Annotated in this window: 51 protein-coding genes, 2 CRISPR repeat arrays and 1 riboswitch (2 of these 54 running past the window's edge); of the genes, 40 read left to right on the top strand and 11 right to left on the bottom strand. The window is 56.2% G+C overall.

From position 1 onward, the window contains the following. On the bottom strand, positions 1-370 hold the 5' end (the start) of the coding sequence (locus tag GTO89_RS17740) for a methyl-accepting chemotaxis protein (protein ID WP_328793840.1). Its footprint begins 1616 nt before the window's first position; only the first 370 of its 1986 coding nucleotides appear in the window; it begins with the start codon at positions 368-370; its stop codon lies beyond the left edge, outside the window. Between the two features lie 171 nt (positions 371-541). Here GTO89_RS17740 and GTO89_RS01115 point away from each other — a divergent pair, with 171 nt between their 5' ends. The 4 genes from GTO89_RS01115 (at position 542) to GTO89_RS01130 (ending at position 5290) form a co-directional block, all read left to right on the top strand. Further along, positions 542-1006, top strand: coding sequence for a rod-binding protein (locus tag GTO89_RS01115; protein WP_161260209.1), 465 nt, complete (start codon positions 542-544; stop codon positions 1004-1006). A 96-nt stretch (positions 1007-1102) separates the two neighbouring features. Further along, on the top strand, positions 1103-3622 hold the full coding sequence (locus GTO89_RS01120; protein WP_161260210.1) for a Lon protease family protein: 2520 nt from the start codon (positions 1103-1105) through the stop codon (positions 3620-3622). Positions 3623-3816: 194 nt separating this feature from the next. Next, positions 3817-5064: a glycosyltransferase family 39 protein gene (locus tag GTO89_RS01125; protein WP_161260211.1), complete on the top strand. Its 1248-nt coding sequence runs from the start codon at positions 3817-3819 to the stop codon at positions 5062-5064. Positions 5065-5125: 61 nt separating this feature from the next. Continuing rightward, positions 5126-5290, top strand: coding sequence for a hypothetical protein (locus GTO89_RS01130; protein WP_161260212.1), 165 nt, complete (start codon positions 5126-5128; stop codon positions 5288-5290). Positions 5291-5334: 44 nt separating this feature from the next. Here GTO89_RS01130 and GTO89_RS01135 read toward each other — a convergent pair whose 3' ends face one another. The 3 genes from GTO89_RS01135 to GTO89_RS01145 all read right to left on the bottom strand — a co-directional run bounded on the left by GTO89_RS01135 (position 5335) and on the right by GTO89_RS01145 (position 8986). Then, positions 5335-5472, bottom strand: coding sequence for a hypothetical protein (locus GTO89_RS01135; protein ID WP_161260213.1), 138 nt, complete (start codon positions 5470-5472; stop codon positions 5335-5337). An 80-nt stretch (positions 5473-5552) separates the two neighbouring features. Further along, positions 5553-7664, bottom strand: a complete 2112-nt coding sequence (gene cooS, locus GTO89_RS01140) for an anaerobic carbon-monoxide dehydrogenase catalytic subunit (protein WP_161260395.1) — start codon at positions 7662-7664, stop codon at positions 5553-5555. Positions 7665-7906: 242 nt separating this feature from the next. Next, positions 7907-8986 carry a hypothetical protein gene (locus GTO89_RS01145; protein WP_161260214.1) on the bottom strand — a complete coding sequence of 360 codons (1080 nt, stop codon included), beginning with the start codon at positions 8984-8986 and terminating at the stop codon, positions 7907-7909. Between the two features lie 168 nt (positions 8987-9154). Between GTO89_RS01145 and queC the strand changes: the two genes are divergently transcribed. The 10 genes from queC to cas3 all read left to right on the top strand — a co-directional run bounded on the left by queC (position 9155) and on the right by cas3 (position 19638). Then, positions 9155-9844 (top strand): 7-cyano-7-deazaguanine synthase QueC, encoded by a 690-nt coding sequence (gene queC / locus GTO89_RS01150; protein ID WP_161260215.1) that lies wholly within the window; start codon positions 9155-9157, stop codon positions 9842-9844. Positions 9845-9853: 9 nt separating this feature from the next. Further along, positions 9854-10588: a TIGR03915 family putative DNA repair protein gene (locus GTO89_RS01155; protein WP_161260216.1), complete on the top strand. Its 735-nt coding sequence runs from the start codon at positions 9854-9856 to the stop codon at positions 10586-10588. Between the two features lie 193 nt (positions 10589-10781). Further along, on the top strand, positions 10782-11030 hold the full coding sequence (locus GTO89_RS01160) for a hypothetical protein (RefSeq protein ID WP_161260217.1): 249 nt from the start codon (positions 10782-10784) through the stop codon (positions 11028-11030). A gap of 99 nt (positions 11031-11129) precedes the next feature. Then, on the top strand, positions 11130-11438 hold the full coding sequence (locus GTO89_RS01165; protein ID WP_161260218.1) for an MTH1187 family thiamine-binding protein: 309 nt from the start codon (positions 11130-11132) through the stop codon (positions 11436-11438). 316 nt (positions 11439-11754) lie between these two features. Further along, positions 11755-12463: a CRISPR direct-repeat array (repeat unit 37 nt; unit sequence GTTTCACTGAATGACCCGATATGTAGGGGACTGAAAC). Positions 12464-12536: 73 nt separating this feature from the next. Next, positions 12537-12863, top strand: coding sequence for a nucleotidyltransferase domain-containing protein (locus tag GTO89_RS01170; RefSeq protein WP_161260219.1), 327 nt, complete (start codon positions 12537-12539; stop codon positions 12861-12863). A 73-nt stretch (positions 12864-12936) separates the two neighbouring features. Next, positions 12937-13935 carry a CRISPR system precrRNA processing endoribonuclease RAMP protein Cas6 gene (gene cas6, locus GTO89_RS01175; RefSeq protein ID WP_161260220.1) on the top strand — a complete coding sequence of 333 codons (999 nt, stop codon included), beginning with the start codon at positions 12937-12939 and terminating at the stop codon, positions 13933-13935. 14 nt (positions 13936-13949) lie between these two features. Beyond that, entirely contained in the window at positions 13950-15368 is a 1419-nt protein-coding gene (locus GTO89_RS01180) for a hypothetical protein (RefSeq protein WP_161260221.1), read from the top strand. A gap of 6 nt (positions 15369-15374) precedes the next feature. Next, a complete protein-coding gene (cas7i, locus tag GTO89_RS01185) occupies positions 15375-16481 on the top strand; it encodes a type I-B CRISPR-associated protein Cas7/Cst2/DevR (RefSeq protein WP_161260222.1) in 1107 nt (368 codons plus the stop codon). Then, positions 16469-17254, top strand: coding sequence for a CRISPR-associated protein Cas5 (gene cas5 / locus GTO89_RS01190; RefSeq protein ID WP_161260223.1), 786 nt, complete (start codon positions 16469-16471; stop codon positions 17252-17254). The genes cas7i and cas5 overlap by 13 nt, the downstream gene beginning before the upstream one ends. Beyond that, on the top strand, positions 17248-19638 hold the full coding sequence (cas3, locus tag GTO89_RS01195; protein ID WP_161260224.1) for a CRISPR-associated helicase Cas3': 2391 nt from the start codon (positions 17248-17250) through the stop codon (positions 19636-19638). The genes cas5 and cas3 overlap by 7 nt, the downstream gene beginning before the upstream one ends. Before the next feature lie 46 nt (positions 19639-19684). Here the strand turns inward: cas3 and GTO89_RS01200 are convergent, their stop codons facing one another. The 7 genes from GTO89_RS01200 to GTO89_RS01230 form a co-directional block, all read right to left on the bottom strand. Further along, positions 19685-20992: a B12-binding domain-containing radical SAM protein gene (locus GTO89_RS01200; protein WP_161260225.1), complete on the bottom strand. Its 1308-nt coding sequence runs from the start codon at positions 20990-20992 to the stop codon at positions 19685-19687. Further along, complete coding sequence (locus GTO89_RS01205) at positions 20985-21800, bottom strand: prenyltransferase/squalene oxidase repeat-containing protein (protein WP_207708909.1); 816 nt, start codon at positions 21798-21800, stop codon at positions 20985-20987. The genes GTO89_RS01200 and GTO89_RS01205 overlap by 8 nt, the downstream gene beginning before the upstream one ends. Continuing rightward, positions 21781-23097, bottom strand: coding sequence for an amino acid--tRNA ligase-related protein (locus GTO89_RS01210; RefSeq protein ID WP_161260227.1), 1317 nt, complete (start codon positions 23095-23097; stop codon positions 21781-21783). The genes GTO89_RS01205 and GTO89_RS01210 overlap by 20 nt, the downstream gene beginning before the upstream one ends. After that, a complete protein-coding gene (locus GTO89_RS01215; RefSeq protein ID WP_161260228.1) occupies positions 23084-24301 on the bottom strand; it encodes a GNAT family N-acetyltransferase in 1218 nt (405 codons plus the stop codon). The genes GTO89_RS01210 and GTO89_RS01215 overlap by 14 nt, the downstream gene beginning before the upstream one ends. 9 nt (positions 24302-24310) lie before the next feature. Continuing rightward, positions 24311-25669, bottom strand: coding sequence for a hypothetical protein (locus GTO89_RS01220; protein ID WP_161260229.1), 1359 nt, complete (start codon positions 25667-25669; stop codon positions 24311-24313). 208 nt (positions 25670-25877) lie between these two features. Beyond that, positions 25878-26162 carry a PqqD family protein gene (locus GTO89_RS01225; protein ID WP_161260230.1) on the bottom strand — a complete coding sequence of 95 codons (285 nt, stop codon included), beginning with the start codon at positions 26160-26162 and terminating at the stop codon, positions 25878-25880. A 27-nt stretch (positions 26163-26189) separates the two neighbouring features. Beyond that, positions 26190-27233 (bottom strand): radical SAM/SPASM domain-containing protein, encoded by a 1044-nt coding sequence (locus tag GTO89_RS01230; protein ID WP_161260231.1) that lies wholly within the window; start codon positions 27231-27233, stop codon positions 26190-26192. Positions 27234-27462: 229 nt separating this feature from the next. Here GTO89_RS01230 and cas1 point away from each other — a divergent pair, with 229 nt between their 5' ends. The 26 genes from cas1 to ytfJ all read left to right on the top strand — a co-directional run. After that, positions 27463-28515 (top strand): CRISPR-associated endonuclease Cas1, encoded by a 1053-nt coding sequence (cas1, locus tag GTO89_RS01235; protein ID WP_161260232.1) that lies wholly within the window; start codon positions 27463-27465, stop codon positions 28513-28515. Between the two features lie 2 nt (positions 28516-28517). Beyond that, the gene (gene cas2 / locus GTO89_RS01240) at positions 28518-28805 is read left to right on the top strand and encodes a CRISPR-associated endonuclease Cas2 (protein ID WP_161260233.1); all 288 of its coding nucleotides are present in this window, start codon (positions 28518-28520) and stop codon (positions 28803-28805) included. Next, positions 28799-29419 carry a CRISPR-associated protein Cas4 gene (gene cas4 / locus GTO89_RS01245; RefSeq protein ID WP_161260234.1) on the top strand — a complete coding sequence of 207 codons (621 nt, stop codon included), beginning with the start codon at positions 28799-28801 and terminating at the stop codon, positions 29417-29419. The genes cas2 and cas4 overlap by 7 nt, the downstream gene beginning before the upstream one ends. Before the next feature lie 78 nt (positions 29420-29497). Continuing rightward, on the top strand, positions 29498-30430 hold the full coding sequence (gene cas4a / locus GTO89_RS01250) for a type I-A CRISPR-associated protein Cas4/Csa1 (protein ID WP_161260235.1): 933 nt from the start codon (positions 29498-29500) through the stop codon (positions 30428-30430). A gap of 193 nt (positions 30431-30623) precedes the next feature. After that, a CRISPR array of direct repeats spans positions 30624-31927; the repeat unit is 37 nt; unit sequence GTTTCACCGAATGACCCGATATGTAGGGGACTGAAAC. 109 nt (positions 31928-32036) lie between these two features. Then, positions 32037-33041 (top strand): sugar ABC transporter substrate-binding protein, encoded by a 1005-nt coding sequence (locus GTO89_RS01255; RefSeq protein ID WP_328793841.1) that lies wholly within the window; start codon positions 32037-32039, stop codon positions 33039-33041. A gap of 25 nt (positions 33042-33066) precedes the next feature. Beyond that, on the top strand, positions 33067-35976 hold the full coding sequence (locus tag GTO89_RS01260; RefSeq protein WP_161260236.1) for a hybrid sensor histidine kinase/response regulator: 2910 nt from the start codon (positions 33067-33069) through the stop codon (positions 35974-35976). Between the two features lie 132 nt (positions 35977-36108). Further along, positions 36109-36957, top strand: coding sequence for an MBL fold metallo-hydrolase (locus tag GTO89_RS01265; RefSeq protein WP_161260237.1), 849 nt, complete (start codon positions 36109-36111; stop codon positions 36955-36957). A gap of 172 nt (positions 36958-37129) precedes the next feature. Beyond that, positions 37130-37353, top strand: a riboswitch (Lysine riboswitch). A 158-nt stretch (positions 37354-37511) separates the two neighbouring features. Continuing rightward, positions 37512-38825 carry a diaminopimelate decarboxylase gene (gene lysA, locus GTO89_RS01270; protein ID WP_161260238.1) on the top strand — a complete coding sequence of 438 codons (1314 nt, stop codon included), beginning with the start codon at positions 37512-37514 and terminating at the stop codon, positions 38823-38825. Between the two features lie 324 nt (positions 38826-39149). After that, positions 39150-39851 carry a response regulator transcription factor gene (locus tag GTO89_RS01275; RefSeq protein ID WP_161260239.1) on the top strand — a complete coding sequence of 234 codons (702 nt, stop codon included), beginning with the start codon at positions 39150-39152 and terminating at the stop codon, positions 39849-39851. Positions 39852-39862: 11 nt separating this feature from the next. Beyond that, positions 39863-41326 (top strand): sensor histidine kinase, encoded by a 1464-nt coding sequence (locus tag GTO89_RS01280; protein ID WP_161260240.1) that lies wholly within the window; start codon positions 39863-39865, stop codon positions 41324-41326. Positions 41327-41381: 55 nt separating this feature from the next. Further along, positions 41382-42065, top strand: a complete 684-nt coding sequence (locus tag GTO89_RS01285; RefSeq protein WP_161260241.1) for a hypothetical protein — start codon at positions 41382-41384, stop codon at positions 42063-42065. 29 nt (positions 42066-42094) lie between these two features. Beyond that, positions 42095-42760 carry an ABC transporter ATP-binding protein gene (locus tag GTO89_RS01290; protein WP_161260397.1) on the top strand — a complete coding sequence of 222 codons (666 nt, stop codon included), beginning with the start codon at positions 42095-42097 and terminating at the stop codon, positions 42758-42760. Between the two features lie 18 nt (positions 42761-42778). Next, positions 42779-43984 (top strand): efflux RND transporter periplasmic adaptor subunit, encoded by a 1206-nt coding sequence (locus GTO89_RS01295; protein WP_161260242.1) that lies wholly within the window; start codon positions 42779-42781, stop codon positions 43982-43984. Further along, a complete protein-coding gene (locus tag GTO89_RS01300; RefSeq protein ID WP_161260243.1) occupies positions 43981-45168 on the top strand; it encodes an ABC transporter permease in 1188 nt (395 codons plus the stop codon). Before GTO89_RS01295 ends, GTO89_RS01300 begins: the two co-directional genes overlap by 4 nt. Before the next feature lie 23 nt (positions 45169-45191). Continuing rightward, positions 45192-46472: a CDK5 domain-containing protein gene (locus tag GTO89_RS01305; RefSeq protein ID WP_161260244.1), complete on the top strand. Its 1281-nt coding sequence runs from the start codon at positions 45192-45194 to the stop codon at positions 46470-46472. A 157-nt stretch (positions 46473-46629) separates the two neighbouring features. Next, positions 46630-49305 carry a CBS domain-containing protein gene (locus GTO89_RS01310; RefSeq protein ID WP_161260245.1) on the top strand — a complete coding sequence of 892 codons (2676 nt, stop codon included), beginning with the start codon at positions 46630-46632 and terminating at the stop codon, positions 49303-49305. Beyond that, positions 49298-49927, top strand: a complete 630-nt coding sequence (locus tag GTO89_RS01315; protein WP_161260246.1) for a site-2 protease family protein — start codon at positions 49298-49300, stop codon at positions 49925-49927. Before GTO89_RS01310 ends, GTO89_RS01315 begins: the two co-directional genes overlap by 8 nt. Before the next feature lie 103 nt (positions 49928-50030). Further along, positions 50031-51032, top strand: a complete 1002-nt coding sequence (trpS, locus tag GTO89_RS01320) for a tryptophan--tRNA ligase (RefSeq protein ID WP_268894587.1) — start codon at positions 50031-50033, stop codon at positions 51030-51032. A gap of 6 nt (positions 51033-51038) precedes the next feature. Further along, positions 51039-51782 (top strand): segregation and condensation protein A, encoded by a 744-nt coding sequence (locus tag GTO89_RS01325; protein ID WP_161260247.1) that lies wholly within the window; start codon positions 51039-51041, stop codon positions 51780-51782. Positions 51783-51932: 150 nt separating this feature from the next. Further along, positions 51933-52499 carry an SMC-Scp complex subunit ScpB gene (gene scpB / locus GTO89_RS01330; RefSeq protein ID WP_161260399.1) on the top strand — a complete coding sequence of 189 codons (567 nt, stop codon included), beginning with the start codon at positions 51933-51935 and terminating at the stop codon, positions 52497-52499. Positions 52500-52504: 5 nt separating this feature from the next. After that, complete coding sequence (locus tag GTO89_RS01335; RefSeq protein ID WP_161260248.1) at positions 52505-53359, top strand: alpha/beta fold hydrolase; 855 nt, start codon at positions 52505-52507, stop codon at positions 53357-53359. A 311-nt stretch (positions 53360-53670) separates the two neighbouring features. Then, positions 53671-54534, top strand: a complete 864-nt coding sequence (locus GTO89_RS01340) for a bifunctional 5,10-methylenetetrahydrofolate dehydrogenase/5,10-methenyltetrahydrofolate cyclohydrolase (protein ID WP_161260249.1) — start codon at positions 53671-53673, stop codon at positions 54532-54534. Next, positions 54527-55162 (top strand): cyclodeaminase/cyclohydrolase family protein, encoded by a 636-nt coding sequence (locus GTO89_RS01345; protein WP_161260250.1) that lies wholly within the window; start codon positions 54527-54529, stop codon positions 55160-55162. Before GTO89_RS01340 ends, GTO89_RS01345 begins: the two co-directional genes overlap by 8 nt. A 120-nt stretch (positions 55163-55282) precedes the next feature. Further along, the gene (locus tag GTO89_RS01350) at positions 55283-56110 is read left to right on the top strand and encodes a DUF2953 domain-containing protein (RefSeq protein WP_161260251.1); all 828 of its coding nucleotides are present in this window, start codon (positions 55283-55285) and stop codon (positions 56108-56110) included. Between the two features lie 316 nt (positions 56111-56426). Beyond that, on the top strand, positions 56427-57299 hold the full coding sequence (locus GTO89_RS01355; protein WP_161260252.1) for a methyl-accepting chemotaxis protein: 873 nt from the start codon (positions 56427-56429) through the stop codon (positions 57297-57299). A gap of 168 nt (positions 57300-57467) precedes the next feature. Further along, positions 57468-57671 carry the 5' portion of a GerW family sporulation protein gene (ytfJ, locus tag GTO89_RS01360; protein ID WP_170294325.1) on the top strand. Its footprint extends 210 nt past the window's final position, so 204 of the gene's 414 nt are visible here — the first part of the coding sequence; its start codon is at positions 57468-57470; its stop codon lies off the right edge, out of view.

Genomic DNA, 57671 nt, shown 5'->3' on the forward strand with positions numbered 1-57671 from the left:
ACTCGCTCATGGGGATGCGGACGCCGTCAAAACGTTCCACCGTTTCCCCCGATTTATACCGTTTGTCGGCCTCCACCTTGCTCTCCGGTATCAGGGTGAGTTCATCATCAAAAAGCATCTGCTTGAGATCATCGCCGCGAACAAGGCGACCGGAAGGGAGTTCGACACCGTTGCGGATATGGCTTTCCACCATGGCTTCCAATCCGGTGGCAGCCGACCGGACCAGCGCTTCCCCTTTGGCGGTAAGGTCGCGCTCCACCCGCGATTGGACGCTCTGGGTCTCCAGCCAGCCATAGACGGCCAGCGTGGCCACCAACCCGATCGTCAGGGTGGTGCAAGTCCAGGCGGTCAGTTTGGTTTGCAGTCTCACCGCTGCGCCACCACCTTTTTCAGAATTTTCGGTATAGTCCTATTTTACTGGATCCCCCAGGGCGGCGCAACAACCGATGGCCGCTTCTTTTAGGGGAGAGGAGAAGTTTTTCTGAAATCGCTAAAGGCGGCGACGCCATTTGCCGATAAAGACGGATAGGAGGGGATCGCATTGACCACGCCGATTCAGCGTTTTTCCGATACAGTCAATCTGCCCAGCGCTGCGAGAGGGTTGTCCGCCGCGGCGGAGTCCCAGGAGGGCGCGCTCTTTCAACGGTTGATGGAGGAACAGTTGCAAAAAAACGCTCCCGCCGGTGGGGAAAAGACAACCCAAGCGGGCTCGTCCACGGGTTCCGGCGCCCAACCTGCCGCCGGGGCTGCCATGACGGAAGCGGAGAAGGAAAAAGAGCGCAAGCGGCTGCGGAATTCCTGCCAGGAGTTTGAGGCCCTCTTCCTTCAGCAGATGCTGAAGGGGATGCGCAGCACGGTCGTCAAATCAGACCTGATCGAAGAAGCGCCTGGCCGTAAGATCTGGGAGAGCATGCTGGACGAGGAGTATGCCAAGCAGATGGCCAAGCGCGAAGAAATCGGGCTGGCCAAGATGCTCTACAAGGAATTGAGTCGCTCCCTGGGATAGGGGGCGGCTTTTTTTGTTTGACGGCAAGCGCAGGAACACCATCGGCCGTTCACGAAATAGATTGGTCATAGGGGAGAGAAGGAGGAATGGCGAATCGTGTCTGCTATAAAAACGCTCTCTGCCGCTCTGTTGCAATCGCGCCGTTTGCCCGTTGACCGGTTGACTGTCCGGTGTGAACCGGAGATGTTTGAGTTTTCCTCCACTCAGGAGATCCCGCCCCTGGAAGAAGGGATCATCGGCCAGCCGCGAGCCGTCAAGGCGATGGAGTTCGGCCTGGGCGCCAAGCATCCTGGTTTTCACATCTACATCTCTGGGCCGATCGGTTCGGGGAAGACCGGTTTTGCCGTCACCAAGGTGAATCAGGTGGCCCAAGGGGGGCGAACCCCTGAGGATATCTGTTATGTCAATCATTTTGACCAGCCCGACCGGCCCATCGTCCTCACCCTCCCGGCGGGGATGGGCAGCGAACTGCGCCGGGATGTGAAGGAACTGGTCGAGGAACTGCATGCCGAGATCCGCAAAGCCCTGGAGGGCGAGACTCATGAAAAGCGCCGGTCGGCCTTCCTTCGGCAGGTGGAGACGCGGCTCACGGCCATGTTCCGGGAGATGGAGGAACTGGCCAAAGAAGAGGGATTTATCCTGCAAAAAGGGCAGTCGGGCATCTTCACGATTCCCATGACCGATGAAGGCAAGGGCATGTCGAAGGATGACTTTGACGCCCTGGAGGAGAAGGAGCGCCAGGAGATCAATGACCGGGAGCACCAGTTGGAAAGCCGGCTCGCCGAGGTGCTGCGCCGTTCCCGGAACATGCAGAAGGAAGCGAACAACCACCTCAAGGAGATTGAGCGTGACACGGCCCACCAGGCGACAAAACACTTGGTGGAGGCCCTGAAAGATAAATACAAGAACCATGGGAAGGTCGTCGAGTTTCTGGCCAACGTGCAGGAGGATGTGCTGGAGAATCTGAGCGACCTCAAAGGGAGCAGTTCCTCGGAAGAGGAGGAGAGCGCGCCGGCGTCGTTGATCCTGCTGGCCCGTGGGCAGAAGGCTTCCCAGCAGACGCGCTACGACGTCAACCTCTTCGTGGAGAACGGCGCCCAGGTGGGCGCGCCGGTTATCGTCGAGGCCAACCCCACCTTTACGAACCTCTTTGGCAAGATCGAATACCGCAGTTCCTTCGGCAGCATGGCCACGGATTTCACCATGATCAAGCCGGGCGCTGTCCACCAAGCGAACGGCGGCTACCTGATCTTGCAGGCCTTGCCGCTGCTCAGTTCGCCGGGCGCTTGGGAAGGGCTGAAACGGGTGCTGCGGACGCGGGAGTTGCGCATCGAAAACCTGGGCGAACAGTTGGGTTTGCCCACGGCGGCCACCTTAAAGCCGGAACCGGTGCCTGTGGATATCAAGGTCATCCTGATCGGCAATCCGCGCATCTACTACCTGCTTTACAATATGGATGAAGATTTTCGCAAGTTTTTCAAGGTCCGCGTGGATTTTGACAGTGTGATGGAACGGAATCGGGAAAACATACGCAAGTATGCCGCCTTTGTCGGGTCTGTTTGTGAGCGGGAAAAACTCCTGCCCTATACGGCCGAGGCGGTCGCCCGCGTCGTCGACTATTCGAGCCGGCTCGTTTCCCACCAGCGGAAGCTCTCCACGTCCTTTCATGACATCAAGGACATGATCGTGGAGGCGGCCATGTGGGCCGAGGGCGAAGGGGGGACGGCGGTGCTGGCGATTCATGTGGACCGGGCGATGGAAGAGAAGAACTATCGCGTCAACCGCATCGAAGAGCGGATCCAGGAGACGATGCAAGAGGGCATGCTGCTCATCGATACGGACGGCGCGGTGGTGGGCCAGGTGAATGGCCTCGCCGTCCTCGACCTGGGCGATTACGCCTTTGGCAAACCGAACCGGATCACGGCCCGGGTCTACCTGGGCCGGGAGGGGGTCATCCACATCGAGCGGGAGATCCGCCTGAGCGGGCAGAGCCACTCGAAGGGTGTCCTGATCCTGTCGTCCTTCTTCGCCTCCCGTTTCGCCCAGGAGCGCCCGCTCTCGCTGTCGGCGGCGCTGACCTTTGAGCAGCTTTATGACGGCATCGACGGTGACAGCGCCTCGTCGGCGGAACTGTACGCCCTTTTATCGGCGCTGTCAGGCCTGCCCATCCGCCAGGACATCGCCGTGACCGGCTCTGTCAATCAGCGGGGCGAGGTGCAGCCCATCGGCGGCGTCAACGAGAAGATCGAGGGTTTTTTCCGGCTCTGCCAGGCGCGGGGACTGACGGGGGCGCAGGGGGTGCTGATCCCGGTCCAGAATGTGCCGAACCTGGTGCTGGAACCGGCGGTCCTTACGGCCGTAGAAAGGGGACAGTTTCACATCTATGCTGTGTCCCACGTCGACGAGGGGATGGAAATCCTCACCGGCGTTCAGGCGGGGACAGCCGACGAAGAAGGAAAGTACCTGCCCGGCACGGTCAATGCCTTAGTGGCGGAAAAGCTGCTTCACATGGAGGAAAAATGGCAGGAATCAGCGAAACAGTCTAGAAAAGCGCGCAAGACCCTGGGCGGAGACACCGGGGAAAAGGGCCTTTCCAAGAAGGGGCAGAAGAGATAAGGAGTCCTTGGCAACAACGCTAAGGCAAAGCAGAAGGACGAATCAGGCTTTAGAGAGAGCACGGAATCGTTTTTAGGGAGGCCGCTTGTGTTCACCGAAGAAAATCGACGTTTCAATATCCCTTTGATCAGCATCCTATTGTTGGCCCTGGTCCTGCGCGTGACCGCGATCGCCTTGCAGGGATCCACCTTTTTTTGAACAGCGACGATCTGGGCTATATCCGGTGCGCCGCCAAATGGCTCGAAACGGGGGTCATGACCTTTGGCTCTGATCGGCCGACGGCCTTTGTGGGGCCTGTTTTTCCCGCTATTCTCGCGCTGATCTTCGCCGTCTTCGGCAGCGATGACACGGGGGTGCAGGCGGTTCGCTATATCCAGGCGCTGCTCGGCGTGCTGTCCGTCTTTCTCACCTACCGCCTTGTCGAACGGTTGACCGAGGGCCGAACAGCCCTGGTGGCGGCCTTTTTGATGGCCATCTACCCGCCGAACATCCTCGTCAACGGGTTGCTCCTGACGGAAACGGTGTACACGGTCTTGCATCTGGGTTATCTCTTCTTGTTGGTGAAATTGAGCCATGAGGAGCAACTCAGCGAAAAGGCCGAGTTGTTCCTCTTCGGTCTTTTGGGGGCCTACACGGCGCTGCTGACGCTGACGCGAGCCACGGCCGCCCTGTTTCCCGCCGTTTTTATGATCTACCTGCTCTGGCGGCGGCGATACGCCTTTCAGAACTGGCTGCGCAACGGCGTGATCGTCCTACTGGTTTTTTCGGTGTCCATGTCGCCTTGGTGGGTTCGCAACTACATCGCCTTCGACCGGTTTATCCCGTTTTCGTCAGGCGCCGGCGAACCGCTCTTGCTTGGCACCTATATTGAGATGGAGGAACTGGTCGACGGTTCGGCGCCAGACTGGCCTGTCGGCGATGATGAGGTGGACGCCCAGGAGAAGTACAAGCAGTTTGCCATTGAGCGTCTAAAGGAAAATGTGCCCAAGGAACCGCTGCGGTACCTGAAGTGGTACACCTGGGGCAAGTTTATGTACATGTGGAGCAACCCCTTCATGTGGAAGCCCATCTGGTGGTCCTTCCGCCACGCCGTCGACTTCATCCATCAATTGCTGATGACACTGGCGCTGGCCGGGATGGGGACGGCGCTCTGGCGCTGGTGGCACCGGCGCGAAGAACTGCGCGCCCGGGGAGGGCTCTGGTTGGACGAGGTTCCGGGCGATCGCTGGGGCGCCGGGGGACGGTTGGTGGGGACGCTGCTCTTGTTGTCGGTGCCGCTCTACTATACGGCGCTCCATAACATCTACTTCGGATTCGCCCGCTACAACATCCCCTTTTTGCCGATCATCTTCTGCTTTTCAGCCTATGCGATCATCGAGGGCGTTGATAAGATGCTCGGCGCGCGCAAGGGCGATTACGGGCGGAGCGGGTTGTTCCGGTAGGTTTCTGGTAAAAAGGTCTCCGAGTGCTGTCTCGGAGACCTTTTTTGGCTTATTCGGTGTGTTGACTCGGCCAAGGGCCGGGGTCGCTCGGTTTGTCAACGGACGGTTGATGGTCGATCAGGAGATCATCGCCCAGATTGTTGGCTTCTTCGGTAATCGCCATGTGGTCCAGGCGGGTGAACCGGGACCGCTGCTCCGTCACCCCGGCAGGGGGATTTTCCGGTAAGCCCCCTGGCGAGTCATCGTGCGACTCCGTGAACGAGTCGTTTTTTACCACGTCTCTGTTTCCGGCTCTTTGCAGGCCGGGCAGTTGTCCAACTTCTTGTTGGGCGTCAGTTCATTGGCTGTTTCCATTTGATGGGCCTTGGTGTTGGCAGCCTGTTGACCGCACTTGTCCTTTGTGTCCAAATTTCGTCACCTCCATGGGCTAGTGTGCGCGGGGGAGCGAAGGAACATGCATGAGCAAGCGCGCCTCTGACCCAGGAGCGCTAGTGCGTCTGCAGCGACGACAACCCGAGGGCCTTGCGCTTGGCCTCGATCTCATCGCTGTAGATCTGCACCGTCTTCTCGGCGTCCAGTTCGACGACGACCTTGCCGAGGCCGAGGGTGGCCGTCGTCTCGGTGAGGGTTTTGACGACCACATCGCTGCCGGTGATGGAGGGGACGGGGGCGACATGGACCATCCAGCCGAGGGCGATGGCGGTGCAGGCGTCGGCGACGGCCTTTTGCTCAAGGTACTCAGGCGCGCCGATCACCAGGGGCAGTTGGTTCGTGTCGATGTCGAGGGCGTCGGCCAGTTCCTTGGCCGTCAAGGTCATCTTGCCGATGTCGACACAGGCGCCGAAGGAGAGGACCGGCGGGATGCCGAGGGATTCGCAGACCTTCCGGAGGCCGGGGCCGGCTTCGGCGGCGGCGGCGGGGTCGGTGAGGCCCGTGTACTCCATGACGCTGGAGGTGCAGCCGCCGGAGAGGACGAGGATGTCGTTTTTGATCAGGCCCTGAGTGATCTTGAAGATGTTGCTGCCGCCCTGGCCGTAGCGAGCGGTGGTGCAACCGACGATGGTGGCGATGCCGCGGATGTTGCCCTGGACGATCTGGTCGATGAGGGGCTTGAAGGAGCCGCCCAGGGCTGCTTTGACCGATTCGGTGGAGAAGCCCACCATGCACTTTTCACTGACATAGGGCGGGATGTGGATCTCACGGTTTTCCGCTTTGCGCTTTTTGAAGGCCTCCAGGGCCATCTCCAGGGCCTTGTCGGCTTGCTGGGCCATGATCTCGGGGCGGAAGTCGAGCATGTCTGTGTCCGGCATGCGGATGACGGGGTCGACGGAGAGCATCTTCACGCCATAGCGCTTGGCGTAAAGGGGCAGGGTGGGGATGGTGCAGTTGTAGTCAAAGGTCCAGAGGTCGACGGCGCCGGTGGCGAAGAGGTACTCCTCGGAGAGCCACTCGCCTTCCTGACCGCCGTAGGCCTTCTGATTGTGGATGCCGTCGTAGTTGATCATCTGCTGGCCTTCACAGACATGGCCGAGGACCTGGATGCCATCGGCGCCGGCGGCGCGGGCCTTTTGTTGCCACTCGTCGGTGGAGGCGCGCTCGACGATCAGGTGAGCCAAAAGGGGCATATGGCCGTTGGTGATGATGTTGACCAATTCTTTTCTCAAGAGGCCCATGTTCTGTTTGCGGACGATGGGCTGTTGGGTGCCCATCAGGATCTCCTGGAGGATGTTGAGCATCAGCAAGCCCTGATACTCGTTGGCGATGCCGAGCCGGACGGCTTTTAAGAGGAAGTAGATGGGGTCGGCGTTGAGGTTGGTCATGCACATGGTTTGGGCCATGGCCACCTCAGCGTTGGCGCCGCCAGGGAAGAGGTCGAGTTTTTTCCAGAGTTCCTTGCGGCGGGAGGGGGCGAAGGCTTCTGTCGTCTGGGAGGGTTCATAGTGGGGACGGCAGATGTCGGCGATGATCCAGTTGGCGAAGTCGACGGCCAGGTCGTTGGTGTGCTTGTTCGTGTCCAGGCCGGCCAGGGAGGCCCAGTGCTTCAGCTTTTCCGGTTCGCGGATCTTGAGGCCCGATTCGGGGTGCTGGGCGGCGGCTTTGAGGGTGCGGGCGGCTTGGTGGCAGTGGTAGACGTTGGCGGCGGTGCCGATGGTGACGTGGCGGTACATGAAGTTGCGGGCGACCATGACATGGGCGTCGACGCCGCAGACGCCGCGCTGAACCTTGCCGGAGATGCGGCAGGGGCCGTTGGCGCAGAGTTGGCAGGAGAGGCCCTCGACACAGAATTTGCAGCGGATCTTCTCTTGTTCGCTGAAGCGGTCAAAGACGTTGGTGAGCCCTTGTTCGTGAACCGATTTGTACATGACTCGCATGGCCGGGTCGATGATCACGTTCAGGGGGTAGCCCTCTTTTGACTGGTCGTCCTTGTGAGCCACATGCTCCCGTTGCCAGCGGTGAACGTCGCCGGGGGGAGGAGCGACTGTTTCGTCGATCATGAAGCGGGGCACTTTGTCATGGTCATCCTTGTGGGCGGTGGGATCGTTGGTGCCGGACGAGGGGTGGCTGGTCGGAGCGTGTTCGAGGGTTTTGCCAGGGATCATGGGGTCGGTGGCGTGCTGGAGGTCCTGGGCGGAATAGTCACCCGTGGGGGAGGGGGCTACCGGTTGACCCGGCCGGTTTTGGCCGGGAAAGGGGCGATCATCACTCATGGTGTTTGCTCCTTGTTACGAAGAATAGACCTTATTGAACGGCGCATTTATGTGAGAAAAGGGCGGCTTCTCTGTTGAAGCCGCCCTTTTCTCGATGTGCAAAGCAATGTGAGGAAATCGGTGATGCAGGGCAGTTACTGAACGGAACCGCCATAGCCGCCGAAGCCGGAAGCGCCATAGCCGCCGTAGCCGCTGCCAATGCCGGACGTGCTCATGCCGGTGTTGCCAAAGCCAGGGGCGCTCATGCCGATGCCTGATGAGCCCATGCCGACGCCGCCGATGCTTGATGCGCCGATGCCGGCGCCAACAAAGTTGGAACCGCCCATGCCGATATTGCCATAGTTGGCGCCACTCGTGGCGGTCCCCATGGCATAGGGGGAGGGGTCGCCCACGAAGCCCTGTGAGGGCGTCAGGGACGTCGCCGATAGACCGGACGATGGCGCATAGGGCGAGAAATTGCCGACGAAACCGGGGGTGGGTGTCACGTTGGCGGAGATGCCGGAACCGCCCATGGAGGCGAATCCGCCCAGGCCGCTCATGAGGGCGTTGCCGCCTATCCCGCCCATGCCGATGGAATTGGTGGCGCCGATGCCGCTGCCCATGGACATGCCGGTTCCGCCCATGGAGATCCCCATACCGCTGCCGCCCATGGTCGACAAGCCGTAGTTGCCTTGCGCGGAGGGAGAATCACCAATGAAACCGGGGGTGGGGGCAAACGAGGTGGCCGACAGGCTGCCCGTGGAATAGGGGCTTGGGTCAGTGACAAAGCCGGGGGTCGGTCCAAAGGAGGCGCCGCTGAGGTTGGAAGCGCCGCCGCCAAATCCGGCAGTGCTTCCGAAGTTAGAGGATCCGCCAAAACTGGAGGTGGTCCCGAAAGGGGTGACGCCGTAGGAGGCGGTCGATCCGATACCCGACGAGAGGCCGTAGCCGATGCCCAAACCGGACGCGATGCCTATGGATGGGGAGGCCATCTGCATGATCGTTGAGGCATACTGTTGCGACTGATTGGAGAGGCTTTGCAGTTGCTGCGTCATCATGGAGCAGACATTTTGCAGCTGTTGCAGTTGCGACTGCGTTTGCGCTTCCCGCTGGGCCAGCGAAGTCAACTGCTGTTCATTGCTCCGCTCGATCTGGCGCATCTGGCCCACGACGGATTCGACTTGACGAAGCGTCGATTGCATGTTTTGGATCTGCTGGGTGATCTGTTGATTCACGTAGACTCCTCCTGTTTCAAATGGGATAGTCTAGCCATACAGTTCCCCGCCGGGAAAGGCGGTAACCGAGGAGTTTTTTGGTAAACCGTTTAAAAGTGCTGTCCGGTCGTGTACATTGAAAGGGAGCATTTGTCGCCGGATTTACTCTGGAAAGGGATGGAATAAGAGATGGACTCTTATCGCAACCGCGCCGTCGTCATCCTTTCGGGCGGTTTGGATTCAACGACCTGCATGGCTTTGGCGGACTGCCGCGGAGAAGATATTTTCGCGCTTACCTTTGCCTACAACCAGCGGCATATCCGGGAGATCGAATCGGCCCGGGACGTCGCCCGTCACTATGGGGCGAGCCATCATATCATCGATCTGGGCGCCGTCTTTGCTGCGAGCGCCCTCACGTCGGCAGCGATTCGCCCGGAGGTGGCGCCCTTCGATGGGAAGGCGGCCCATTCGATTCCAGCCACCTATGTGCCGGCGCGAAACATCCTTTTTTTAGCCCATGCTCTTTCCTTTGCCGAAAAAGTGGGCGCCCGGCGGATCTATACGGGGGTGAACGCCCTGGACAACCCTGGCTACCCCGATTGCCGTCCCGAATTCATCGACGCTTTTCAGCGGATGATCGACGTGGGAACGAAGGCAGGGACGGAAGGGCGCAGTGTGGAGGTGTTCACGCCGTTGATCCAGATGAACAAGGCCGATATCATCCGGTTGGCCTCGGAGCTGGATGCGCCGCTCCATCTGACCCTTACCTGCTACTACGGCGAAAGTCCCGCCTGTGGGGAGTGCGACAGCTGCCGGTTGCGCCTGGAAGGGTTCCGGCTGGCGGGGAAAGAGGATCCGATCCACTACCGGAAGGGGTAAGTCCAAGGGATGCTGCATTACTGTTATGACGGCGAGTTCGACGGCCTGTTGACCGCTATCCACGAAGCCTATTATCGGCGGCAGATCCCCGATGATATCCGCCCGTCCGGCAGCGCTGAGGCAGCTCTCTTCGCCGAGGAAGTGGAGATCGCCACAGACCCGGAAAAGGCGGAAAAGGTCTTTGCGGCCGTCGCAGCAAAAATCTCGCCAGTTGCGCGCCGCCATGCGGCCTATGCCTTCCTGTCCGAATTGCCGGGCATGGAGAAGGCGATTTACGAATACCTCCGCCTTGGCTTTCGCTTGGGGGCCGCTGTGGACGCCCATCTGACAGACGAGCGGGTGCTGCGGGTTCATCGCTTGAGCGCCAAGGTGCGAACAGAGCGGCATCGCATGCTCGGCTTGCTGCGCTTTCACCTGTTAGAAGGAAACATTTACTACGCTCCCATGGAGCCCGATCACAACATCGTCGGGTTGATCGCGCCTCATTTCACCGATCGGCTTGGCGATCAGAACTGGATCATCCACGACCTCCGGCGAGGTGTGGCCGCTCTGTACAACCAGAAGGAGTGGATTCTGACCGAAGTGGACGGCGGGACCCATTTTTCGCAGGCCACCGTCGAGAGGGTGTACCAGGATCTCTGGCGCGATTACTTCCGCAGCATCGCCATCACGGGCCGGACCAACCCGCGCTTGCAGCGGCGTTGCATGCCAGCGCGGTACTGGAAGCACCTAATTGAGAAGTAGGCCTGAGGCCGCCCGGTAGGGGGCGGGATATGAATAGGCGGCAACTGGACAGCCTGATAAGGCAGCCTCTCGGCGGGGATGCGCAAGGTGGCGCGGGAGCGGTCCTGTGTTTGGGTATGGCGAATCGCGGTGTAATCGCCCTTTAGGGGTCCTTTAGGGAGAAACATGGAAAGAAAGAAAGGGTGGGTATGACATGGACAGCCAGGAAATGGCCGGGCTCGTTTCGGACCTGTTGTTGCGAGATAAACGGTTTCGCGCCAGTGTGATCAAAGGAAACGAACTGCTCGTCCAGTTTAATGACCTCGAGGAGACCGGACCGGTGTCGAACTGGGTGGGCATTCAGGTGCGGCTGGGCAATAGCGTGGAAGAGATGGAAAGGCCCGCCGGCGGCTGCGGCTGTCCGCACCGGCAGGGGCCACATTCTGAAGATAAGCAAGAATGAAGCTGAAGATAAGTAGGAATAAAGCTTAAGATAAATAAGGTTGAAGCTGAAACATTGGGGAAGCGATCGATGGAGAATGGGTAGAGGAGGCGCAATCTTATGCCGGTAATCGCTGAAGTGACCATTATCCCGCTGGGGACCGGTTCGCCGAGCCTCAGCCGCTACGTGGCCGACTGCCACAAGGCGCTCCAGGAGGCTGAGGGGATTCGCTATCAGTTGACGCCCATGTCGACGGTGATTGAGGGGGAACTGGACCTTGTGGTCGATGTCATCCGGAAGATGCACGAGGTTCCCTTTGCCGCCGGCGCATTGCGGGTGTCGACAACCATTCGTATCGACGATCGCCGCGATAAACCGCTGTCCATGGAGGGGAAAGTGCGGTCGGTGGAGCAGAAGTTGGCTGAGTAACATATAAAGTGTTTTCTGTATAATGCAGGATTGATGGTAGAATGGATACGGTGGTGCGTTTTGTTTTTTTCGTAGCGCCGATAGCCGTTGTAATAGGAGCATACAGGAGCCGGAATTTCGTTGCTTTTTCGTTATAACGGTTTGATTCGCCCCAGCAGGGCACAATAAGAGTAAAGTTTCCAAACTATGGTGTTTTCGCAAGGGGTGGGGGTTTTCGTGCAGAAGTCCGCCCTTCGAAAAAATCGGTGGCTTGGGTGGAGGTGAAGAGGCTCAGAGGGCTTGATTTAGCTGGGCTTCTTCGACTATACCCCGTGCGGTTTCACTGAATGACCCGATATGTAGGGGACTGAAACGTGAAGGGGATGATCGTCAACAATACGGTGCAGGAGTTTCACTGAATGACCCGATATGTAGGGGACTGAAACATGATTCAAAGCATCACACCTTCCCTGAAGACGCTGGGCTAGTTTCACTGAATGACCCGATATGTAGGGGACTGAAACAAGAAGACCTCCAGAAGGGCTGCAAAGGGGTGATGGTAGTTTCACTGAATGACCCGATATGTAGGGGACTGAAACTCGAGATCGAAATGTTTATCCAACGCGTCGACACCAAGTTTCACTGAATGACCCGATATGTAGGGGACTGAAACCTGCCGAAGGCAAAGAGGAAGGCAGGGGAGGCGCGGAGCGTTTCACTGAATGACCCGATATGTAGGGGACTGAAACGATGAGAGTGATACGGGCACATTTGGACCGGCATTTGTTTCACTGAATGACCCGATATGTAGGGGACTGAAACCATTCTCTTCCTTCAGACGAGGTTCAAAATAGGCTTTTGTTTCACTGAATGACCCGATATGTAGGGGACTGAAACATGTCCGACGCCAGTGGACGCAGGAGATAGAGCGCTTTGTTTCACTGGATGACCCGATATGTAGGGGACTGAAACACACCGGAAACGCCGGAAACTGGACATTTGCACTTGCGTTTCACTGGATGACCCGATATGTAGGGGGACTGAAACAAAAAATCATGTATAACTCATGACGATTGGCGGATCACAATCAAAAAAGGACATTTTTGGGCGTGACAGAAAATGACTATTACCGACATACCGGGGGTAAACCAGCTACTGCAACAGCTAGTAAAAAAATCCGAAATTGAACAGATAATTCTCTTTGGCTCACGAGCCCGAGGCGATAACGAGGAACGCTCTGACATCGACTTGGCTATTGCGGCTCCGAATGTCACGCTACATCAATGGTTCGATATAATGGATCTGGTTGAAGAGGCAGACACCCTGTACTCGTTCGATATTATCCGTTATGAAGAGGTATCTTCCACGTTAAAAGATAGAATTGCCATTGAGGGGAAAGTCTTATTTCGGCGGGGAGCAAAAAGCGATAATAAGCCGATAAGGTAAACGATAGTCAGAAGGGAAATGTAAAAAAATAGCGTTATTCTCAATAGAATGTAGCTTCGCTTGTGAGGTTAATATGGTGTTATCGTTTTTTCGGGTCGCTGTTTTTGAAATGATTTTGGAGGCTGGGAACCAAGGGTTGCAACTGCCGTCCTATAAAGGGTCAACGCTTCGAGGCGGCTTTGGCCAAGCCTTTCGTTCCATTGCCTGTTCCATGCGGCAAAAGGATTGCAGGGGGTGCTTATTAAAAAGTTCATGCCCCTATGCCTACGTTTTCGAAACGTCGCCGCCGGTAGGTTCCGAAGTGCTTCGAAATCATGAAAACATCCCTCGCCCTTTTATTATTGAACCGCCGTTGGATCAAAGAACTCTTTATCACCCAGGAGAGCAGCTTGCGTTCCGTCTGATATTGATTGGGAACGCCATTGAACTGTTGCCCTATTTTATTGTCGCCTTTCGCGAACTCGGTCAGTTGGGGATTGGGAAAGGACGAAGAACATATGAACTGGTCAAAGTGCGCATACTAGATCCAGAGAACAATAAAAAATCGCTCATCTACGAGAAAGAGAACCCTCTCATCCAATCTGCAAACATGACAATACGCGGCGACTATTATGAAAAAAGTCTGCGTGAAGAATTCAGTCGACATCAACGAGGAAGCGACAGCAATGCCAGTCAACGGGCCATGGTGCGCTATCTCACCATGACCCGAATTAAGCATGAAGACAACTTTTCACCTGCCATTGAATTCCACATGCTAGTCCGGAGCTTGTTGCGACGGATTTCGTCTTTGGCATATTTTCATCATAAAGAGCGGTTGGATTTGAATTACTCAGCTATTATTGAACAAGCTGCTAAAGTCAGAATCATAGACAACAGGACGCGTTGGGTCGATTGGGAGCGGTTTTCCTCGCGCCAAGACAGCCATGTACGCATGGGCGGCGTCGTGGGAGAAATGGTGTATGAAGGTAATATCGCCGCGTTCACCCCTTTTCTGCGACTAGGAGAACTGGTTCATGTGGGAAAAGGCGCCGTCTTTGGTATGGGGAAGTTTGAAGCAAGTCCTCTTTTATGAAAGGGGGTCAGCCGATGGAACGATCCGGCACAGTGCAATATACGGGCCATCCCTTTGTCGATGTGGGCGTGGCGGTCATGGAAATACATCTCGAAAAACCCTGTGAGGAATTTACCAAACAAGATTTAAAGGAAGCTGCGGATTGGTTGTTACGCAATTACAAGCGAGCAGACTTGAAAGGGTATCTGACGGTCCATTTCCCAAATTCGGGATGGTGCAACGCCACAATCAAAGGGGAAAAGCAAGCGGCTTATGTTCAGAAAGTCCTCCATTCCTACTCAGCCGATCCGATTGAACCACAGCGGAAATGTGCCTTTTGCGACCGTTCAGCTCAGTTCCTGGCAGACCGACAGCATGTGCCGCTGCTTACCGGGGCTACTGTTATCGTCACTGCCCCAGGAGGGGTAACGGGATTGCCAGTTTGCGGCTATTGCCTGATGGCCGTCCAGTTTTACCCTCTTGCTACGATAAAAGTGGAAGGAAAACCGCTCTTCTGGTGGACGCCGGAACCAGACTTTACCCATGCGCTCGTTGAGAACCTATACGAAGAGGTGCAAAAAAACTTAGCCGGAAGCGTTGAAAAATTCGAGAGTCTGCGTTGGCCCTGCACACGGTTGCTAAGGTCGGCCGAAAAAGTGCTGGAGACGTATCCAAAGGAGAAACCTCTCGCTGATTGCATCGGCTACCATGTGACCAATTACGGTTCCGGCCCCGATTATGACCAGTACTACATTCCCAAAGAACTTCTGACGTTCTGGCAGGAGGTAAAAATCGCTTCCCAACCTGTGAGGGAAGCCCACCAGTGGGTCGTAAACACCTCTTGGGATTCGGGTAAAAAGAAAAGAGCAGGAAACAAAAGAGAAGCGGAATCAATATCCCAGGAAATAGACAAGGACAAAAGCGGCAATCGCTATTACGAAGCACTTGGACAGGCCTTTAAAAGTCCGGACTGGCATTACAAAATCCCGGATATTGTCTCCCGATTTTTCTTTCAACGGGATCCGCAACACTTTCACCGGAACAACTATGAACTATGTAAACGGTTTTTGAGAAAGGTGGGCGGCATGGATCAAAAACGACTCGACGCCATCCAAGAGGTAGCCGATTGTATCATCACCCATTTGGTGCTAGGTAACAATGAGATGAACTGGTTAAAAAATTTATACAGAAAAAATCCGGGCAACAAAGAGTTCGTCCGTTACCTTGTAAAAGTCCAAAAAAAACTATCCGAACTGGGGCACGCTTTTTCCTATCAAAAGGTACTGGATATGCTCGATATCCCTTCGGCGGAAGAGTACTGGCACAATAACATGTGGCTTGTGCGAGACTTGATGCTGATTCGCATGTTGGAACAGGTCGCGCTGCAAAAAAAGGAGATGTTGTCAGCGCTGGAGGAAGACGAATTGGATTCAGATGATCAATCGGAGGAGTGAGAAGAAATGGCCTTTTTATCCGGTGTTTTTCTTATTGATTGCCCCGCTTCGGCATTAAACAATGCAGGTAAAACCGAAGCGATCAATGCCGATAATGCAATCGCGGTCAAAAGCATCCAGACACGTGAGGGTGCCTACCCATATGTATCTGCCCAGGCTTTTCGCTATTGGTGGCGGGAGTCACTTCGTGACGTGCAAGGCTGGAGCGCTTCTCCGATCTTCCGAGAAGGAAAAATTGCTTATACCGACGCGAACCCCCTCCTGTACGCGGAAGATGATTTATTCGGTTATATGCGTGCCCAATCAACGAAAGAAGATGCTAAAAAAAAGCGTGAGGAAACAGGCTTACTAGACAAAGCAACTCCTGTAGCAGAAAAGGTCACGCTTACCCGTCAGTCACCCCTTAAAGTAAGTACCTTGGTCTCGGTCGCGCCGGTGCGGGAAATTACTAAAGATTTTGGCGTGATGGCGCGTCAAGAAGGAGCCCCCGTTCCCTTTGAGCACGAATTTTACCGCGCTGCGCTACAGGGCCTTTTCTCTGTTGATCTAGGGATGATGGGGCGTTTCTATCACATCCAGCGTACAGGATATAAACACTTGGATGGGGTTCGCGTTGAGATGGCACGGGAGATGGGACTAGAAGAATACGACGACGGAAAAGCCTATCAGCTCTCTCTGGAAGACCGTCATCAGCGGTTACAGATGCTGATGCAAGGATTCGCCAAAATCTCTGGCGGCGCCAAACAGTCCATTCACTACACCGATGTCAGTCCTCGTTTGGTGATCCTGGCCGTTGCCAAGGGCGGCAATCATCTGTTCGGCACGACTGTCGGAACATTTCCTGATGGATATAAAAGAGGACTCCCCCAAATCAAACTGGAAGCCTTGAAAGAGACGGCACGGGTCATGCGTGACGAGATCGTGAGCGGGATTTATGTGGGGCTTACCCAAGGTTACCTTGATGAGCAACGTGGTGGACTCATCGCCGCTTTGCAAGAAATTCAGGAAGGTGAAATCTATGGGTTTCGCAAGACCTTCCTCGGACATCCTCGTGAAGCGATTGAAGCATTCCTTAATGAACTGAATGAAGGAAAAGAGCAATGGCTGAGGTAATCCGGGTATTGAAGGTGCGTACCAGCGCCGTCACTGCCTCCTTTCGCTATCCCCATGTTATGGTCGGAAAGCTGCCCACCTTTGAGATGCCCCCTCCGGCGACCATCTATGGACATCTCTGCGGCGTCCTCGGTGAATGGTTTGATCCGAGAGGCTTGGCCTTCGCCTATACCTTTACCTATAAACAGTTGGCGGAAGACATCGAATTAGGCCATATTGTCGAATATGCTTCCGGTCGCAATGAAAAAAGTCTGGGCGGCCTTCCCAAAAATGTGGAGGGGAGCATGAACCCGCAACGCAGGCAGTTTTTGTTCCATCCGGAGATGACCTTGTATCTATCCGGTCCTACCGAACTCTTGGAACGGTTGCAGAAGCACTTTCTATCGCCGGTTTTTGCGCTGGTGTTAGGAAGAAGTCAAGATCTTGCGACCTGTCACACCGCCGAATTTGTGGAACTAACTCGCTCGGATCGGGCCTTTTATTCGCATACGCTCCTCCCATGGTCTTTGCGGCCCTCCGTTTTTTCTGGCCGTCCGGTGTACATGCCCAAGTGGATCGATTATCGACGGATGCGGGAAGCGCGTTTTGAGCGATATCTGGAGATCGGAAATCGCCCGCTGCGGATCTTTGGGGAAGGGCAGGAAGAGGATATCCTGGATCGCACCCCTTTTGCCAAAATCTGGGCCGATGATTCCGAGATGAAGAACTTTTTAAGCCGTACGTTGCCGCGTGGGATCTGGTTTCATCCGTTGGGAGATGATGAGGCGTGTTGAATCCTGTGCCGACCGAGGAGACGCCAAAGATCCTGAAAACGCTTTGGGCCAAGTCACCGGCTGTTCCGAACCAATCTGGGCTTGGCTTGCTTGAGCATACCTTTGATGTTGTGAAGCAGGTGAGGGAGTATATCCGTCTCTATCAAAAAGAAATCGAGACGGCGGAGTTCAATATGAAGCGGGTGCTGTTGTACGGCGCTTTGTTGCATGATCTCGGAAAAGCCCACCCCTCATTTCAATCTCAACTGCGAGGCGGTTCCCGATGGGGACACCGGCATGAAGTGCTTAGCCTTGCCTTTATGGGACTGCTGGATGTTCCAGCCCCTGAAGCCGGGTACCTGGCCGCAGCGATTGCGCTTCATCATAAAAATTGGTCTAATTTCGTAGAGGGGAGCGGCGGCTCCCCCTGTTACTTTCAGTCCGCTTGTTCGTGCGCGGAGCACCAAACTATTCGGGAATTGGTGGAAGGACTGCCCTCTGACATCATCCAAGCGGTGAGATGGTTGCTCGCCTCAGCGGAATCGTTGATTCTAGCCGCAACAGGGGAACGAATCGCAGGGTATTCCGTCCGCCATGAACCGCTATCCTTAGAAGAAAGCATCTGGCAGGGCCTACAACACATCGAGTCCCTCATCAAAGGATGGGAACGGAGCAACGGTCCTCGAAGACCTCGCAGTGTGGATGAAAAAGCCGTCTATTTCGGAATTATCGTAAGAGGCCTGATGATTTCAGCGGATCACCTCGCGAGCGCCAAGCCCACAGAACTGGATGCTGGTTTTTCAGGGACCTCTCAAGTGCTCAGTGCGATTCAGCGATCGGAGTCGGAGCTTTATCCCCATCAAAAAGCGATGTTGAATCACAGCGGAAACGCAGTGATGATTGCGCCAACGGGCTTAGGAAAAACGGAAGCCGCCCTGTTGTGGGCGGCTAAACAGCGAGAGGAGGGGAGTTGCGGTCGCATTCTCTTTTTGTTGCCCTACCGGGCCAGCATGAATGCCATGGCGACGCGTTTTCAGAGGACTTTTGGCGAGGGTTCCACGTCGGTGGTCCACGGGAAAAGCTTGTTGCAGATGTACCTTAAACTGCTCGAACAGGAGTATAGCGCCGATGAGGCGGTGGCCTTAGCAAAGCAGAAGGAAAGCTTTGCCCGGTTAAATACGTCGTATATCCGTGTGTGTAGTCCCTATCAATTGATTCGTCTCTTTTTTGATCCGAAAGCATATGAGGCTGGGATCATGACGGCACTAAACGGTCAGTTGGTGTTTGATGAGATCCACGCTTATGAGCCTGCCATCACGGCGCGATTGTTGGTGACCGCAAAATATCTCCACGAAAAGTTTCATGCGCGTCTGTTGTTCATGAGCGCTACCATGCCGAGTCACTTGCTTGCGTTGTTGTACGAGATGTTTCCCGATATACGTCCACCGATCTGTCCGCCTGATACCATGCTTGCTGGTATTGTCAAGCACAGACTTTCCTTATTTCCGTCTCATTCGTTGTCGTCAGAATCGGTGGAGGCGATGGTGAACGCTGCGCGACATGGTTCTGTGTTGGTGGTCGTGAATACGGTTAACCGGGCGATTGAACTTGCAACATTGCTCCGGGAAAAGGTTGAAGACGTAGTCTTGATCCATAGCCGTTTTTGCGGACGCGATCGGGTGGAGAAGGAAGCTGAGATCTCGCCTAGACCGGGAAAGATACTGGTAGCCACGCAAGTGGTGGAGGTATCTTTGGACATTGACTATGACACGGGTTTTTTTGAATTGGCGCCCTTTGAGGCGTTGATGCAGCGACTGGGGAGGGTGAATCGGAAGGAGCTAAAAAAGATTAAGAGGGCAGCTCTTGTTTATGTTTTTTCATCCTTCGAAAATCCAACCGTATCCGCCTATTACCCTTATACGAAGGAACATTTAGAACAAGTATTGGCGGTGTTGCGGGACTTTTTGGCCGAAAATGCGGCAGGTGAAATCAGTGAGTTGAAGAAGATGACTCTGCTTGATAAGACCTATCCTGAGGCACTTAGGGATGAGTTAACAACGGAGATTCGCAATGTGTCGATTGACTTTAAACAGGCCTTCATTCAGCATGTTAGGCCGTTTGGGGTAAAAAGCTATGCAGAAGTTCAACGGCTACACCAAGAGTGGGAACGGTTCTTTGATGGATACGTGGTTCTTCCGGAAATACTTTTCGAGGAAGCCGAACAATGCCAAAACATATTAGGCTTAAACCAACTGATGGTTCCGATTTCAGGGCGACTGTTTAACCAAATGTTAAGAGTGGGGGCGGTTCGATGGAATAATCACTTTAATGTTTTTACAGTCTCTATGCCCTACAACAGACGCAGTGGGTTGGAATTAGATAGGGACTGGGACTATTGTAAGTAGCGTCTTAAACACAGTGTTCCCTTCGTGGCCTCTGAAGGCGTGTTGTTTATGTTAGCGTCCCTGCCGTCTCATAGGGCAGGCCGAAGCGCGCTATCTTCTGCCGCAACCGCGACTGATTCAACGCCCGGATCTCCTGTTGGAAGCGGTTCGATCGTGCCTTGAGATCCTTCAGCGGAAAGGCGTTCAAACCCATCTCCAGGGAGGCGAATAGATGGCGACGGCCGGCGGTCACGTCGGGCGAGAGCGAGGCGTAAAGGTCTGACCCAGCCATGTAGTCCAGGATCTTAATATTGACCTGATCGAGGGGGACCTTGCGGATGTAATCGAAGGTCTGCGCCATCGTCCCCTCCGTCTCCATGGGGGCGCCGATGATGAAATTGCCGACCGTGTAAATCCCAAGTTTGTCGGCAGTGTGGAGCAGGCTGGCCGTCTTTTCTAGATCGATTTTTTTGTCATAAAAGGCCTGAATCTCCGGGCAAGCCGTCTCGATGCCAAAACTAATCAGCGATACCGAAGCAGCTTTTGCCAGGCGAAGGAATTCTTCATCGATATACACCCAACTGCTCAAGGCGATCTTCATGCCCCGCGTCATCCCCGCATCGGCCAGCCGAGTAAGGAGCGCCTTGGCACGGGGCAGGTGAAAGCCAAAGTTGTCATCGGCCACCCACACGTTTACATATCCGCGCTCTTGGAGGTGAGCGAACTCGCGAGCGCTGTAGTCAACAGAGTGCTCCCGGTAGGCGCTGTCCCAGCCTTTTCGCTGACAAAAGCGACACCTGTTCCGGCAGCCGCGGCTCGTCTGAATAAGGGTGGACTTAGCCAAGTGCGGCTGGCGCCGCAGGCTGCCGCCATGCTCTACAAAGGGGGAAAGCATTTCCCGGTCGGGAAAGGGCAGGCAATCGAGGTTGTCCAATAAGCTCGGCAACGTGTCAGGTACGGCACTCCCCGCCAGGAGCGCTGCCACGACCGTCGTGATTGCGGCTTCTGGCTCGCCGGTAAAGGTAAAATCGGCCGATTCGACCTTGCGCGGAAAGAGGGCGCAGTCATAGCCGAAGGCGATGACCTTCACCTGTGGGTGGCTTTGCTTGACAAAAGCTGTCAACGCCTCGGCGCTGCCCAGGTTTTGGGCGCGTTTTAAGGGAAAACTGTCAAACTCGATGACGGCCACATCGGTTCTAACCAACTGCTCCGCCAGCGCCGTCATATCGAACGCTTCGACGGAGTAATCGTTGAGGCGCACCGAGTGACCCGCTGCTTTCAAGATGGCCGAGAGGTAGAGCAGGCGTAGGGAAAAGCCGAACCGAGCGTCCTTCGTCTCTTCTGGCTGGGGGTAGATGAGCAGGATGTCAGCCATCGGCCATATCTCCTGCATACGTTACCCCTTTTTGTACCGGTTCGCCTTTACGCGGCGCGTTCTTTGTGACACCCAGTTTCAATAGTTGCGTCATGGCATAAAGCCCCCAGGAAGCGCCATCTTCGATCTCGTGGAACCTCCAGATCCCGCTGGGCAGTTGGCGCGACACGAGCCAGTGGAAGCCCTTTTCAAACACTGCTGGCTCGACCTTCTTAGGATACTGGAGCAGGCCCAGCAGGGCGATGCTGGTGCAAAAAACATCGGTGTCGACGGGGTGAGACTTCCAGGGCGCAAAACCGCCGTCATCCCTCTGGTTGTCTGCCAGCCAACGCACCGTCTCATCGATGAGCCCTTCTGTCCACGGCTCATAGGCATTTCGCCGGAAGGCCATCAAGGTGTAGGCGGCCTTGTAGGTGAGAGAGTTTTTCTCAGAGATCCAGAGCCGCTCCAGGGAGGCCAATGTGTCCGGCGTCGCCAATTCCGGCAGGAGATAGAGGAGCGCCCCGGCCACGGGGATGCGGCTGATATCGCGGCGGGAACGGCCCCACAACCCTTCTGGCGTCTTGTGGGCCTGTAGATAGCGAAGTCCCTTTTCAATCGCCTCGGAGTATCGATTGGCTTCGATCTGTTGTAAAAATACCACATTCCAGAAGGTGTCGGCGACTCCCGCCCAACCCCCGTCATCATGTTGCTCTTCCAGGCAACGTGTCACGACTGGCTGGGGGATCGAGTTGGGTGACATGCCGCTCATGATCAGGAGGGCCGCCGTCTTGGTGATGCGCTTTAGCTCAATCTTTTTTCCGTTCATCTCGGCAACCATGTTTTTGAGCGAGCCTGTTGCCCGAATAATGTTTTTCAGATATGTCATCGTTCATCTCCATGCATGTCGTAATGCCATTAATGCTTGTGATGCCTGTAATGTCCGTCGTGACCGCGCCGTCATCGTGTGGATGCGTTTCGGAAAAGGTCATGTCCCGGTAGAACAGGTGGATTTGGCGGATGTTCGTGCAACCGAAAAGCCACATAAACAGCCGCTCCACGCCGAGTCCGAAGCCGCTGAGGGAAAAATTCGTGTAAGGCATCATACGCAGGTACCAGCCGAGCTGGCTTTCTATGTTCGCTCGTTTCAGCTTCTGCCGCAGCAGCGCCATATCTGTCTGCTTTTCATTGCCCTCTGCCGCCTCACCCACGCCGGGAAGGAGCAGGTTAAAGGACAGGGTATGTTCCCCGTCGACGGGCTTGGCCATCCAGGAACCGAGCGACCGGGGAAAATGGACGACAAAGAGGGGACCCCGTTCGGCGATCTCCCGCTCCCGCTGGCCGAGGCCCTTTCCACCGAAGCAGTACCGCGCCGCCAGTTCCCGGTAGTCGATGACGGGAAAAGGGGCTGCTGTTACCGCCTTAGCATCGATTGCCATAGCACTGGCGAATTCACTGCGAGCGAAGTCACCGACCACATCTTTGATCAGCCCTTCCAGGGCGGCCATGACGCTGGTTATCGTCTCGTTGACGGCGGCCACCTCCAGCATATCGAACTCAGCCAAGTGCCGGTTCGTCTTCGACGGTTCAGCGCGAAAACAGCGCTGGAGGGAATAGGCGCGGCCCAGTTGGGCGGTGTACACATTCAGGTAGAGGGCGTTGCTCGTCGTCAGCCGAGCCGACTTGCCGAAAAAGTTGGTGAGGAAGGCTTCTTTTTTATGAGCGCCCGGGTGGATCGCCGGGAGGCGGACTTCTGCAAAACCGTGCTCGCCGAGACGCAGGCGCAATCGGTCGAGGAGGAGGCTGTAGGCACGGAGGGCTTGCAATCGCTCCTCCGGCCAGGTGCCGCCCTCAGTCCGCTCCAGGGTTTCCGACTGGTCGACGATATGCAGTTCACCCGCGCACTCGCGGACGGCAAAACGGCAGTAGTCGTTCCGCTTCGTCGCCCGGATCCGGGCGAAGGCCTCCGCCGCCGTTTCGTCGCGTCGGCAGAGTAGCTTCACCCGCCGGTTCTGGGCCAGCACGTCAAAGAAGAGGATACCCCCAATGTCGCGGGCGGCCAGTACCCGGCCTTCCAGCCCAGTTATGGTCTCGGCCGCATTCACTTTCGTATCATCGGGCGTCATGATCTTTTCTCCAGTAGAGAATCTTCCCGTTGGGCGAGCGTTTCACCACTTGAAAACCGAGTCGTTCCTGTAAGCGGATGACGGCGCTGTTGTCAGCAAAGGTCTTCGACTCGAGGTAGCTGAATTTCTGCTCGGCCATCTGCAAGAGCCGTTCCCCGCACCGCTGGCCCCGACGGTCGCGGTGGACGATGATCTCTTCGATCATGGCGCCGTTATCGCTTCGGCCGCTCTCCCGGAGAAAACCGGCGAGGCCCCTGTCATCTTCCAGCAGGTAGATGTGTCGCTCATCGCGGATGTTGGCTTTGATCAGGTCAAGCTTCTTATCAAGGGCGAGGAACTTGCGTTCCTGTGGCGTCAACGTCTCAAAGAGCGCCCAGATTGTTTCTCGGTCAGACCGGAAGGAGCGACGGATCCAGGAACCCTCCCAGAAGAGCCGCTTGGAGTTGGCAAAGAGGATCTTTTCCTTATCGGCGTCAGCGATGGGTGCTTCGGTCACCGTCGCGAGTTCGGAGGGGTAAATGTCCTCGCCCTCCTGCGAGTAGGGGTAGTCGGAACCGAAGAGGATCCGGTCAGAGCCGATCTGGTTCACCATATCGGCTATAGTCTGGGGAGCGCGGATGGTGGAGGTGTCGAAGTAGAGGTCATCATAGCCTTTCAGCGCGGGGAGAATCAGATCGGCTACATCAATCCCGGTGAAGGGCCATTTCCGGCCCGAGTGAGCTAGTATGATTTTCAGTTTAGGGAAATCCCGCTTGAGCATACGGATCTTCTCAACTCGCTCCTTCATATGGGGGTGGATGAGGAGAATAAGGCCCTTCTGCTGCAACAGGTCGTACAGGGGGGCGTAGACCTTGGGGTCTTTAGCTCCCGTCACGTAGAAATGTTCCTTCACGCCCCGGAAGGGAGCCCCCTGGGAAAATCGTTCCGAAAGCTCCGGTGAAATAAGGGCGAATGGGATCATGAGTTCCTGGTTTTTTGCGTAAGCGTTGAGAATGTAGTCGTTCGCTTTGTTGATATCGGAACTAAGCAGGGCATAGGGAAAGACGACCGCCTTAAAGACGCCCTGTTTCTGGGCCAGGCGAGCGAAGCGCTCCCCGGTGTTGTTGTTGTCGTTGAGGTGAACGGGGAGTTTGTCAGCCTTGGTTGTGTTGTTTTCGATGATCCTTTTTTTACCAAGGTGGACGTGGGTGTCGAATATTTTCATATTTATCACCTAATCACGAAGATTCATACTTCCAATTTCTTTTTTTACGTGTTCTATAATTTCCATATCTTTTGGAAAACCTCGTCCGGACATCTCTAGTTGCTCCTCTTTTAGTTTACGCATAAAAAATACTTTGTCTTTGTAGTAAATCAATCTTGAAACTGCTTCTTTTAAAAGAGCTTCAACTTTTGTTTTCACCTTGTCTGAGTATGAGTTGTAATTCTTATAATACTCTATTCTTGCCAAATCCCATGGTATATTATAGTCGCTGTCGAGTTGTTTTGCAGCATCGTTTAAGTAGGACTCAGCAAGATCCAAATATTTATGAGCTTCTTCTTCACTTTTTTCGTCTGCTTCAATCTCGCTTTTTTTGTATAGCTTAATTTTTGCCAATTCTATAAGTACAACAGCTAGGTTACTTTTAGTCTGTGCATTTTCTTCGCTATCTCTTAACTTAAGCGATTTCTTATAATATTGCGCTGATTTTTCAAGAAACTCTTCTTTACCATCATATTCTTTGTTTTTATCATACTTCACTTTAAATAACTGTCCAAGCATGTGATATAGATATGGTTCGACCAATGAGTTAGACTGGAAAGGATACTCTTTTTCTATTTTTAAAAATATCTTCTCTGCATTTTCGATATCTTTTTTGGTAGGATTTTCGGTTAGTAGGTAGTGAGCTACAAGTATCTCCATCCATGGAATTTCATCGCTATCCTTCATTATGGTATTTTTAAATTTAATAAGTTTATTCCTTTGTTCATCGGTCAAATTCAACTTAAAAGATGATTTTACATCTTCGTTTTCCTCAATTATGTCTCTTGCTGTCTTGGTAAACTCCTTTCTGCTATACAATTCAACTATTTTATTCTCTATTTCTTTGTATCGTTCCGTCTGTTTTTTTAATTCTCTAATTGTATTCCAAGTGGTAACTCCAATAATGCCAACAAAAACAGCAACCGCGGCAAACAATGACGAATAAAAAGCATTTAAATTTGAGACGGTTAAAAAGTTTTCTACCTTCTCATTTTGTAAAGTTTCAATTTTCTTTAGAACATCAATTAATTCTTTCATCTCATCTTCTTTAATGTAATGCACCATATACTCTTGGTATTTTTCCTTGACCTGATATTGGGTTACTCCTTCAACGTTAAGATATATGTACTTCGGGGTTTGAGGAGAGTGATAATTGTATAGCCAATAACCTGAATAAAAGGCAAATAATATTGCAGCTACTACAGACAAATAAAGTAATGGATATTTTATCCCTTCCCATATATGGTGCATTATTTTATCAATCTTTTTTATAAAACTATTCATTATACGGGAAAGTCCTATTTTTTCTTCAAGAGTATATTTTTTCATTAATACATACTCCCTGTTCAATATTAAAATTATAGGAGATCGAAAAAATCGATCTCCCTAAGCCAACAGCCTATCAATTACAATTACAATTCGTACATCCGAAGCACCATTTCCCCTGGTTGAACTCTTCCCAGATCTCCTTCGTGAATTTCATTTCCTTGTCCTCTTCGAGCACGGGAGCCTGGTATTCCTTCTTCTGATCCAACGACTACTCACCTCCCGATATTAATATGCCCTTGTCCAAGCAGGAGTCGATCAAGGTGAGGAAGTCACGATCGATCGTCTGTGCGTCGGCACGGTACTCAGACTTCAGGCGAGATAGGATTGCATCAACGGTGGTGACACCGTCGAAAAGGGAGAGCATGTCATAGCTGACCTCGTTGAGGCGGAACATGGAACCGTCTTCGATATTGAAAAGGTAAAAACGGGCTTCCTGAAAATCGCCCTTGAACAGGCTAAAGCGGTCGGCGAGCTTATAGACCTTATCTGCCATCCCATCTCCTGCTTTCCGGTAATCTCTTTATCGCCAGCACTGCGGGTCTTCAGCCATCACATCACCGTTTATGGTGTAGGCGATGGCCCGACAACCGCCGCAGTTGCCCAGCGTCGGACAACCATGGCACTTACCCTGAAGCAGGTGCTTGTTGCGTAGCTTCCAGAGCGTCTGAGAGGTGTACCAGATTTTGAACAGCCCATCAGTCAAAACGTTGCCTAGGGGGATCTCCATCCGCCGGCAAGGGAGGGCGGTTCCGTCGTGGAGAATGCAGAGGCTGGAGAGACCGACTGGGCAGAACCCACCGATGTGCTCATCGATCAGATTCCAGAGGGGCCGGGAGACGCGTATCTTCAATTTGGAAGTTTTTTCCGCCTCCAGCTTCTTGCGGTAGATGCGCTTATAGATCGCCTGCAGCGTTTCCACTTCAATGAACAGGCGTTGCCGGTCGTCGTCGTTCATCGGCGTCACCCGCTCGATAGTCAGGGCGTCGACGCCGAGTTGCTGGGCCAGGTCGATGACGCCTTCCGCCTCGTCTTGGTTTAGGCGGTGCAAGGTGAACATGAGACTGACGGTGAAGCCCTTCACTTTCAGCCGCGCGATCCCTTCCAGGGCGCGGGCATAACTTCCCGATCCGCGAACCTTGTCATGGGACATCTCAGTTGCCCCGTCGATGGAGACTTGGATCTCCTTTAGTTTATCGTAAGCCTGCAGGCGGTCGACGATGCTGTCGTCGATCAACGTACCATTGGTGAGAATGCCGATCCAGTTAAAGTGCTCGGAACTGTTGAAGCGCTCCAGTAAATCACAGAGCAGATCCTTACGCAAAAAAGGTTCGCCGCCGGTCAGGGATATCCTGCCCCGTTTCCCCCATTTCGACAAAGCGTTGTCCAGGTGGAGGGCGATCTGGAAGATTTGTTCTCGGGGCAGTTCTTTCGTCGCATAACCCTGCTGGTAGCAGTGAATACAGCGCAGGTTGCAACTTTCGAGAAAGTGCCACTGAAAATAGAATCCTTCTTCGGCGGCGGGGATGCTTGCAGGTATACATGGATTCATTACATTTTCGTTCAAATTCCCTGTCTCCCCGTTCAAAAATAGGCTACATAAATCGTATCGTAGATCCTACGCACTTTCAAGAATACAAAATTAATCTAGGTGGGTGGTTACAAGCATACCATTTGACATTTTACTTTTTTGTTCATAAATAAATTTAAAATATAAAGGGTTGTCTAGACATACGAGTGAATAGCATGAGTTAAAATATGGAAAATTACTAATAATGACTCCTGGAGGTGATCCCATGAAACCCCTCGACCTCATCCTCGACTCCCCCGAGTCAGAAAAACAACATATCATCCTCTCCAACTTCGGCGCCAGCCTGGGCAAGAAGAGCGGGCGGCTCGTCGTTCGGGAAAAGGGCCAGATCGTCACGGAGGTTCCCTTTGATCAGGTGGAGCAGGTGACGGTGATCACCTCGGGCGCGTCGCTCTCTACGGATGCCATTGAAGAGTGCGTCCGCCACGGCATCGAGATCAATCTTCTCGATTTCCGGGGAACGCCCTATGCCAAGCTGTTCGCGCCGGGATTGACGGCCACCGTGAAGACCCGGCGGGAGCAGTTGCTGGCGTTCAATGATCAGCGCAGCCTTTTTCTGGCCAAGTCCTTTGTTCGGGGCAAGATTCAAAACCAGATCAACACGCTGAAATACTTCGCCAAGTACCGCAAGTCGGCCCGCCAGGAGGTCTACGCCTATTTGCAGGACGCTGCCATTTTGATGGAAAAGAACCTGCAGGAACTGACCGGCGTCGACGGGCTCAACATTGATGCTGTGCGCGGACCGCTCATGTCGGTGGAGGGACGGGCGGCGACGCGTTACTGGGACGCCGTGGCCTTTTTATTGAAGGGCTATGTGGAATTTCCCGGCCGGGAGAATCGCGGGGCGACCGATCCGGTGAACTCGCTGCTCAACTACGGCTATGCGGTGCTGGAGGCTCGGGTGCTGGGCGCGGTGCTGCAAGCTGGGCTGGATCCCTATGCCGGCTTTTTGCATGTGGACCGTCCGGGAAAGGCGAGTCTCGTCTATGACTTCATTGAAGAGTTTCGCCAGCCGGTCGTCGACCGCCCGGTCTTGGCGATGGCGATCGCCGGTGTAGAGATTGGCATGGAGGCGGATCGGCTCGGCGATGGGACGAAGCGGGAGTTGCTGGAGCGGATTACGCAGCGGCTATCGGCGTCGGAGCGGTTTGACGGCAAAAAGTATCCCTTGCAGGCCATTCTGCTCCGGCAAGCCCGCCGGATGGCCTCGTACCTTCGGGGCGATCAGAAGTACAAGCCCTTTGTCTGCGGCTGGTGACGATGAAGACGCTCGTGATTTATGACATTGAAATCGATAAGGTGCGCGTGAAGATTTCCGAGCTTTGCAAGGACTATGGGCTGAAGCGGATTCAGTACAGCGCCTTTTTCGGGGAGTTGAATACGAACCGGCGCGAGGAACTTCGCCAGCGGATCAAAAAGGCGTTGGGACAGACGGTCGGGCGGATTCACTTTTTTCCGATCTGTGACAAGGATTTGCGCCTCGTCGCGCAGGTAATGAATCTGCCGGAGGTGTTGATCGACGGCGCCGACGGAGAAGCCTCATGCTGACGTTGAAGGTGACCGATATCAACCAGTACGTGTATTGCCCGCGCATCCCCTATTTTACGTATGTACAACCGCTGAAGCCGCGACCGACGCCGAAGATGGATTTTGGCAAGGAGGCCCATACACGGCTGGACAAGCTGGAAAAGCGGCGCACCTTGGCCGCCTATCCCGAGTTGGAGGCGGGAGAACGCAAGTTTCACACGTACATTCACTCTGCCCGGCTTGGGCTGGAGGGAAAATTGGACTTGCACCTGGTTCATCGCGGAGAGATTTTTCCGGTTGAATTCAAGTCCACGTCGCGACGTCCGGGGCTCAATCACAAGTACCAGTTGACCGCCTATGCCATGTTGTTGGAGGAGCAATATCGGAAGCCGGTGCGGCGGGGCTATTTTAAACTGGTCAATCCCCTGGCCGACGGGGCGCGTCCGGAAAAAAGCGAGATCACCTTGCCGGTGGAGATCACTGTGCCGATGCGCGACTTTGTCAAGGATGTGTTGCGGCGCATTCGGGCGATGGTGACGCAGGAGAGTTTGCCGTCGCCGAAACGGCCGGGAAACCGGTGCCGAGACTGTGAGTACCGCATTTACTGTTTGGATCTGGGCGATTTGGCGCGCTAGCCGGAGGAGCTAGAAGGATGGCGTGACAAGCATGGCCTCGACGGATTCTGGCGCAAAAGCGCGGAGGGAGTGTGACAGATGTACTTTTTGTCTGATGAGGAGCGAAAAAAACTGCTCCATTATTACCTGCCGAAGGCGAGGCGAGAGGGTGTGGCGGAGGAACTGCGGGGCTGGAATTGGTCACAGCCGCCCTTGTCTCCTGTATACGATTGCCCATTGGGGGTCTTTGAGGTGGCGAGCGGCTATTGCAGTTCCTCCCGTGATGTGTACCTTCGCCGGGTCGAGGGCGCCCGGAGCCAGCCGAACGGCGCCATGTTTCAAGGCGCGTTGCTGCACGGGCTGATTGCCCGGCTTGTCGTGGCGACGAAACGGTTGATTTACGGGGAGGGTGTCGACGGCTATCGGGAGATCCTGCGCAAGCTGCAAGCGATGACCGTCTCGGATCTGCTCGATGCGAGCGCATTGGCGGGATTGGCGGCTCTGGCGGAAGCGGAGCGGCAGGATCTGGAGCGCAAGAGTCAAGTGTTGTTGGAGTTCGAGCGGGGAAGGCTCATTGCGAGGTTACAGGAGGCGCTGGTCAAGCAACCTTACATCGGTGAGGACGCGCTTTCGGCCTTGGCCGTTCCGGTGGTGGTCGAGCAAAAGCTGGACGGATCCTTTTTGGGGCTGAGCCCCCATTTGAGCGCTGACGCCTATAACATCGGTCAACCGATGATTGTGGAGGTGAAGTTTGGCGAGCCCCGCGATTTTCACCGGTTGGCTACGGCTGGGTATGCCCTCGTGATGGAGGCGGTCTATGAGCATCCCGTCGATGTGGGCTGTCTCGTCTATGCAACTTTTAAGGGGGACCGGGTAATCATCCGGCGGGATATCCACTTGATCGACGACGAACTCCGCCAATGGTTTGTTGAGGCGCGGGATGAGAAGGCCCGGATGATTTATGAGGAGATCGATCCAGGGCTCGCCAAGGATTGTCCGCAAGCCTGTCCTTTTGCCAGTCGTTGTTCGTAACAGAAATCGGCGATTGTTGCCGGGCGCGCGCTGGGGTACAATAGAATTGATGGTTTCCAAACTATGGTGTTTTCGCAAAGGGTAGGGGGTTTCGTGCAGAAGTCGACCTTTCGAAAAAATGGGTGGTTTTTATGGAGGTGATGAGGCTGGGAAGGCCTGATTTTAGAGGCTTTTTTCGGCCTAACCCCGTGCGGTTTCACCGAATGACCCGATATGTAGGGGACTGAAACTAGACAAAACCCTTATCGCGCCAGCCGAACCGGTCAGTGTTTCACCGAATGACCCGATATGTAGGGGACTGAAACAGCCTGGAACAAGTAAAAAGGTGGCTGCAACTCCCAAGGTTTCACCGAATGACCCGATATGTAGGGGACTGAAACGGGAGATAGGTATAGCGCCCATCTCCCACAGGTGCGTGTTTCACCGAATGACCCGATATGTAGGGGACTGAAACGCGGCTGCACGGCCAGCGTGAAGCGGATGGTCGTCTGTTTCACCGAATGACCCGATATGTAGGGGACTGAAACGAGGCAAAGGACGAAACCAGCACGGCCGCCGTGATGGCGTTTCACCGAATGACCCGATATGTAGGGGACTGAAACCTTTACTAAGCACGGTGTAGGTTTCTCCGTGAATCGTGTTTCACCGAATGACCCGATATGTAGGGGACTGAAACATGAAAGCCTCAACCGCTACCGGACTATCGCCGCAGAGTTTCACCGAATGACCCGATATGTAGGGGACTGAAACAACGCCGATATTCATTTCTCGCGCCGCCTGCTCCTGGGGTTTCACCGAATGACCCGATATGTAGGGGACTGAAACTGATGCGGTCGAGGATAGCGAGGTTGGCTTCCCGCAGTGTTTCACCGAATGACCCGATATGTAGGGGACTGAAACTCCCAGAGAATCTAGGAGCTATTATAGACGCCTGGGAAGTTTCACCGAATGACCCGATATGTAGGGGACTGAAACGATTTTATGTCAGCGTGACCAATATGATTTGATGCTTGTTTCACCGAATGACCCGATATGTAGGGGACTGAAACAGCGTTTCGCAAAGTTCTCTGTTCGTCGGCGGCTGTCGAGTTTCACCGAATGACCCGATATGTAGGGGACTGAAACGGAACACGGATTTCGTCAGGCGGACAATTTCCGTACCGGTTTCACCGAATGACCCGATATGTAGGGGACTGAAACACTGTTTACCTTGTGCAGCTTTACCGTGCCTTTGCCGTTTCACCGAATGACCCGATATGTAGGGGACTGAAACGTTCTGTCCCCGGAAGCATCCACCTGGCCGAGATAGTCGTTTCACCGAATGACCCGATATGTAGGGGACTGAAACGTAACTTGGCAAACATGGCCCTTCGCCAGCAGCGGTAGTTTCACCGAATGACCCGATATGTAGGGGACTGAAACGAGCCGCAGTAAACTGCGCCGCCTGCTCGCCGGTCACGGTTTCACCGAATGACCCGATATGTAGGGGACTGAACAGGGGCGAGCCCCTTGTGCCCAAAGACACATAAATTCCTGCCAGTAAAAAGGGAATCCCCCCAACGCCGTCGAACCCTTCAACCAATATGGTTGTAGGAAGGTGATTGGGGTGCTGAAAAGAGGGATTCTGCTCGCTCTTGCGTTTTTGCTCTCCCTTTCCCTTGTCGGTTGCGGCGGTCCGTCGAGCGGTGGATCGAAGTCTCTGATCGTGCAGGACAATGGCGCTGGTCAGCAGGCCGAGACCCAGAAGGCGACGCCGAAGAAAAAAATTGCCCTCGTCATGAAGACCCTGACCAATCCCTTCTTTATAGAGATGGAAAAAGGAGCGCGTCGCGCCGAAAATGAGCTGGGCGTCAACCTGATCGTCAAGGTGGGGGCCAAGGAAACCTCCATCGCGCAGCAGATCGCCATCGTCGATGAACTCATCGGCGACAAGGTCGACGCCATCGTCATCGCTCCCGGCAGTTCCACTGAACTCATCCCGGTCCTCAAAAAGGCCCAAGACGCGAAAATCCCCATCGTCAACATCGACAATCGCCTCAACCCCAAACTGTCTCAAGAGTTGGGCCTTGTCGACGTGCCCTTTATCAGCGTCAACAATGAACAAGGCGCTTACCTGTCGGCGAAGACGATCAGCGATAGGATCAACCGGCCGACGGAGGCGATCATTCTCGAGGGGATCCCGGGCGCCGACAACGGCGAACAACGCAAGCGCGGGGCGCTGCGGGCCTTTGAAGAGAATCGGAACATCCGGGTTGTCGCCTCGGAGACGGCCAACTGGAAGATCGACGAAGGCCACGATGTGACCGCCAAGCTCTTTGAACGGTATCCCAATATCGGCGCCATTTTCTGCGCCAATGACATGATGGCCCTCGGCGCTATCCAGTACCTCGATAAAGCGAAGAAAATGGGCGTTCTCGTCGCCGGCTATGACGCATTAGATGAGGCGAAGAAGGCTATCCGCGCCGGCAAGCTGCTGGCGACCATCGACCAGCAGGCCGACCTTCAGGGCTACAGAGGGATCCAATATGCCTACAAAGCGATCGAGGGCGAGAAAAATCCGCCGGAAACGATGGTCGATGTCAAGGTGATTCATGCGGGCAACGTGGAATAGGGCGGGGCGGTAGGAACGGGAAATGATGAACAAATCGCCGAGCCTGAACATTACCCAAAAATTCATCATCTATCTGCTGTTGATGAGCATCATCCCCCTGGTCGTGGTGGGGATGGTCTCTTTCAGCATGTCCAAAAGGATCATCCAAGAAGAGGTCAGCGCCTACACGCGCGAGTTGATGAGCAACCAGCGCGACTACATGGTGCGGATGCTGGAAGAAGTGGAGAGCCTGATCGCCAACATCTCCAGCATTGAAGACATCAAAGCGGTTGTCGATGATCGCGAGAAACGTCCTGACGACTACACCGGTTTGGCCACACAGGCGAAGATCGGCTACATCCTGAGCGGCTACACCAACCTGAAAGGCCTCGTCTCCATCGACATCTTTTCCCTCTCCGGCGCTCACTACCATGTGGGGGACACCCTCAATGTGCAGGCGATCCGCACAGAACTGAAAAACCAGATCTTTCAGCAGGTCTTGCAGTCCGACAAATCGGTCCTTTGGACTGGCATCGAAGACAATGTCAACGCCAATTCCAAGCACAAAAAAGTCATCACGGCGGCCAAGGTGCTCAAGATTTTTGACAGTGTGACGATGCGCGAAAAACCGATCGGCTTGCTGCTGGTCAACTACAGCGTCGACTCTTTTTACGATCACTTCATCCAGACCAACTTCGGCAAAGACGCCTTTATGATCATCGTCGACAGCAAAGACCGGATTGTCTTTCATCCCCATAAAGATAAAATCGGCAGTCAGATCAACCCTGAACTGTTGCGGGCTTTTAACGGCGATATCCAGACTTTTGACGAAACCATTGACGGCCAGGAGATGTCGGTCACCTTCAGCCGGTCACCCATGAACAACTGGAAGCTGATCAGCTTCATTCCCATCGACAAACTGACGGCCCGGACGAGCGATATCCGGAACAGCATCCTCTTGGCGCTGGCCCTCTCCATCGCCTTCGCCCTCTTTTTCGCCGTTCGCTTCAGCCGGCAGAACGTCAAACCCATCAAAGAGATCACCCGGCTCTTTCAGGAGATCCGCGAAGGGACCGTCGATTTTCAAAATCGCCTTCCCGAGGGCCCCCGCGACGAGATCGGCGATTTGATCCGCTGGTTCAACACCTTTTTGGATAGCCTGGCCGAGAAAAAACGGACCGACCAGGAACTGCTGCAATCGATGGAAACACAGATGCAGTTGACGATTCACCTGGAAAAACTGAACCGGGAATTGACAGCGGCCAAAGAGGAAGCGGAGAAATCGAACCAACTGAAATCGGAGTTTGTGGCAAACATGAGCCACGAGATCCGGACGCCCATGAACGCCATCATCGGCATGACAGGTTTGCTTCTCGATATGCCCCTCAACAGCCAGCAGCGGGAACTATGCCAGATCGTCCAGGATTCAGCCAATTCGCTCTTGACCATCATCAATGACATCTTGGATTTTTCGAAGATGGACGCAGGCAAGATGGAGCTGGAGTTGACCAGCTTCAATCTGGTCAATGTGGTCGAGAGCGTTGGCGAGATGATGGCGTCGAGAGCCTTTGAAAAGAAACTGAACCTGTCCACCTTCGTCGATCCGGCCACACCGCCGCTGCTGCTCGGCGACCCGGTGCGCATCCGGCAGATCCTGCTCAATCTGGTGGGCAACGCCATCAAGTTCACCCAGCAGGGGGAGGTGGCGCTGCGCACGACGGTTCTATCCGAAACAGAACAGGCAGTCGATCTGCGCTTTGAAGTCTCCGATACAGGCATCGGCCTTTCGGAGGAAGCCCGCCGCCGCCTCTTTCGCCCTTTTACCCAGGCGGACGGATCGACGACCCGCAGATTCGGCGGCACCGGCCTGGGCCTGTCCATCTCCAAAGGGCTGGTGGAGATGATGGGGGGGACGATCGGCGTGGACAGCGACATGGGAAAAGGGGCAACCTTTTGGGTGGAACTCCCCTTTTCTCGCGGAAGCGACAACGGGACGCCCGAGGAAACGGAAGAGTATCTCCGCGGGCGGCATGTACTGCTTGTCGGCGCCGGCGGCAGCAGTCGCGACAGCCTCCGCCGGTATCTGACCGCCTGGGGCATGACGACTGGCGTCACCGATGACGCCGACGAGGCGTTGCACCGTCTGAAAGAGGCCGCTGCCGCCCAGTCGCCCTATGATCTGGTGTTTGTCGAGTCAGGCCTGCCCGGTGTGGACAGCCTGGCCTTTGCCGAGCGGTTGCAGCGCCAGTTCCCCGGCGCCAACACGAAGCTGATCATGGTGACGGCCTTCAACGCCCGGGAAGAAGGGGAGCAGGCCCTTGCGAAGGGATACAACAGCTACATGACGAAGCCGGTCAAGCAGTCGCAACTGCTCGATTGCATCGCCAGCGCGATCATCGGTTCCCCTTTAGATACCCGGTCGGACGAACTGACGGAGACGCCTTCCGTTCAGGAACAGCCCAAGGCGGCGCCGTCATCGCCGTCTCCGACGCCATCGTCACCGATTCCACCAGCGCCGGCGGTGCCACCACCGTCTTCCGCTTCCTCTCCGTCGCCTACCGCGGAAATAAAAAGCAATGTGCGCATCCTGCTGGCCGAGGACAACCAGGCGAACCAGCGCTTGGCGCTGATGCTGCTAAAGAAATTCGGCTACGAGGCAGACGCCGTCAGCAACGGAAGCCAGGCGGTGGAGGCCTGTGCCACCGGGAAGTACGCCTTGGTGTTGATGGACTGCCAGATGCCGGAGATGGATGGCTTTGAAGCGACCCGGTTGATTCGGGCCGATCAGACCGCCGGCGGTCCCGTCGTGCCGATCATCGCCATGACCGCCAATGCGATGCAGGGCGATCGGGAACGGTGCATGGACGCAGGGATGGATGATTACATCAGCAAGCCCATCAACCGGGACGCCCTGCAAGCGGTGCTCGTCAAATGGCTTGCGGGCGAGCAGGCGTGACGCGCACTTTTTGTCGATTTTTTCATGGCGAGACAAAACAGCAGCAGGAAACGCCGCAGAACACAGCCAATTGAACACAATAAGATGGGGCGGCCCATCGTGGCGCAGACTTTGTTCCAGGAGGGAAGGCTTTTGTCCCAACGACGCTTCGATGTGACCTTTTGGGGGGTGAGGGGTTCCTTGCCCATCCCGGGGCCGCAGACCACCCAATTCGGCGGCAACACCCCCTGTGTTCAGGTGCGGATCGGAGATCGCGACTTCATCATCGATGCGGGATCCGGCCTCTATCACCTGGGACAGGCGCTTCGCAGACAGAGTGATGGCCCGGTGCAGGGGATCTTCCTCATCTCTCATCTGCACTGGGATCACATCCAGGGCTTTCCCTTCTTCGGACCGGCCTTTGCCGGACAAAACCGCTTCACCCTGTATGGGCAGGCGAAGCTGGGACGAACTTTTGAGGAACTGTTCCGGGGGCAGATGCAGCCCCCCTATTTTCCAGTCCTTCTCGACACCATGGGCGCGCAGTTTGACTTTTGTGATCTACGGGGTGGCGAAGTCCTGGAGCTTGACGACGGCGTCACTGTGCGGACCGTCTTGACCAACCATCCCGATGAATGCCTGGCTTTCCGGATCGAACAGGGGGGACGCTCCTGCTGCTACCTGAGCGACACGGAACATGATGGATGGAACGATCCACTGTTGCAGGCATTCATCGCCGGCGCCGATCTCGTCATCTATGACGCCTGCTACACTGACGGGGAGTATGACGGCAGTGAAGCCAGCCCTCCCCGCAAGGGCTGGGGGCATTCGACCTGGCAGGAAGGCGTCAAACTGGTCCGAGCGGCCGGGGCGAAGCAACTGATCCTTTTCCATCATGCCATGGAACGAACCGATGCCGATCTGGCGCGGATCGAGTCGTTGGCGAAGGCCGTCTATCCCGATTGCCTGGCGGCCCGGGAAGGAATGACGATCCACCTGTAAACCCGACGGTACGATCCGGTGACTGCTTTGACGGACACAGCGACCTTCTCACTGGAAACGGTGACGCCGGGAACAGGGACGGAGGAAGATTCTAACGCCTTGACAGCCTTTTTTTCGCATGCTAAGATGGGTTCAAGTTCACCACAAGTTCATAGATGCCTCATCTCCATTGAGGTGAGGTAGAGGCGCGGTTGATCAAGAGTAACTCCGGGAAGGTCCAATGGCATGGACAGGGCAACGGAGGGAAAGGGATGACCGCCGAAGTCCAGGTTTGCCACACCTGGGCTGGGTCTGCAGTGAAGAACTGCAGGACTGTCACCGGGGAACATTCCCACTTCAGACTCCGGCCGCTTGTGCCGGATGATGAAGGTTCCACGGTGGAGCGCTATCTTACGGGTTGTATGGGAAAGGGAGAGAGGCATTCGCAGGCGTATGCGCAAACCGCCGCCGGGGAATGACCCTGGCGGTTTTTGTTTTGCCTGGGGTTCTGCCAAATTTTCCCACAGACCATATAAATGAAACAAAGCACATTGTGATGAGGGGAGTCGGCTGCATTGAAACTACACGGAACTGCCGCCATCAACGAGCGGGGAAATTTGGCCATTGGGGGCTGTGACGCCACAGACCTGATCAAACAGTTTGGCAGTCCTTTGTATGTTATGGATGAAGCCCACCTGCGGGAAAACTGTCGGAAGTACTACGAGGCTTTCAGCGCCTCCGGCGCCGGGGAGGTGCTCTTCGCCTCCAAAGCCTTTATGAACATGGCCATGTGCCGCCTGGTGGAACAGGAAGGACTGGGCCTTGACGTCGTCTCCGGCGGCGAACTGTACACGGCCCGCCGCGCCGGATTTCCTATGGAAAAGGTCTATTTCCACGGCAACAACAAGACGCCGGCCGAACTGCGGCAGGCGATCGAGTACGGTGTCGGCCACATCGTCGTTGACAACCTCTATGAAGCCGATCTGCTGAACGCCATTGCCGGCGAACTGGACGCCCGAGTGCGGGTGCTGTTGCGCATCACCCCCGGCATTGACTGCCACACCCATGAGTTCATCCGCACCGGTCAGATCGACTCCAAATTCGGTTTCACCCTGCCCACCGGCCAAGCCCTTGCCGGCGTCAAAGCCGTCTTGGCCCTCGGCAACCTGATCTATGACGGCATCCATTGCCACATTGGCTCCCAGATCTTCGAATTGGAATCCTTCAGCTATGCCGCTGAGGTGATGATGACCTTCGTCGACGAGATTCGCCGTGAGACAGGGGCGGAAACGGCGATCCTGAACCTGGGCGGCGGTTTCGGCATCCGCTACACCGACGCCGACACCCCGGCCGATGTGGCCGACTATGCCCGCATCGTTCTCTCCGCCGTCGCGCTGGAAGCGGAAAAACGGGGCCTGCCCACACCGAAGGTCCTCGTCGAACCGGGCCGTTCCATTGTGGCTACGGCCGGCACAACCCTCTATACGATCGGCTCTGTCAAGGAGATCATCGGTGTCCGCAAGTATGTCGCCGTTGACGGCGGCATGACCGATAACCCCCGTCCGGCCCTCTACGGCTCCCGCTACGAGGCCATGCTGGCCAACAAGGCCACCCAGGAGAACGAAGAGGTTGTCTCCATTACCGGCAAGTGCTGCGAATCCGGCGACATGCTGCTCTGGGATGTGTCCTTGCCGAAGGTGGAGAGCGGCGATGTGCTGGCCGTCTCCTGCACCGGCGCATACAACTACACCATGTCCATGAACTACAACCGCATCGGCCGTCCCGCTGTCGTCTTTGCCCGTGAGGGCAAAGGGGCTGTCGTCGTCGAGCGCGAGAGCCTCGACGACCTGATCCGCAACGACCGGATCCCCCCTTATCTCCAGCGGTAAAGAGTTTTGACGGGTGCCAACGAAAGGTGGTGAAGCACATGTCGGAAAAATTCTACGAGATGATGATCGAATCGATGAATCAATCCTCCGAGGCCCAAGCGGAACGCCAGGGAACCGACGATGCCGCTGACACCACGGCCGAAAAAAACAACCGATAATCACGGAAGCATCACGATAACGGTGGCGATCATGCCGCCGTTTTTCTTTTTATCCCCCGGCGACGGTTTTACCCGAATCTTATAAAAATCTTAAAGACTCTTTTGTAGAATACTGACTGTGGCCGAATCGGCGATGAACCGTTCCGCTGCAAGGGGAGTGATATCGATGACGATCACCATCCTCGTCGTAGATGACGAGCCCAAAATCCTGGACATGGTCAGCGCCTTTCTCGAGGCCGAAGGGTACCGGGTGTTGCAGGCCACGGACGGTTCGCAGGCATTGCATATGGTGAGTGAACAATCGCCCCAACTGGTGCTGCTGGACTGGATGCTCCCGGGAAAAAGCGGCCTTGCCATCTGCCGGGAAATCCGCGCCCAATCGAAAATCCCGATCATCATGTTGACGGCCCGTGTCGACGAAGGGGATAAGGTGCTCGGGCTGGAGACAGGCGCTGACGACTATGTCACAAAGCCCTTCAGCCTCCGGGAGTTGGTGGCGCGCATCCGTTCGGTGTTGCGCCGATATGACATGGGAACCGACGGAACCCCTGCGGGGGAAGGGAATATCGTCCGCCGGGGAGACCTCGTCATTGACAACGATAAATTCGAAGCCTATCTGCGCGACAGTCCCCTCCCACTGACAGCGACGGAGTTCAAGATCCTGCAGACCCTCGCCCAGCGACCGGGTGTCGTCTACAGCCGGCTGCAGCTGATGCGCATCGTCATGGGCGACGCTTATGTCAACTATGAGCGGTCAGTCGACACCCATGTGAGCAACCTGCGCAAAAAAATCGGCGATTCACCGGGAGAGGCCCGCTACATCCTCACCGTATTCGGCATCGGCTACAAGTTTGCAGAACGGCTATAGGCGGTGATGGGATGCAGTTGCGAAGCAAGTTGTTCCTGGGGGCTTTGTTGATCGTCCTCTCTTTATCGGGCGTCTACTTTACCCTCTCCCTGACGGCGACGAACGCCATCTTCAACCGCTATGACAATTTGGTCCAGCGACAGGTGGCCGACGAGATCCTGAATTCGCTGGCCGAGTACTACATCAGCCACGGGGAAAGTTGGAACGGCGTCGAAGAATACATGCTGCCGATGTTGTCTCAGCGACCGCAGCGGGATAAGCGCATGGCGCGGACGACCATGGCCCTTTTTGATGAACAGAACAACCCCATCGCCGCATGGCCCCGCGGCGCAGGCGACAGCTGGCGGAATATTGATTTTGAAAACAAGGGGAATCTCATTCCCATCATCGTGGAAGAACGGCAGGTCGGCAGGCTGTGGATGATGTCCCGCAGCCCCACCGACGGCATCCGTGACAGGGTTTCCTCGTCGCTTCTGGACACCTTTTTGATCTCCATCGTGGCCAGTACGGTGATTGCCGTCATGGTAACCTATCTCCTGGCCAGGTACTTAACGAAACCGTTGCTTCAGATGGCTGGGGCCACGCGGGAAATAAAAAAGCGGCGGTTCGATCTGCGTCTGCCGGTCCAGTCGCAGGACGAGGTGGGGGCGGTCATCCAAGCCTTCAATGAGATGAGCGAGGCCTTGCAGCGGGGGGAACAGATCCGCACCAATCTCGTCGCCGACGTGGCCCACGAGTTGCGGACACCGCTGACGATCATCCAAGGGCAATTGGAGTCGATTCAGCAAGGCGTCTTGCCGGCGTCGATCGAAACGATCCTGCCGATTCAGGACGAAGTCATCCGGCTCAATCGCCTTGTCGATGATCTGCGGCAGCTAACCCTGGCAGAGGCGGGAAAACTGCCCCTCTGTCTCTGTCCCACCGATGTGACAGCCCTGCTCCGGCGGATTGTGGAGATCTTTTCGGTGGAATCAGAACTCCGCAAGGTGGAACTGAGGCTGACCGTCCCGGAGGCGCCCTGCTGGATCACCGCTGATCCCGATCGGCTGACCCAAATCGTCGTCAATATCTTGAGCAATGCCCTCCATCATTCGCCCGATGGCGGGACGGTACATATCGGTTTGCAGAACGGTTCCTTGCAGAAATGGGCGGACGGCAACGCTGCGATGGTCAGGATCGACGCGCTGCCGGCGCAGGGAAGGGAACCCCTCGCGGAGGGCATGGTCATCTGGATGGCCGACGAGGGACCCGGCATCGCGCCGGAGCAACTTCCCTATATCTTTGATCGCTTTTTCCGCTGCGACGCCTCGCGCGATCGGGAATCGGGCGGAAGCGGGTTGGGCTTGGCCATCGCCAGAGAATATGTCCTGGCCCACGGAGGCGCCATCACCGCTGTCAATCAACAGGAAAAGGGCAGTTGCTTCGCCTTTTTCATGCCCGAAAAGCCGCCGGCAGCGATGGAATCATCGCCCTGACCGGCTCCTTTGATGTGAAAGAGATGATTGAATGAAAAGGGAAGAGGGATTGTTCATGAAACAAAAAATGCTGTTGCCGGTGCTCATCCTGTCACTGGCGCTGGTTGCCGGCTGCAACAACAGTGCGGCGCCGACGGCCAAGGCGAACGGAAAGAAACCGGATACGGAAGCGAGCGCCAACGCGAACGCCAACGCCGGCGCCGCCCTCCCTGTTCCGAAAAGGCCGCCCGAACTCGTCGGCAAGGTAAAAGACATCGTGGGGAACGAGGTTACCATCTTCAAAGGAAAAATGGAGGAACCCGCCGGGGAGAGGGCGCCTGAAGAAAACGGACAGGCGACAAGACCGGCTGGCGAGAGACGGAGAAGCGGCAACGAAAACGGCGGCGTCAACAGTGACGTCAACAGTGACGTCGGAAAAAACAATGGGACTCGGCCGGCAGGAGTTCCGCGGAACCGTATGACCTTCACCGAAGAGACAGAGACCTTCCTCATCCCTGTCGGCGTGCCGATCGCAACGATGCAGCGGGGGAGCGGGGACGCCGCTGCGGCCCAACTGACAGACATCAAAAAAGATCAGGTGATCCGCCTCTGGAAAAACAACGACGCCATTGAGTTTGTCCAAATCAGTGGGGGGAATCCAGGCGGTCAGCGACCGAACGCCCCAGGGGCGGGCCAGGCGGGTCAAGGCGGCGCCGGCGGGGCACGAGGCGGTTCGAGTCCGGAAGGCGGCAGACGGTGACAGAGACGGAGAGGCAGGAAAAGCGGCGCATCATTGACGCGCGGAACATCATCAAAGAATACACGACCGGCTCCGGCACGCTGCGGGTCCTTGATGATGTGAGCCTGACGGTGAGGCAGAATGATTTTCTCGCCATTCTGGGACCCTCCGGCTCGGGCAAATCGACTTTGATGAATGTCTTGGGCTGCCTGGACCTGCCCACATCAGGCGAGTACCATCTCGATGGCATCGATGTGCTGCGAGCCAAAGAGGAACAACTGGCAGACATGCGCAACCGGAAGATCGGCTTTGTCTTTCAGAAATTCAACCTGCTGCCGCGCCTGACGGCCGTCCAAAACGTGATGCTTCCACTGTTGTACCGAGGCGTCGATGAAGGGGAGGCCTACGAAAAGGCCAAAGAAAAACTCGCCCTCTTGGGACTGGAAAACCGGATGACCCACCGGCCGAATGAATTATCGGGCGGGCAGCAGCAACGGGTGGCTATTGCCAGGGCTATCGTGGGCGATCCGCCGCTGCTCTTGGCCGACGAACCGACGGGGAACCTGGACAGCAAGTCCAGTGTCGACGCCCTCAACATCTTCCATGAACTCCATGGTCAAGGCAACACCATCGTCGTCATCACCCATGACCGGGACGTGGCCGAATCGTTGCAACAGGTCGTATACATCCGAGATGGAAAGTTATACGAGAACTAGGAACAAAGGGGCATGGGAATGACAAAAATATCAATAAAACGAAAATGGCTCTTGCTCCTTGTCCTGGCGGTGTTCATCGCCGCAGGCCTCTTTGCCTGGCACAAACTTCAGAACCAGGCGAAAGAGACGGCGGCGCCCGATGAGCAAGCGAAGGTTCAGCGAAAGGACATCGTCGTCGGTTTGGAGTCAGATGGGACCATCAATTTTTCCAAGGTGAATCTGCAGTTTACCATCAAAGGAACCGTGAAAGAGATCCTGGTCAAAGAGGGCGATCCCATCAAGCAAGGCGATCTGATCGCTCGATTGGACAGCGACGATTATGAAAATCAGTACCAACTGGCCCACGCAAAGCTGCAGGATGCGCAACAACAGATCAAAGACGATAAAAACAGCCGCTTGAACAGCCTATTGACCGGGGAAGCCTCTCTGATGAAAATGCAGTCTTCCCTGGAAACGCTAAAAGCGGCCTATGCGGAAATGGAACGGATCCCCGACGCCTTTGCGGCCAACGACATGAAGACAAAAAAGCGAGATTTGGAGATCGCCCAGAAGGAGTATGATAACCAAGTAAAGGCCCTGGACATCGCCAGAGAGGCCTATGAGCGCAGCAAATCGCTGGAACAGGAAGAGATCTCCCTCAAGATCGCCCAACAAAATCTCGACAATACGCGCCTGTATGCCCCCGTCTCCGGCACGATGTTAAAGCTACAAAAAAAAGTCGGCGAAGCGGTGAACGACGAGCAAGATTTTGCCGTCGTTCATGAAAATAACGAAGTGGAAATGAACACAAAAGTCATCGAGTATGATGTGGGCCGGCTCAAGGTGGGCCAAAAGGTCAACGTGACCGTCGAGGCTTTGCCCGACAAGAAATACACCGGCGAAGTGACCAAGATCGATCATCTCCCGGTGACAGGGAACGAATCGTCGGGATTGGTCAACTATGCAGTGGTCATCAAACTGCAAAACGCTGACAGCGACCTGAAAGACGGCATGACCGCCAAGGCTACCTTCGTCATCAAAGAGGTGTTGAACTGTCTCGTCGTTCCCTATCGAGCGGTGACCGTCCATGATGGCAAACCGTTTGTCACCCTGTTGGAACAGGGGCAAAAGGTGGAACGGGAGATCAAAACCGGCTTTACCGACGGAACGACGGTGGAAGTGCTCGACGGGTTGCGCGGAAATGAAACGGTCCTGTACGCTAAAAAGCCGGGTGGCCCCCGATGAAGCTCAAACAACTGGTCAAGCTCGTCTTGATCAACATCTATCACAATAAGGTGAGGACGTTGCTGACAACGCTGGGCGTCATCGTCGGCACGGCCACCATTTTTCTGGTTGTCGCCATCGGGGCCGGGGGAGAGGCGCAGGTGAACGAACAGTACTCCAAGCTGAACGTGGGCACCATCCTCATCTCACCGGCCCAGAGAGGAAAGGTGAAGGATCCGCTGACCAAAAAAGACGCCGAGTTGATCCAGGAAAGCGACAACGTGACCATGGCCTTTCCTCTCTTAAGCGGTTCCGGACAGATCAAATACGCAGGCTATGCCAACACGGGACCCTACAACGGGATCATGCCGGGCTTCCAAGAGATGAATCACCTCGTCACCCGATCCGGTCGTCTCTTGGATGATGATGACGACACCAACCACAACCGCTGCGCCGTTGTGGGCTATGAATTCGCCTCCGTCTATACGGACGGCGATCCCGATGGGATCGTGGGCAACAGCATCGAGATCAACACCCGCAGGTTTGAAGTGGTCGGCCTGTTGGAGCGCACCGGTGATACGGGCTCCCGGACGAGCATCGATGATGGCGTCTTTATCCCGATTTCGTCGGCAGAGCGGTTTTTGCTGGGAAGCCGGGCCAATCCGATCATCTACGCCTTGGCGAAGGATCTAAAATCGGTCCAGCCGGCCATCGCCGATATCACCAATGCGTTGAACCAAAGCCATCGCCTGGGCGGCGCCGATCAATTTCGCATCACCGACGCCGGCAGCCGGCTCGTATCGGCCCAAGAAACGGCCCGGACCATGTCTTTGCTGCTCCTCTCCATCGCCATCGTCGTGCTGATCGTCAGCGGCATCGGCATCATGAATGTCATGTTCGTGACTGTCAAAGAGCGGACGCGGGAGATTGGCACCCTCAAGGCGATCGGCGCCAAGCGCAGCGAGATCTTAAGCCAGTTCCTGGCCGAAGCAGTCGTGATCAGTTTGGTCGGCGGGATTTTGGGCAGTGTCATCGGTTTTGTGACCATCCCCTTGCTCAAGTTCTTCGAGTTGCCGGCGTTGCCGACGGTGAACGGCGTCTTGCTGGGGTTGCTGTTTTCCATCGTCACCGGCGTTTTTTTCGGATTCTATCCCGCCTGGAAGGCGGCGGAATTGAACCCCATCGAAGCGTTGCGCTATGAATAATACCCGGGAAAGGAGCGCTGCTTGTGACAAAAGGCAACGCTGCCGTCTTCACGATCCTTCCGCTGGCGATCGTCCTCCTGTTGAGTTTTTCCCTGGCGCCGGCCCTTGCGGCGGAAAGCGTCTATCGCCTCGATGAGGTGAAAGCGCTGGCCATCCAAAACAGCCGGGAGGGGGTCAAAAACCAGCTCAACACGCTCCGGGCGAATTATTCCTATGAACAGGCGCAAGAGGATTATGATGATTATGAACAGCCCGCTTCATGGGCGTCCTATTCTGATGCGATGACGAGACTGCAACTGCTGAATGACCAAAAGCGCGCCTATGAAGCCGCCGGCAACGCTGATCCCGGTGAAATCGCCAAAATCGATGCGAACATCGCCCTGCAGGAGAAAACCGTTGAATCGGAAGAGGATCGCTATCGCAAAGACGTGAACAACCGTGATTCACTGAAGAATAAATTGCGTGACGCCGGAGACGCCTTAGCCGATGCGAAAACAGCCCAAGCAGTTTTTGAAGAAGAATTGAAGTATAAGGTGGAAAAGGCCTATACCGATATTTTGTTGCAGGAACAAAACCGGCTCATGCTCCTGCAGAAAGCGAACTATCAAAAGCGTCTCTTGGAGCAAGAAAAAAAGCGTCTCGAAATCGGCGCCACCAGCCAAGAAAAGGTGAACCAAATCGCCATGAACCTGGCCGACGCCAACCTGGCTGTGTCGGAGGCGGAGAAGACCCTGACGAGTCTGCGAGGCGCCCTGAATGATTCCATCGGCAACGCCTATGACGCCAAATTTACTTTACTCCCCTTTGACGCCCCGGCGAGCGGACAACTGCCCACCTATGAGACACTGCTTCCGGCTGTCCGCTCCCAGTATGCGAAACTGTCACAACTGCACAGAGACATTGAGAAAAAAGAAGACGACTTGAAAGAATATAATGAGGACGACGATGATTACAGCGAATACAACGAAGCCATAAAGGGCCTGGAGATCAAGGAAATGAAAAACGAACTGAACGATGAAGAATGCAAGCTGGTGAAAACGCTGAAGGATATCCTGGCCGACGTGACGTCGAAAAGGGAGAACCAGGAACACTTGCAATTAGAGCTGGAAAAAGTCGCACGACAACACGACTGGAACAAACAGCGGTACGAGTTGGGCCTGATTTCTCCGCTGACGCTCATGCAAAGCGATCTGGATTTGCTGGAAGCAAAGCAAAAACTGAAGGCCGGCGAGTATAGCCGATACCTCATGGAGCGGACCGTTGAACTGCTGGGGAAAGGGATCATCGTCAGCAGCGCCGGTTGAGACGGGAACGGCCCCCTTTTTCCGTAAGGCACGGAGAGAGGGGGCCGTTCATTTTTTTGAGCCGCCGATCCGATGGCGGTCAATGGGCAAGAAGTGGAAAAAAACAAAGTCTCTATGCTATAATGTACGTTATGAATGCGCGGGGAGGCGGCTGACGGTGGAGATCATCCTCACTCACAACAACACGGATTTTGACGGCCTCGCCGCGTCCTTTGCCGCCTCAAAGTTGTACCCCCGGGCGGTTCCGGTCCTCGCTGGAAAGCTGAGCGCCAATGTACAGGAGTTCATGGCGCTGCATAAAGATACTCTGGGATTTAAGACGATCAAGGACATCCCGGCGCAGCAGGTGAAACGGGTGATTCTCGTTGACACCAAGATGGCCTCCCGGGTGGGGCCGCTGGGGCAACTGACCCAAAACCCTGATGTGGATGTGCACATCTACGACCATCACCCCGCCGGCGCCGGCGATACGCCGGCATCCCAATTGGTTCGGGAGGACGTGGGCGCCGTCACGACGATCCTCGTCGAGATCCTGCGCCGCCGTCACTGCCGCCTCACGCCCTTTGAAGCGACGGTGCTCGCTCTGGGCATCTATGAAGACACGGGCGGACTCATGTTTTCGACGACCACCGAGCGGGATGCCGCTGCGGTCGCCTATCTGCTCGGCCGGGGCGCCAACCTGTCGGTCATCAACGAATTCATCGATCGTCCCCTTTCGATCGAGCAGAAGGAACTGCTCCGCGAACTCACCCAGCGCACCGTCGTTTTGGTCATTCACGGCATTCGCGTCGTCGTCACATCGGCGGAGCGGGAGGAGTATGTGGAGGGGCTTTCCCACCTTGTTCACCAGTTGGGGGACATTGAAAGCCCCGATGTGATGGTGGCCGTTGTGCGCCTGCACGATAGGGTCCATGTGGTCGCCCGCAGCCGCGTTGAGGCGGTGCGGGTCAATACCCTGGTGCAACCCTTCGGCGGCGGCGGGCACGGCTCGGCGGCGGCCGCTTCGATCAAGGGCGGTGACGCCGGCTTGATTTTGGAGCAACTGGTGAAAAGCCTCACCGCGTCGATCCGGCCCCAGCGGGGCGCCCGGGAGATCATGTCCTCGCCGGTGAAGACGATCACTCCGGACACGACCATCGACGACGCCGGCAAGGTCATGCTCCGCTACGGACATACGGGACTTCCTGTCGTGGAAGGCGATCGGCTGGTCGGCGTCATCAGCCGCCGCGACTTTGACAAAGCCTTCATCCATGGGCTGCGCCACGCGCCTGTCAAGGGATTCATGTCCCGCAACGTGATCACCGTCGACGCGGACACATCGCTTCGCGACATCCAGCGCTTGCTGATCGAACATGACATCGGTCGACTGCCTGTCCTCGAAGGGGAACGGCTGGTCGGCATCGTCTCCCGCACCGATGTGTTGCGCACCCTGCACGGCGAGAACATGCCTGTCCGTTACTGGACCAACTTTGGAAGCCAGCGTGCGGGGGAGGGGGCGACGGTGGGAGCGGATCGGCAAATGGCCCAGCGCCTGCGCGAACAACTGCCGTCCCCGATCCTCGAACTCTTCGAAGACGTGGGCCGGTTGGCCGACGGCAACGGCATGCAGGTCTATGTGGTGGGCGGTTTTGTGCGCGATCTGCTCCTGGGGGTGAACAACCTCGATATCGATCTGGTCGTTGAGGGCGATGGCATTCGCTTTGCCGCCGAACTGGCCCGTTATTTAAAAGGATCGCTCCGCACCCATGAGAAGTTCGGCACGGCTGTCATCCGCTGGGGCGATCAGAAGATCGATGTGGCCACAGCCCGCCGGGAGTTTTACCAGTACCCGGCCGCCCTGCCCCAGGTGGAGGCGTCCGACCTGCGCCAGGATCTGTACCGGCGCGACTTCACCATCAACGCCCTGGCCATTCGCCTCAACGGCGATCGCTTCGGCGAACTGGTCGACTTCTTTCAGGGCTGCAAGGACCTGGAACTGGGGCTCGTGCGCGTCCTCTACAATCTCAGTTTTGTCGAGGACCCGACGCGCATCCTGCGGGCGATCCGCTTTGAGCAGCGGTATCGCTTTTCCATCGAACCGCAGACACTGGGTTTTGCCCGGGAAGCCATCGCCCGGCAGATGATCCGGGAACTCTCCTATGAACGCATGGTCGATGAACTCATCCTCATCCTGAGCGAGGAGAACCCGGCGCCGGCGCTGCGCCGCATGACCGAATTGGGCCTCTGGGAGTTTCTCCTGCCAGGGCTGGAGTGGACGCCCTGGATCGAGGTCGAGGTGGCGGCCGTGCCGCCCTTGCTGAAGGCGCTGGCCGAGGCCGGCCTCCCTGTTCCCCAGCGGGCCTGGATCGTCTACTTCTACGTACTGGCTCGACACCTTTCTCCCGAGGGCCTTCGCTTTGTCAACGACCACTACCCCCTAAAGCAGGCCCTGCGGGAGGGCTTGTTCAAACTGCATGATCAAGGGAATGCTACCAATCAGGCCCTGATGGACTGGCTGCGGGGCGATCACCCCTTGAGCCGCTTGGAGGCCATTCTCCGGGACTGGCCCGACGAGGCGGTCCTGGCCTTGCGCGCCGGCTTTTCGCTCCCCGATACGCTGCGCCTCACGGCTGCCTGGCGCGAGATCCGGCAAACCCGTCCCCGGCTCACCGGCCGAGAACTGAAAACGCTAGGGATCCCGCCCGGCCCGGTCTACGCCCGGATCCTGAACCGGTTGCGCCTGGAGCGCCTCGACGGCCGGCTGGAGGACGCCGCCGCCGAGCGGGCCTTCGCGCTCCGCCTGGTGAAGGGAGATGCGCCGGTGGGGGAGGCAAAAGGAGGACACCATGTTTGATTTTAATCTGACAGACCTCATCGCCCGGGCGCCGGCCATTTTGATCGCCCTGGCGCTGCACGAGTACGCCCACGCCCGGATGGCCGTCTGGCTCGGCGATCCGACGCCGCGCTGGGAGGGCCGGTTGACCATCAACCCCTTGTCCCACCTCGATCCGATCGGCGCGCTCATGCTCATCTTTGGTCCCTTCGGCTGGGCCAAACCGGTCGGCGTCAACCCCTACAACTTCCGGGGCAACAAACAGCGGGGCATGATGCTCGTCGCCCTGGCGGGCCCGCTGATGAATGTGTTCCTGGCGATCCTGTCAGTGGCCCTCTTCGTCGGCTTCGGCAACATCGCCGAGGCCCGCGCCCTCTTGGTGAGCATGATCAGCATCAATGTGGGCCTCGCTGTCTTCAACCTGCTCCCCGTGCCGCCCCTTGACGGCTCGAAAGTCCTCGCCGGCCTCCTGCCCTACCGCAGCCAAGGATGGCTCCGGCAACTGGAACAGTACGGCCCCATCCTCCTGCTGGTGCTCGTCTTTTTCCCCGTCATTTCCGACCGTCTCTTTCGACCGCTCTACAAAGCCCTCTACAGTGTCGTACTCCCCGTGGGAACGGCGATCGGACAATGGGTGTTTTGAGAAACCGTCATCTCTGGTTCAAGCGACGTCACAGCGGTAAAAGAGATCGGTATTCGAACAAAAGGAATCATGAATTCGTTCATAACAGGAAGGAGTCTTCACGTTGAACAAGGGAAAAATCTTCAGCGGCATGCGCCCCACAGGCCGGCTGCACATCGGTCACCTGAGCGTGATCGAAAACTGGATCCGCTTGCAGGAAGACTATGACTGTGTCTTCGGCATCGTCGACTGGCATGCCCTGACCACGTCTTTTGATGAAGTTGAGGCGTTGCAGCAGCGCATCCGCGAGATCGCCCTCGACTGGCTCTCGGCCGGCCTCGATCCGGAAAAGAGCCCCATCATGGTCCAGTCCCAGGTGAAGGAACATGCGGAACTGCACCTGCTCTTTTCCATGATGACGCCCTTGAGCTGGCTCGAACGGGTGCCCACCTACAAGGATCAGCTCCAGCAGTTCGGCGCCAAGGGCAAGGACATCAGCATGTACGGCTTCCTCGGCTACCCCTTGCTCATGGCGGCCGACATCCTGATCTACCGCGCCACCCATGTGCCCGTGGGCCTGGATCAGGTCCCCCATATTGAGTTGGCCCGCGAGGTGGCCCGTCGCTTCAACCACCTCTACCAGACAGAGATCTTCCCCGAACCGAAGGACATCCTGTCCGAGGTGCCCATGCTGCCGGGCATCGACAACCGCAAGATGAGCAAATCCTACGGCAACGACATTCCCCTGTCGGCGTCGGCCGAAGAGATCAAGGAAAAGGTGCGCCTGATGGTCACTGACCCGGGCCGGGTGCGCAAGACCGATCTGGGCAACCCCGATGTCTGTGTCGTCCATGTCTACCACAAGATCTACAACAATGGGGAGGTCGCTGACATCGGCGACCAGTGCCGCAAAGCCGGCATCGGCTGTGTGGCCTGCAAGCAGCGGCTGGCGGCCAAGCTGGAAGCCATCCTCGGTCCCATCCGAGAGCGGCGCGCCACACTGTTGGACAAGCCGAACCGGGTCGACGAGATCCTGGCCGACGGTTGCCTCCAGGCGCGGGCCAAGACTGCCGAGACGATGGAACTCGTCCGCGAGGCCATGGGTGTCCGTGGGGTCATGGACTGACCGGCCATGGCATACCAGGTCAGCCTGCCGGTTTTTGAGGGCCCCTTTGACCTGCTCGTCCACCTGATCGAGAAAAACCAGGTCAACATCTACGACATCCCCATCGCGCAGATCGCCGCCGAATACCTGGCCTACCTGCAGCAGATGGACGAGCTCGATCTGGAGACGGCCAGCGCCTTTTTGCTGATGGCGGCCCAACTGCTGGCGATCAAGGCGCGCATGCTCCTGCCCAAGCCGCCCAAAGCGGAGACGGCAGACGAGGGCGAAGAGGCGGAAGATCCGCGCCAGGAACTGGTCGATCGCCTGATCGAGTATCGCCGCTACAAGGCGGTGGCGGAACTGCTCAAGGAGCGGGAAGTCGACTGCAACCGCGTCTACGGCCGAGTCGTCGACCCCGCCACCCTGGCCCACCTCTTCGGCGAGGAAAACCCGCTGGAAGGGGTGATGGTGGGCGATCTGCTGGCAGCCTTGCGCAAGGTCTTGAGCCGCCAGGACAAGGAAGAGCCTGTCGCCGACATCCCCCGCGAGGAGATCTCCGTCCAGGCGCGGATGCAGGAACTGATCGCCTCGATCACCCAGCGGCCGCCTGAGGAACCGATCGCCTTTTCCAGTCTCTTTGCCGGGCGATGGCGTCCCTCCGACATCATCGTCACCTTCCTGGCCATGCTGGAACTGGTGCGGCTGAAAAAGGTGCGCGTGCTTCAGCGGGAGGCGCTGGATGAGATCTATCTCTTGGCCTCGAACATCTAGTTTTTCCGTTGAAGTCGCTCTTTCTGAACGGATCGCGCTGTATTCACCGGGTGCTACATATTCCTAAGTTTGCCCATCGTTGATTTGGGTCGATTGACGTTATCACAAGGATAGAGCGATGGCTCATGAGGGGGATTCGCTTTGACCGCCATGTTTCCCAATTCGATGAGCCGCGTGATCGAGGCGCTCTTGTTTGTCTCCAGCGACCCCCTTTCGGTGGAGGCGCTGGCAGAGGCGACAGGGTTTGCCGAAGAGGAGGTGCGGGAACTGCTCGCCGCGCTCAAGGCCGAGTATGACGGGCAGGAGCGGGGGTGGCAGTTGGAGGAGGTGGCCGGCGGGTTTCGCCTGTCCACACGGGCCGAGTTCGCCCCCTACATCGAACGGCTGCTGCGAGCGCCCCAGCAAGGCCTCTCCAACGCCGCCCTGGAGACGCTCTCCATCATCGCCTACCACCAGCCGGTCACCCGCGCAGAGATCGAGCAGATCCGGGGTGTAAAGGCCGATCGCTCCCTGGCTACGTTGCTCGGCAAAAACTTGATCCAAGAGGTAGGGCGTAAAGAGGCGCTGGGCCGTCCCATCCTTTATGGGACCACAGACAGCTTCCTGCGCCATTTTGGCCTGCGCAGCATGGAGGACCTGCCCAAGCTGGAGGAGGTCTTCCTCCAGGAGGAACTGCCCCTAACGGAACGCGGGGATCACATCAATCCGGAGGTATGACGCCGATGCAGCCTGAACGCCGACAACTGACGCTGCCTGGGATACACCTCTCTTACCTGGAATGGAAGGGGAAGGGGAACGAGCCGCTCCTGCTCCTGCACGGTTTGGGCGACCATGCCCTGATCTGGACGCCCCTGGCCGAGCGGCTCGTCGACCGTTTTCACATCGTCGCGCCCGATATGCGCGGCCACGGCGAGAGTGACAAACCGGACAGCGGCTACACCTTTCGCCAGGTCATCGCTGACTTGGAAGGCTTGATGGACCACCTGGGCTGGCAGGACGCCCACATCCTCGGCCATTCCTGGACCGGCAAACTGGCGCCCCTCTGGGCCCGAGAGCACAAGGCGCGCTTTCGGAGCATGCTCCTTGTCGACCCGATCTTCATCGTCAAGATGCCGGCGATCATGAAACTGTCCTTCCCGATCCTTTTTCGCGTCCTCGACAGCCTAAAAGGCATGGGCCCCTTTGGCAGCTATGCCGAGGCGGAAACCCTGGCGAAGGGATTGCGGCAGTACCAGGGGTGGAGCGACCACCAGCAGATGGTCTTCCGGGAAGGACTGGAGCAAAAACCCGATGGCCGCTGGGGCAGCAAATTCGTCGTGCCGGCCCGCAACCAGATCTTCGATGACGTCATGCGTGTCGCCGGCCTGACCGAGCCGATCACCGTGCCGACCCTGTTCGTCCAACCGGAAAAAGGCGTCAACCGCGCTGATTTTCAGATGAAGCCCTACATAACCTACCTGAAGAACCTGGATGTGCGCACCATCGTCGGCAACCACTGGCCCATGCTGGTGGAGCCGGAGACCTTCAACCGGACGGTAGAGGAGTTTCTCGTAAAGCAGTTGTCGCAGCGAGCATAGCGAGCCAAGAGGCGCTTTATGCCTACGTTTTTCCGAACCCATGAAAAGCTGGGGTGGATGGGACTGGGAGCGATTTGGGCGGAGCGGCGAGAGCGAGCGCAGGCTGCGGAGCGGTAAGGGCGCCAGGGGTCACATGCAGAAAAGCCCAGAGGTTTGGCGCCCAGCGAGGCAGCCCAGCGAGCCGCCGCGCAGCCCTTAGCGAGCAGTCCCATCCACCCCGTGATTTTACAAAATTTACGATAAAACAGAGACAAATACAGCGCCGAGGCATCTCGATTAGACGAACGGCGCTCAAGAGCGAGGTGGGGCCTGTGACGGCTCAATACATCGACGGCAAGGCCATCGCCGCCCAACTGCGGGCGGAAATCAAAACAGAGGTCAGCGCCCTCCAGGAGAAAGGGATCGTGCCCAAACTGGCCGTCATCCTGGCCGGCGACGATCCGGCTTCGGTGGTCTACGCCCGTTCCAAGGAAAAGGCGGCGGCCAACCTGGGCATCGCCTTTGAACTGTTCACATTGCCTGGCGACACGGCGGAGGCCGACCTCCTGGCCCTCATCGACCGGCTAAACGCCGACGCCGGCGTCCACGGGATCATGGTTGAACTCCCCCTGCCCAAACAGATCGCCAAAGAGAAGGTGATGGAGGCGATCCATCCCCTCAAAGATGTAGACGGCGTCCATCCCCTCAACCGGGGCTATCTCATGGCCGGACAGCCTGGACTCGTGCCGGCGACGCCCATGAGTTGCATCGAACTGCTGGAGCGATCCGGTATCGAACTGTCGGGCAAGCGTGTCGTGATCATCGGACGGGGCGAGACGGTGGGCAAGCCGCTCTTTTTCCTGCTTCTTCAGCGCAACGCCACCGTGACCGTCTGTCACACCCGCACGAAGGATCTGGCTGCTGAGGTGCGCCGCGCCGAGATCGTCATCGCCGCCGCTGGCAAGGCCGGACTGGTGACAGGAGAGATGATCGCGCCGGGGGCGGTGGTCATCGACGCCGGGATCAATGAAGGCGCTGACGGAAACATTGTCGGCGATGTGAAGACCGAAGAGGCGGCTGAGCGGGCGTCGCTGATCTCGCCGGTTCCCGGCGGTGTCGGCGCGTGCACGACGGCGTTGCTCTTCCGCAATGTCCTGCTCGGGTTGAAGCTGCAAGGAGGAACGGAACATGAGTGACATCTTTGAACGGCCGCTGCGGAACGTCATCGAGCAGGCCGCATCGGCGTCACCGACGCCGGGAGGCGGCTCCGTCTCGGCCATCACCGGCGCCTTTGGCGCGTCCATGGCGGCGATGGTCGCCAACCTGACTGTGGGGAAGGAAAAATACAAAGACGTAGAGCCGCAGGCGCTGGAACAGGTAAAGCGGCTGGAGGGGATCATGGCGCGGCTGGAAGGGCTTGTCCAGGCTGACATGGATGCTTTTGAAGCCTTTATGGCGGTCTACAAGCTGCCGAAAGACACAGACGAGCAAAAAGCGGCGCGGGCGAAAGCCCGCCAGGCGGCGGCGATCGAGGCCACCGAGGTGCCTCTGGCCATCGGCGACGCCTGTCTCGAGGCATTGGAGGCGGCTGTCGGACTGGCCGCCATCGGCAATAGCACGGCCATCTCTGACGTGGGCGTCGGCGCCTACCTGGCCGAAGCGTCCCTGAAGGGCGCCCTGCTCAGTGTGGACATCAACCTGCCCGCCATCAATGACAGCGAGTTTGTGAACAACGCGAAAGCTCGGCGGGAGCGGCTGATCGCCGAAGCGGAGCGACTGCGCGCCGAGGCGATCGCCGTCGTCGGGAAACGGATTCAGGGATAAGTTGCCCGACCCTTCAGAAAGATCCGATGACCGAGATCCTGGGATTCCTTCACCAAAGAATGGAATATTTTAGGGCGGTTTGTGGGATGCTATCTTTCCGAATGGGAGGGTGGCGGTTCCATGACCAAGCTGTTGTTCTGGACCCTCATGGGCGGCGTTTTCGTCATTGCCCTGGGGGTCCTCATCATATACCTGCCCTTTACCATGCAAATCCGCTACCGCAGGAACGGCGAAAAGGATGACTTCGTCGTCAACTGGCTGTTGTTTGGCATCCCGTTCAAGCTGATCAACCTGCCGAAGGTTGACGTAAAATCGGAAAAAACACCGCCGACCATTTTGGTTCGTCTCAAGAAGCTCTACCAGCGAAAAGCCCATCAATCAGAACAGCGGGTTGACCGTTTCTTCACCGTCTTCACATCGGCCTGGCCGCGACTGAAGCGGCTCCTCCGGATCATTCGTCTGGAAAAACGCAATTTTTGCCTGCGCCAGCTGCGCTGGGAGACCCGCGTCGGCGCTCGGGACGCCTTGGATACGGCGCTGATCGCAGGCAGCCTTTGGTCATTCAAATATATGCTGGTGGCCTGGTTGGATCGGTTCGTCGACGACGTAGACCACCGGCCGAGGGTGAATGTGGTGCCCCTCTATGGGGGCAAACGGCTGGACGTTTCTTTGGATTTTGTATTCACCATCCGGCCCGGTCACATTATCGTCGTCGGTTTATGGAATGCCGGTTACTTCCCCGGCAACATGCCGAAAGCTTTTGACAAAAACCGTCGAGGGCCGGCGGAAGGCAAGGGGGAGCGGCGCGAAGAGAAGCCACGCGATGAGAAGCCTCACAATGAAAGGCAGCAGGAATACGGCGTTCCGACCATCGTTCCCCCGCCTCGACGCTACGCCAACCGGATGAAGCAACAAGAGAGAAAAAAGAAGGTCAAGTGGAGAGAATAGATCAATCAGTGGCAAATCGGTAAACCTGAAAGCCCACAGAAAGCCTACTGAAAGCCGGGATCATGTTGACGCCCGGCTTTTTACGTGTCTGAAAAAGGGAAGCTGCCGATTCTGCGCGAGGCTTCGAAAACCCGATGAAGATGAATCGGTGCAGTGATTTAACAGATATGCCAAGGAAGATGCGTGGGGTTAGAAAGTAATATATGGTATTATTTTAATGGGGTCTGACACTATACTTGCTACGCCAAAAATAAAATTTTCTCAATCCATAGGTTCCGTTCGTAATGATGGAATGCATTAAGGGGTGAGGGAACAGGTGGAATGGAAGGCGTTAGAAAAATACGGTTCAACGAAGACCTTGCAAGTCGGTGAACTTCTCTTTCGAGAAGGTGAAGAGGGAAAAGAGATGTTCCTCCTGTTGCAGGGCGCCATCGAGGTTTACGTCGAGAGGAATGAAAAAAAGATCACCCTGGCTGTGCTTCGGGAAGGAACGACCTTTGGCGAAATGACGCTCTTGGAGAGAATGCCGCGAAGCGCCAACGCCAAGGCGATCGAATACACGAAGCTATTGGTGCTTGATGAACCGAGTTTTCGCGATGTGATCCGGGAACAAGGGGACTTTTCCTGGATGCTGATGAAGGAGTTATCGTCTCGCATTCGCAGCAATAATCTCGATGTGATTCAACGAATCGGACAAGACCTGCAAGATGCGGCCCACCAATTAGGGGAGTATGCTCATCAAATTACCGGTATGGTGACGAGAGTCGTCGAATCGTCCAAGGAAATCGAAACAAACCAATCCCTCCTGTTTCAGGATATACAAGAAGTATCAAAGTTGGCCGAGAAAATCAGTAAATCCTTTGACTTTGTGCGGACCATCGCGAATCAAACGAAGATCCTCGGCATCAATGCTTCCATTGAGTCGGCGCGAAGCGGGGAACAGGGGAAGGGATTCGCCGTCGTCGCCCGCGAAGTTCGTCAACTCTCTGAGCTATCGAAAAATAACGCCGAAGAGACGCGAAAGTTGCTTACCGACATAGAAGGTCGAGTAAAAAATATCAGCCATTCTTCTGAAAAGAGTTCCACGCAGTGCCAGAAGCAAACGACGGAAAACCAACAAATCGAAGCGCTGATCGAAGAGGTCTTGAAGTTATCGGAACGTTTGGTTCAGATAGCAACGACGTTATGATCGTAATCGGCCGGTTTCAAGCGGGAGTTGCCTATACCCTTGAAATCATGTGCCTGGACGGCGTTGAATGGCATAAATCCCTTTCCATCCAGCCAAAATAGCCCTAGATAGTACGTTGTATAGGTGGAAGGGGAGAAAACATAGGTGAATCATCCCATCGAAGCGCTCATGAGGACGGCCATGGAGAGCATCAAAGCGATGGTCGACGTGAATACGGTAGTTGGTGATGCCGTGGAAGCCCCGGATGGCAGTTTGATCATCCCAGTATCGCGCGTCGCCTGTGGATTTGCCGTCGGGGGTTCCGAATTCTCCGACCATAAGCCCGAAATTCCTGACACGGAATCGGTGCTTCCCTTTGGCGGCGGCAGCGGC

Origin of the sequence: Heliomicrobium gestii (assembly GCF_009877435.1) — a bacterium.
Lineage (GTDB): Bacteria > Bacillota > Desulfitobacteriia > Heliobacteriales > Heliobacteriaceae > Heliomicrobium > Heliomicrobium gestii.

Coding starts and splice junctions, on each gene's coding strand:
- GTO89_RS01165 (WP_161260218.1), top strand. CDS start 11,130: ATGCCGGTAATCGCTGAAGTGACCATTATCCCGCTGGGGACCGGTTCG.
- GTO89_RS01155 (WP_161260216.1), top strand. CDS start 9,854: ATGCTGCATTACTGTTATGACGGCGAGTTCGACGGCCTGTTGACCGCT.
- scpB (WP_161260399.1), top strand. CDS start 51,933: ATGTTTCCCAATTCGATGAGCCGCGTGATCGAGGCGCTCTTGTTTGTC.
- GTO89_RS01285 (WP_161260241.1), top strand. CDS start 41,382: ATGAAACAAAAAATGCTGTTGCCGGTGCTCATCCTGTCACTGGCGCTG.
- GTO89_RS01275 (WP_161260239.1), top strand. CDS start 39,150: ATGACGATCACCATCCTCGTCGTAGATGACGAGCCCAAAATCCTGGAC.
- GTO89_RS01300 (WP_161260243.1), top strand. CDS start 43,981: ATGAAGCTCAAACAACTGGTCAAGCTCGTCTTGATCAACATCTATCAC.
- cas2 (WP_161260233.1), top strand. CDS start 28,518: ATGAAGACGCTCGTGATTTATGACATTGAAATCGATAAGGTGCGCGTG.
- GTO89_RS01335 (WP_161260248.1), top strand. CDS start 52,505: ATGCAGCCTGAACGCCGACAACTGACGCTGCCTGGGATACACCTCTCT.
- GTO89_RS01225 (WP_161260230.1), bottom strand. CDS start 26,162: ATGGCAGATAAGGTCTATAAGCTCGCCGACCGCTTTAGCCTGTTCAAG.
- GTO89_RS01205 (WP_207708909.1), bottom strand. CDS start 21,800: ATGAACGGAAAAAAGATTGAGCTAAAGCGCATCACCAAGACGGCGGCC.
- GTO89_RS01180 (WP_161260221.1), top strand. CDS start 13,950: ATGGAACGATCCGGCACAGTGCAATATACGGGCCATCCCTTTGTCGAT.
- cas4a (WP_161260235.1), top strand. CDS start 29,498: ATGTACTTTTTGTCTGATGAGGAGCGAAAAAAACTGCTCCATTATTAC.
- GTO89_RS01325 (WP_161260247.1), top strand. CDS start 51,039: ATGGCATACCAGGTCAGCCTGCCGGTTTTTGAGGGCCCCTTTGACCTG.
- GTO89_RS01170 (WP_161260219.1), top strand. CDS start 12,537: ATGACTATTACCGACATACCGGGGGTAAACCAGCTACTGCAACAGCTA.
- GTO89_RS01315 (WP_161260246.1), top strand. CDS start 49,298: ATGTTTGATTTTAATCTGACAGACCTCATCGCCCGGGCGCCGGCCATT.
- GTO89_RS01210 (WP_161260227.1), bottom strand. CDS start 23,097: ATGACGCCCGATGATACGAAAGTGAATGCGGCCGAGACCATAACTGGG.
- GTO89_RS01260 (WP_161260236.1), top strand. CDS start 33,067: ATGAACAAATCGCCGAGCCTGAACATTACCCAAAAATTCATCATCTAT.
- GTO89_RS01200 (WP_161260225.1), bottom strand. CDS start 20,992: ATGGCTGACATCCTGCTCATCTACCCCCAGCCAGAAGAGACGAAGGAC.
- GTO89_RS01295 (WP_161260242.1), top strand. CDS start 42,779: ATGACAAAAATATCAATAAAACGAAAATGGCTCTTGCTCCTTGTCCTG.
- cas1 (WP_161260232.1), top strand. CDS start 27,463: ATGAAACCCCTCGACCTCATCCTCGACTCCCCCGAGTCAGAAAAACAA.
- cas4 (WP_161260234.1), top strand. CDS start 28,799: ATGCTGACGTTGAAGGTGACCGATATCAACCAGTACGTGTATTGCCCG.
- GTO89_RS01345 (WP_161260250.1), top strand. CDS start 54,527: ATGAGTGACATCTTTGAACGGCCGCTGCGGAACGTCATCGAGCAGGCC.
- cooS (WP_161260395.1), bottom strand. CDS start 7,664: ATGATCCCTGGCAAAACCCTCGAACACGCTCCGACCAGCCACCCCTCG.
- GTO89_RS01215 (WP_161260228.1), bottom strand. CDS start 24,301: ATGAAAATATTCGACACCCACGTCCACCTTGGTAAAAAAAGGATCATC.
- cas5 (WP_161260223.1), top strand. CDS start 16,469: ATGGCTGAGGTAATCCGGGTATTGAAGGTGCGTACCAGCGCCGTCACT.
- cas7i (WP_161260222.1), top strand. CDS start 15,375: ATGGCCTTTTTATCCGGTGTTTTTCTTATTGATTGCCCCGCTTCGGCA.
- cas6 (WP_161260220.1), top strand. CDS start 12,937: ATGGTGTTATCGTTTTTTCGGGTCGCTGTTTTTGAAATGATTTTGGAG.
- GTO89_RS01350 (WP_161260251.1), top strand. CDS start 55,283: ATGACCAAGCTGTTGTTCTGGACCCTCATGGGCGGCGTTTTCGTCATT.
- queC (WP_161260215.1), top strand. CDS start 9,155: ATGGACTCTTATCGCAACCGCGCCGTCGTCATCCTTTCGGGCGGTTTG.
- GTO89_RS01280 (WP_161260240.1), top strand. CDS start 39,863: ATGCAGTTGCGAAGCAAGTTGTTCCTGGGGGCTTTGTTGATCGTCCTC.
- GTO89_RS01220 (WP_161260229.1), bottom strand. CDS start 25,669: ATGAAAAAATATACTCTTGAAGAAAAAATAGGACTTTCCCGTATAATG.
- GTO89_RS01160 (WP_161260217.1), top strand. CDS start 10,782: ATGGACAGCCAGGAAATGGCCGGGCTCGTTTCGGACCTGTTGTTGCGA.